We start from the raw sequence: 50769 nt of genomic DNA on the forward strand, positions 1-50769 counted from the left end.
TTGAAGCCTGCGCCAAAGACAAATCTTCGGGCAAAGTGATTTCGGTTGAGATTTGCAGGCGTTCGCGTTCGGCTTTGACCGGCCGCTCGTCGATACCGCGTGCCAAATCATAAAGGCGGTAACCGTAGCGGCCGAAATGGTTTAAAAGTTCGCCGCGCTCAAAACGGCGCAAATCGCCGGCAGTTTGCATACCGAGGGCATTCATCTTTTTCAGCGTGACCTTGCCAACACCGGGAATCTTACCCAACGGCAGACTCTCCAAAAACGCCATGATTTTTTGCGGTGGCAGCACAAACTGCCCGTTCGGTTTGCGCCAGTCGGAAGCGATTTTGGCTAAAAACTTATTGGGCGCGATGCCCGCGGAGGCTGTCAAACCGGTTTCTTCAAAAATTTCAGCACGAATACGTTTGGCCACCTCGCTGGCGTACGGGATATTTCCAAAATTTCGGGTAACATCCAAATAGGCCTCGTCCAAAGACAAAGGCTCGATCAAATCGGTATAACGCCGAAACACGGCATGAATCTGCGCCGACACTTGACGGTACAAATCGAAATGCGGCGGCACAAACACCGCCTGCGGACACAGCCTTTTCGCCGTTGCCACCGACATGGCTGAGTGCAAACCGAATTTGCGCGCCTCATAAGAAGCGGCACAAATGACCGACCGCGTACCGTCCCACGCCACAACGACAGGCAGCCCTTTCAGGTGCGGCTGCTCGCGCAGTTCTACCGAAGCGTAGAATGCGTCCATATCGATATGGATGATTTTGCGTTGGGACATGGGAAAAGGTGGATAAGAAAAAGGCTTATTGTAGCAAAAGGCCGTCTGAAGTTTCAGACGGCCTCTATGTTTAAGCCTTATTTTTTACTGGAAAGTTGGTCAAACAATCCGCCGTCGGCAAAGAATTTTTTCATGATTACTTCCCACGGGCCAAATTTCTCATTCGGATTAAAGGTTTCAATATCGGGGAAATCGGCTTTGTGTTTCGCCAATACTTCGGCATTGCGCGGACGCAGATAAAGATTGGCGGCCAACTCTTGAGCCGGTTCGCTCCAGAGGTTTTGCAGATAGGCTTCGGCAGCGGAGCGTGTGCCTTTTTTGTCGACTACGCTGTCCACGACGGCAACCGGCGCTTCGGAAAGAATGGTGTAGCTCGGATAGACGATTTCAAACTGGTCTTGGGTCAGCTTTTTGCTGACGTAGTTGGCCTCATTTTCAAAGGTAACCAAGACATCGCCGATATTGCGTTGACTGAAGGTCGTCGTTGCCGCGCGACCGCCGTTTTCAAATACAGGCGTGTTTTTCAGCAATGCGGCCACAAAATCTTTGGTTTTGCCTTCATCGCCGTTATTCACTTTCAAACCATAACCGTACGCACCCAAAAAGGCGTAGCGGCCGTTGCCGGTGGTTTTCGGGTTCGCCAAAACGATTTGCACGCCGTCTTTGGCCAAATCGCCCCAGTCTTGGATGTGTTTTGGATTGCCTTTGCGTACCAAGAAAACGACGTTACTGGTATAAGGCACGGCATTGTCCGGCAGACGGGTGTTCCAATCGGCTTTGACCAAACCTTTTTTCACCAAAAGCTCGATATCGGAAGTCTGGTTCATGGTCACCACATCGGCAGCCAAACCATTGGCGACAGCCAAAGCCTGCTTGCTGGAGCCGCCGTGCGACTGTTGGACTTCAACCGTTGCACCGCCGTTTTTCGCAGCATATTCTTTAACAAACAAAGGATTGTATTCTTTATAAAAATCTCGTGCGACATCATAAGAGACGTTCAACAGCTTCACATTACCGCCCTTGCCTGCGGAAGCGGCATTGTCGGCAGACTGTTCGTTTTTGGGAGAGCAGGCACTCAACGCCAGCGCGGCGGTCAATGCGGCAAAAGAAAGGGTACGGATATTCATGGTCGGCTCCTATTAAAAGTATGGCGATACTTTATCGGGTTCGGAGGCAAACGGGAAATAATGTTTGCTTTTGGGTTTATCAGTTTTGGTTATATAAACCGAGGCCGTCTGAAATCAAAAAATAATTATTTATAACTATAAAATCTAAACCATATTATTTACAAAGTTAATAAAAAAGAGTACCGTTCGTATTCGCCGAATCATTAGGCGTTTTGTTCAATAATAGAAAGATGGAGTGTAGAAACGATGAAACAGTGGATGCTTTTAGGATTGCTGGGATTAGGCGCAGCGGCGCAGGCGCACGATGTTTGGGTGGCCGCACCGGCACATCAGCCTGCCGGCAAAATCCTGTATGCGGATTTGGGTTACAGCCACGACTTCCCCAATGTCGAAAAAATCGCCGACGACCGCGTGCATATTTTCAAACCGCTGCAATTGACCGACAGCTCAAAGAAAACCGTTGATTTGGTGAATAAGGGCGAAAACTATCAATACGTTTCCAAAGCCGCCCTGCCCGCAGGCTCCTACTGGGTCAGCGCGACCTACCAACCGACTTTCTGGTCGAAAAACCAAGACGGCTGGAAACAGCAAACCTTGAAGCAGCTGGCCGGTGCCACCTATTGCGAACAATCGCAAATGTTCGGCAAAAGTTTCGTCCATGTGGGCAACGGCGCAGTCGATGAAGCGGTATTGACCCGCCCTATCGGCCAAGAGCTGGAACTGGTTCCGCTGAAAAATCCGAACGAAGTCAAAGCCGGCGGTATTTTGCCGGTCAAAGTCCTGTACAAAGGCGAGCCTTTGGTTAAAGCCACCGTTACCGCCAGCTCGGACACTTTGGCCGAAATGGACTTGGAATCAACCCATGACCACCGCGAGCCTCAAGGCTTCTCCGGCAAAACCGATAAAAACGGCGTGGTCAATGTGATTACGCTGATTGACGGCTTGTGGAAAATCAAAGTGGTGAACGAGACCGATTACGGCGATAAAAGCGTATGTCAGAAAGACAATACTTACGCAACGCTGATTGTGCCTGTCGGTACCAAACGCGCGGCTGTACGCCATGCCCACCATCATCAACATTAACAGCCATTAAAAAAAGGCCGTCTGAACTTTCAGACGGCCTTAATTTATTCACATTCATAACCTAAATTTCTAAAAAAACAGGAGTATGTTTCCAATTTATCCTCATTCAATTGGGCAAATCGGACACGGTTGCAGCCGGTCAAGACCACATTGCCCATCCAGTGCGCCCCAAAGACGCACTCTAAAGGGACATTCCTCATTTGATTGATAAACGGTACTTCTGAAGAAAATTGAGTAGCAATATTCGGAGGCGCAAATTTCAAACCCAAGTCCTGCAATCTATAACGGTGTTGCGCCGTCAAAAACATATCTTCGTGGTGCAGCCGTACCAGCCATTCCATATCGGCAATCTTTTCGTCTTTCGGCGGCAAAGGCGGTCGAATTTCTACATTTAAGTCCAGTTGTCGCGGCATGGTTAAAAGCCGTCTGCTACGCAGGCTGAAACCGCCGTTCTGAGGCTCGTCAAAATTCGGAGAAGTCTGAATCAGATGTTGTTTGGCCAAATATTGGTCGGTTCCCTTCAGGAAAAACTGCCCGTCGGCTTCGGTTTCCAACAAAATCGGCAAAGGTGCGCCAATATAGTCATATTCCCGATAGGCATCCTGCCAGTTTTGGCCGTTCAACACCCAGCCGTCATTTTGAACAATCAAACAATAATCAGTATCGATGTAATACATCAGTTGGTACAAAACGAACAGATTGTATTCCAGATAACCGAATGGCCGGCAAGGCTGATGTCGGATATTTTCCGGCAAACCTTGCGGACGGCTTGGGCTGATTAGCAATCCACGGCTTCCGGGCAATTCGGCGCAACTGCGGGCAACGGCGTACATCGTGCCCTCGGTATAAGAATCTGCGCCGGTAATACCCACCACGGTAATGTCAGCAAAACTCATTATATGTTTCTCCTGTTTCAGACGGCCTTTGAGTTATTTACGACACCTTGTTGCAAATTTCTTTCAAGCGATACAAGGCATCCAAGGCTTCGCGCGGCGTGAGGTTGTCTGGCTGGATTTGCGCCAAAGCTTCAGCCAATTCATTGGTCTGCAAATTATCAATAGGTTCAACTTCTTGTGCTTTCCCTTCCTCATCTTCCCTATTTTCAGACGGCATGGCGCTGAAAATATCCAACTGCGGACGGTTGGCGGCAGCTTGGGCTTCGAGTTCGTCCAGATGTTTTTGGGCGGCTTTGAGGGCGCGGTTGGGCAGGCCAGCGAGTTTGGCGACGGCGATACCGTAGCTTTTGCTGGCGGGGCCGGGCTCGATGTGGTGGAGGAAGACGATGTCTTGTCCTTGTTCGAGTGCGGAAAGGTGCATATTGACTGCCGTTGCGTGGGCTTCGGGCAGGCGGGTCAGCTCGAAATAGTGGGTGGCGAAGAGGCTGAAGGATTTGTTTTTTTGCAGCAAATGTTCGGCGATGGCTTGGGCAAGGGCGAGGCCGTCAAAAGTCGAAGTTCCGCGACCGACTTCGTCCATGAGAACGAGGGATTGCTCGGTGGCGTGGTGGAGGATGTAGGCGGTTTCGCTCATTTCGACCATGAAGGTGGAACGGTTGGAGGCGAGGTCGTCGGAGGCGCCGATGCGGGTGAAGATTTGGTCAATGGGGCCGATTTGAGCTGAATCGGCAGGCACGAAGCTGCCGGTGTGCGCCATGAGGACGATGTGGGCGACTTGGCGCATGTAGGTGGATTTGCCGCCCATGTTGGGGCCGGTCAGGAGCATGAGGCGGTGTTTGTGGTCGAGGCGGGTGTGGTTGGCGGTGAAGTGGCGCACTTGTTGCTCGACGACGGGATGGCGGCCGTTTTCGATATGGATGACGGGGTAGTCGGCGAACTCTGGGCAGACGAAGCCGCGTTCGGCGGCGGTGGCGGCGAAGGTGGAGAGTACGTCCAGCGCAGCGGCGGCTTTGGCGGCTTTTTGAAGCTGCGGCAAGGCCGTCTGAACTTCTTTCAGCAGGGCTTCAAACAGGCGTTTTTCCAATGCCAATGCCTGCTCTTGCGCGGTCAGGACCTTATCTTCGAAGGTTTTGAGTTCGGGGGTGATGAAGCGTTCAGCGTTTTTCAGGGTCTGGCGGCGTTGGTAGTCGGCAGGCGCTTGTTCGGCTTGGACTTTGGATAGCTCGATGTAGAAGCCGTGGACGCGGTTGAACTCGACTTTGAGGGTGGAGAGGCCGGTGCGTTCGCGTTCACGCGCTTCAAGCTCGAGCAGGAATTCGTCGCCGTGGTTTTGGATGTGGCGCAACTCGTCCAGTTCTGCCGAATAGCCTTGGTTGATGACGCCGCCGTCTTTAAGCCAGACGGCAGGTTCGGGCATCACAGCGGCTTTGAGGGTTTCGGCGACGGGCAGGGTTTCGGGGAAAACGGCTTTGAGGGTTTCTAAGAGACTGCTGCCCTCGGCGGACAATTCGATTTCGGACAGGGCAAACAGGCTGTCGCGCAGGGCGGCGAGGTCACGCGGGCGGGCGTTGCCGACGGCGATGCGGGCGGCGATGCGTTCGATGTCCGCGATGTTTTTCAGACGGCCTTGCAGGGTTTCATATTGCGAACCCAGCGCGGCAACAGCTTCTTGGCGGGCGCGGATGTGGGCGCGGCTGCGTAAGGGGTGGTGCAGCCAAAGTGCCAAGAGGCGGCTGCCCATGTGGGTAGCGCAGCCGTCGAGTATGGAAAACAGGGTCGGCGATTTTTTGCCGGAGAGGGTTTGCGTGATTTCGAGATTGCGGCGCGTGGCAGCGTCCATGCCGATATATTGGCTGTCGGTTTCGAGCGAAATGCCGTCGAGGTGTTGCGGCATCAGGTTTTGCGTCAGGCGGATGTAGTTCAACAGCGCGCCCGCCGCGCCGACGGCGGCTTCGTGTTCTTTGCCGTCCAAACCGAAGCCGTGCAGGTCTTGGCAGCCGAAGTATTCGGTCAACAATTTCGCGCCCGCGTCGGCGGCAAACTGCCACGAGTTCAGGCGCGTGATGTTGGCAGAGGTCGTCTGAAAACCATCAGGCAGGCTTTTGCCTTCGGGCAACAGGATTTCCGCCGCCTGCAAACGCGCCAGCTCGTCGGCGAGTTTGTCCGCCGTCGTCAGCTTGGTTTTGAATTCGCCGCTTTGCAAAGATGCCCACGCGATGGCGACGTGTTTTTTATCCGCGTTCACCGCCGCGATGCGGTTGGTTTCCTTGTCTTCCAAAAACGCCGCGTCGGTCAGCGTGCCGGGCGTTACGATGCGCACGACTTTGCGCTCCACCGGCCCTTTGCCCGCGCCGACTTCACCCACCTGCTCGCACACCGCCACGCTTTTGCCCATCTTCACCAGCCGCGCCAAATACTGCTCCGCCGCGTGAAACGGCACGCCCGCCATCTTAATTGGCACGCCGTCCATCTGCCCGCGCGTGGTCAGGGTGATGTCCAACAGCTTCGCCGCTTCCACCGCGTCATCCAAAAACAGCTCGTAAAAATCGCCCATGCGGTAAAACACCAGCTTGTCGGCGTGTTGCGATTTGATGTAGAGATACTGCTGCATCATCGGGGAAACAGTGGGTTTGGACATGGAAAAACCTTAGAAACGCAAAAGCGTTATTGTAACAAAAGGCCGTCTGAAAAACAGGTTTCAGACGGCCTTTAACAGCAGCTTGGTTTTAAACCAAAGCCACTTCCAAATTATCAATCAGGCGCGTGGTACCCAAACGAGCGGCGGCAAGCACCACCAATTCTTTATCGCCGACATGAGCTACTGCCAAGCTGTGTGCATGGCGGATTTCAACGTAATCAACCACCCAGCCGGCATCGCTCAAACGGCGGATACATTCAGCCTCAAGCTGGGCGTAATCCAGATTGCCGTTTCTCAGGGCGGCGGCAATGTTTTGCAACTCTTGATAGAGGCGGGGCGCTTCTGCGCGCTCTGCTTCGCTCAAATATTGGTTGCGGCTGGAAAGTGCCAGGCCGTCTGAAGCGCGGCCGGTATCGACCGGGACGATTTCGATATTGAAATTTAAGTCTTCGACAAAGCCTTTGATAATCGCCAGCTGCTGATAGTCTTTTTTGCCGAAACAGGCGGTATCGGGTTGAACAATGTTGAACAATTTGGTTACAACGGTCGCAACACCGCGGAAATGGCCCGGGCGGAATTTGCCGCACAATTCGTTTTGCAGGTGCGGAGGCTCGACATTGAAACGCTGTTCCACATTCGGATACAGCTCTTTTTCATCAGGCGCGAACAAGACGGCAACACCCTCGCCTGCCAATTTGTCGGCATCTTGCTGCAAAGTGCGCGGATATTTGTCAAAATCTTCGCCTTGTCCGAATTGCAGGCGGTTGACAAAAATACTGACCACAACGTTATCGGCACGTTTTTTCGCTTCGCGCACCAGCGCAAGATGGCCTTCGTGCAGATTGCCCATAGTCGGCACAAATGCCACTTTTCCGGCAGTTTTGCGCCACTCGCGCAATTCTTTAATCGTATGAATGATTTGCATGGTTTGAAAAATCCTTTATCTTTTCCGCCGTTTCATCAACGGAAATCACGCGCCGATTATACGCTTTTATTCATTAAAAAGGCCGTCTGAAATAAGTTTCAGACGGCCTGGAGTTTATTTTATCCGGCAAACGTATGTTCGACAGATGGGAACGTTTTTGCTTTGACTTCGTCCACATAGGCTTTGACCGCAGCTTGAACGCTGTCTTTACCCTGCATAAAGTTCTTCACGAATTTGGCGGTTTTACCGGGGAAAATGCCGAGCATATCGTGCATCACCAAAACCTGACCGTCGCAATCCACGCCTGCGCCAATACCGATGGTCGGGCAAGAAACGGTCTCAGTCACTTTTTTCGCCAATTCCGCAGGAACGCACTCCATCAATACGATTGCCGCACCTGCCGCATCATGCGCTTTGGCGTCGTTGAGTAACGCTTCCGCCTTGTCGCCGCGGCCTTGAACTTTATAGCCGCCGAATGCAAACACGGATTGCGGGGTCAGGCCGATGTGCGCGCAAACAGGAATGCCGCGCATTTGCAGAAATTCAGTGGTCTCCGCCATCCAGACGCCGCCTTCGAGTTTGACCATATGCGCGCCGGCCGCCATCAATTCGGCCGCCGCCGCAAATGCCTGCTCTTTGCTCTGCTGATATGCACCAAACGGCAAGTCGCTGACAATCATGGCATTTTGAGTGCCGCGAGCCACGCATTTAGTGTGGTAGCACATATCCTGCAAGCTCACCGGCAAAGTAGACTGACGACCTTGCACCGCCATGCCCAAAGAATCGCCGACCAGCAATACATCTACGCCGGCATTGTCCATCAGCGCGGCAAAGCTGGATTCATAAGCGGTCAGCATGGCGATTTTCTCGCCCTCTGCTTTCATTTTTTGCAAAGTGTTTACGGTAATCATGGTGTTGTGTGTTCTGCCCGGTGGGCAGCCCTTTGTTATAAATGGAAACGCGGTATTATAAGGTCTGCTTTTAAAATATCAAAGCATAAGCAAAAAGCCCGACTGCTTTCACAATCGGGCTTTTAATTGGTGCCGGCACCAAGAGTCGAACTCGGGACCCCCTGATTACAAGTCAGATGCTCTACCAACTGAGCTATACCGGCTTACTGAAATGCCTTGCGGCACAATCAGTCTTTAACTGGTGCCGGCACCAAGAGTCGAACTCGGGACCCCCTGATTACAAGTCAGGTGCTCTACCAACTGAGCTATACCGGCAAGGAAGTCGGCATTATGCCGATAAGTTCCCATCTTGGCAAGCATTTTAAAACAAAGTTACTCACGAAATTATAAAAACCAATGATTTTAAAGAAAATTAAATACACACCTTGTCTTTCCATCCGACACACACAAAGGCCGTCTGAAAACCGCCCCAGCGCAAAACATCATGGTTTCTGTTAAAATAACGCCTTTTATATCTTTCATCTGCACCCATGCCACCCCGCCATCCTTACCGCCGCCTGCGCCCTGCCAAATCCCATCTGCCCGAAGTCGGCATTTCCGAAGAAGGCAATATCCGTTCCCTGCACTTGGGCAGCGACACCATTCAAAGTTCCATGAATGTCGATCATCCGTCCGAGCTGGTGTTGTCATACAGCCGCGCCATGATGGGTTGGCTGCTGTTTGCAGAAACCCCGCCCAAATACATCACCCAAATCGGCTTGGGCGGCGGCTCGTTTGCCCGTTGGATAGACAGCTACCTGCCCGATACCAAGCAAACCGCCATTGACATCAATCCGCAAGTCATCGCCGTGGCGCGCAGCCTGTTTGAATTGCCGCATGAAGGCGAACATTTTGAAATTATCGAGGCAGATGGCGCGGAATATATTAAAGTGTTCCGCCACAATACCGATGTGATTTTGGTAGATGGTTTTGACGGCGAACAGATTATCGATGCTTTGGTGGAAGAACCCTTCTTCGAAGACTGCCGCAACGCCCTCTCTCCCGACGGCGTATTTGTGACCAACTGGTGGAGCGGCGACCAGCGTTATCAACGTTTTGTCGAACGCCTTCTCAACGTCTTTGACGGCCGCGTACTCGAGCTGCCTGCCGAGAGCCACGGCAACGTAGCGGTCATGGCATTCCAAAGCAGCCCTAAAGAACAAAATCTCGACAACCTAAAAAAACGCGCCGAAAAATTAAGCGAAAAATACGGCTTGGACTTCAAACGAATGCTTGCCGATTTGAAAGCCAACAATCAAAACAACGGCAAGAATTTTTATCTGTAAACCGCTTCAGGCCGTCTGAAAACAAACAAGGACACACTCATGCTCAAACCCGACATCATTCAAATCCCCGGCCCGGCCGGTTTGCTGGAAACCATCTACCTGCCAAGCACACAAGAATCCGCCCGCGGCGTTGCCGTCATCAACCACCCCAACCCCCTGCAAGGCGGCACCAACACCAACAAAGTCATCCAAACCGCCGCCAAAGCCCTCAGCCAACTCGGTTTTCATTGCTACCTGCCCAATTTGCGCGGCGTAGGCAATAGCGAAGGCGAACACGACTACGGCCGCGGAGAAACGCAAGACTGCATTGCTGTTATCGACTACGCCCGCGCGCAACATCCAGACGCACCGCAATTCGCCCTGGCCGGTTTCTCATTCGGCGGCTACGTTTCCACCTTTGCCGCACAAGCGCGCACGCCTGATTTACTGTTACTGATGGGCGCAGCCGTCCATCACTACACCGACCGCCCGGAACCATCCAACGTTCCTGATGTCGCCAAAACATTGATGATTCATGGCGCGGAAGACGAAGTCGTCGAAATCAACAAAGCCCTGACATGGGCAGAACCACAAGGCCTGCCTGTTGTGACCATTGCCGGCTCGTCCCACTTCTTCCACGGCAAACTCATTGTTTTACGCGATACGATTACACGGTTCGCACCGGCTTTATTAGGCTAAAATCCGGCTACAAAATAAAACAGGGCCGTCTGAAAGCTTTTTCAGACGGCCCTGTTTGTATGAAACCTTATTAACTTATAATTTAAGCTAAACCTCCTAAGATTTTAGCATGTGTTTTAGAATCAGTTTTTGCCACAAACTTGCGCCCATCAGTTAGACGACCTACTACAATAATCTCTTTTGTATTTCCACCAGCCATCACTCCTGCAAGCAAACCCACACTACCAAATAGCAGTGCTCCCGCTGCACCCCAACCAATCGCACCGCCCATACGTTTTACAGATTCTTCAGTTGCTATTTCATACTCTGTAATATTATTGAACGGAATCTCTACCTTTTTTCGCTTATCTTTTAATCCAAGTAATCCTGATAAAAAAGGATGTTTTAATTCACCTTCCGGATAAACAAAATGTGGTTGCGGATATTCAACATAAACTGTTTCTTCAGGCAAGTCCCCTGCAATAATCTCAAACATCATTTCCCCTTTCAGATAGAAATTTTTTCATTCCAAGAAGATAAATCAATTCAACACCATAATCAACCAAATTATCAAAAGAGATTTAATTATCATTAAAAAACGACCTACCTTATATTCATTTTTACAGATAGGTCGTTTAACCGATTAAATATCCAAAAGATTCTTAAATCAATGCATCAATTCTGAGCCAACCAATACTGCAAACCAATCAAAGTCTTACCATCTTTGATTTCATCGTTTGCCAATGCATTGCGCACCTCTTCCTTGCTCATCAGGACGGTTTCTGTAATTTCATCCTCATCATTGCTCAACTCACTGCCCAAACGCACACCTTGCGCTTGGTAGAGATACATTTTTTCATCGCAAAAACCGACTGCAGTATAAAAGGAGTACAACAGTTTGACGCTGTCGGCGACATATGGCGTTTCTTCCGCCAACTCACGCAAAGCGCATTCGGCAGGATCTTCGTCCGCTACATCCAATTTACCCGCCGGCAATTCCAACGTCGCCTGATCGGCGGCATAACGCCATTGGCGCACCAAAACAACTTTGCCGTCTTCTGTTTCCGCCAATACACACGCAGCCCCCGGATGACGGATCACAACCCGTTGGCTTTCGTTGCCGTTGGGCAGGCGCACCCGATCGCGGCTGATGGTAACAAAAGAACCTTCATAGATTGGCTCACTGCTTAATTTAGTTTCTTTCAAATCCATTTTTTACCTCATTTCCAAATTATTAAATATTAAAGGCCGTCTGAAATCCTTTTTCAGACGGCATAGATAAGCCTTATTCCCGAGCGCGTTCAATTTCAATACCGACCTGCGCCACATCGGACAAGATACCCGGTTTCACAATACGGATGCGTACTTTGACCGCACCAAAATCATTTAAAATCAATTGGGCGATATGTTCCGCCAAAGTTTCCAGCAGTAAAAAATCCTGTTCGGCAAGGCTGCGGCGTACGACTTCGCATACGTCGCCATAATGGATGGTGTCGCTGATATCGTCGCTCGTGCCGGTACGCTCGGGAACACTGATTTCCAAATCCAAAATCAAAGTCTGTTTACGCTCGCGTTCCCAATCATATACGCCGATTAAAGTATCGGCCTTCATGCCGTACAAAAAGATTTTATCCATTTGCCTGTCCGTTTTTTTGATAGAATAACCGTTCCCATTTTAAGTAAAGCACCCAAAATGTTCAATGTACTCGCCATTATTGCCGCCTATCTTATCGGCTCCCTGTCTTTTGCAGTCATCGTATCAAAATATTACGGCATGGATGATCCGCGCACTTACGGCTCCGGCAACCCCGGTGCCACCAACGTCTTGCGCAGCGGTAAGAAAAAAGCGGCAGCACTGACCCTGCTCGGCGATGCAGTAAAAGGCTTGGTTGCCGTCATCTTGGCGCGCTGCCTGCAAGATGCTTTAAATTTGTCCGATGCGACGATAGCCCTGGTCGCGATTGCCGCATTGGTCGGCCATATGTGGCCAATATTTTTCAATTTTAAAGGCGGCAAAGGCGTAGCCACCGCATTAGGCGTCTTGTTCGCCCTCTCCCCCGCAACCGCCCTGCTCTGCGCCTTGATTTGGCTGGTCATGGCATTCGGTTTCAAAGTATCCTCCCTCGCCGCACTGGTCGCCACCGTCTGCGCACCTATCTTCGCCTTCTTCATGATGCCACACGCCTCTTGGGCATGGGCAACCGTATTCATTGCCGCATTGGTGTTGTACCGCCATAAAAGCAATATTCAAAACCTGATTCAAGGCAAAGAAAGCAAAATCGGAGATAAAGCCGGAAAATCTTAAAAGCGTAGATATATTCAAATAAAAGGCCGTCTGAAAGTATATTTTTCAGACGGCCTTTTGTAGTTTCATTCGCATTATTTACGCATAATCAGTCAATCTTAATATATTCTACCGACAGAATCTCTATAACTTCACGCCCTTCCGGTGTATCCAAGATAACTTCATCCCCTTCGCGTGCTTTAATCAGGCTGCGCGCCAAAGGGGAAATCCATGAGATTTTGTTTTTAGCGGTATCGATTTCATCTACGCCGACGATTTTGACGGTTTGTTCACGACCGTCTCCGCGCAATAAACCAACGGTGGCGCTGAAAAAAATCTGGTCCGTGGCTTCGCGCGCTTCTGGATCGACGACAACGGCGGCTTCCAAGCGTTTGGTTAGGAAGCGGATACGGCGGTCGATTTCGCGCATACGGCGTTTGCCGTAAAGATAGTCGCCATTTTCGCTGCGGTCGCCATTGCTTGCCGCCCAGTTAACGATTTGGACGATTTCTGGGCGTTCTTTGTTGACCAGATGATAAAGTTCGTCTTTCAATGCCTGCCAACCGGTAGGTGTGATGTAATTTTTGGTTTCGGTACTCATAATGTGTCTATAACATAATTAAAGGCCGTCTGAACATTAATTTTCAGACGGCCTTTATTGTAAGTCAATTTACTTTATTCTTCATCATCATCACTATCGCTGATACTGATGCTGTGTTCCATTTTGCTTGGATGAATTTTCAAACCGCCACAACCTGATTTTTCGGTAGAGAGACGGTTTAGATACGCTTCGTCGATATCGCCGGTTTGATAAACACCATTAAAGCATGAAGAATCAAAGGATTCGATTTTTGGATTGAGTGCTTTGACTACTGCTTCCAAGTCTTCTAAGTTTTGGAAGACGATGCCATCCGCGCCAATCTCGGCTGCGATTTCTGCCGCGCTGCGGCCGTTTGCAATCAGTTCTTCACGGGTCGGCATATCGATACCGTACACATTCGGATAACGCACTTCGGGAGCAGCGGAAGCAATGTAGACTTTGCGTGCACCTGCCGCGCGTACCATTTCAACGATTTCACGGCTGGTCGTACCGCGCACAATGGAATCATCCACCAACAAAACGCTTTTGCCGTTAAACTCGGTTTCCATCGGACTGAGTTTTTGGCGTACTGATTTTTTACGCGTTGCTTGTCCGGGCATAATAAAGGTACGGCCGATGTAGCGGTTTTTAATCAGACCTTCACGGTAAGGTTTTTCGAGATGAACGGCAAGCTCCATCGCGCTGGGTCGGCTGGTATCGGGAATCGGCATCACGACATCGATATCATCGACAGGCAGCTCGCGTTTGATTTTTTCTGCCAAAGATACGCCCATATCCATACGGGACTGATAAACGGAAACGCCATCGATGACGGAGTCTGGGCGGGCAAAATAAACATATTCAAAAAGACAAGGGCTTAATTTGGCTTTATCGCTGCATTGACGGGAAATAATCGTGCCGTCAAAACCAATAAATACGGCTTCGCCCGGCTGGATATCGCGTTCCAAATCATAGGCAAGTGCATTAAAGGCAACGGATTCGGAGGCAACGGCATAAGATTTTTTGCCGGATTCGTCAATTTGCGAACCCAAAACCAACGGACGGATACCGAAAGGATCCCGGAAAGCCAGCATGCCATATCCGGCAATCATGGCTACGACACCATATGCGCCACGCACCAAACGGTGTACTTCGGAAACGGCGTTGAAAATATTGTCGATGGTAAGTTGATAAGGGGCTGTATTTTTAGAGACTTCGCGGCGTAATTCGTGCGCGAATACATTGAGTAGGACTTCAGAATCGGAGCTGGTATTAACGTGGCGCAGGTGTTTGTTGCATACGTTTTCATACAGCTCTTCAGTATTGGTCAGATTACCGTTGTGCGCCAAAACAATGCCGAATGGGGAGCTGACATAAAACGGCTGAGCCTCTGCGCTACTGCCCGCATTGCCTGCAGTCGGATAGCGGACATGCGCGATGCCGGCATTACCGACCAAGTCGCGCATATTGCGGGTGCGGAACACTTCGCGCACCATGCCTTTGCCCTTGTGCATATGAAATATATTGCCTTCGGCAGTAACAATACCAGCTGCGTCCTGACCACGGTGTTGCAACATCTGCAAACCATCATACAACATCTGATTGACCGGCTCATGACTAACCAAACCTAATACACCACACATATCGTGCTTCTCCGAGTTTGAAGATTAAATGGGTAAGCCGCCATTATAAAATAATTTAGATGAGTTTGCTCAAATTGTTGACAATATGATGCTAAATTTACGCAAATAAAAACGGATTCAGACGGCCCATAGGCCGTCTGAATCCGTCAAACTCAATCATCCAATTCTTCTACTTCAGCTACTTTACCCGAAAGATGCGGCATTGCAGTATCTTTCCCTGGCAGATAAGGCATCGCAGCATCGGCAAGTGATTCAAAATACGGAATTGTGTGCGAACTTTGCCACTCTTCCGTTTTCGGCAAATCAGTGTGTGAAAAAACCATTACTGCCAGTGTCACCAAAATCACACCTTTCACTGCACCAAATACGCCGCCAAGCAAACGGTTGATGCTTCCCAAACCAACGGCAGACATCAAACTGCTCAACAGCGATCGTGCCAGTTTCTGTAACAGCCATGCCAGAAAAAACACAGCGGCAAAACCCATGGCAACCGCCAAGGAATGCGGTTCAACCGATTTAAAGACCACATCGGCAAACGGCACGGCTAGCGTTCTGGCTGCAATAAACGATACCACCCACGCCACCATCGCCCCTGCTTCCGCAATAATACCTCGTGTCAATGAGATAATGATGCAGATGACGATGACGGCGGCAGCCAACAAATCGGCAACAGGCAAATTACTCACTGGTCACCTGACCGGCAATGCCATGTACACGCAATTTGTTCAAATCGCGCTCTGCATCGCGTGCATTTTTATAACTGGCTGATTTCACGCGATACACCTTACCTTTATCGGTCATCACTTCAGTAATGGTCGAGTCGATACCTGCGGCTTTCATTTTACGTTGCAGGCTTTGTGCACGTTCTTTTTCAGCATAACCAGCCTGAATAGCGGCTTTTTTCGCAGGCTTGGCTTCTGCTTTTTCTTTTTCAGCTTTAGGCTTGGCTTTTTCAGACGGCTTCTCGGCAGTTTTTACCTTATCGGCTTTTTCTGCTTTGGCCGTTTCTGGTTTAGCTTTTTCATTTTTTGGTTTTTCAACTTTGGCTTCTGCTTTCTTAGTAGGTTCAGCCTTGTCTTTTACGCTGTCTTTACTGTTTTTGGCAGATTTACGCTCAGCAATGGCTTTCTCTGCTTTTTCCAATTGTGCCAATTTATTGCGTTCGGCAGCGGCTTCACGCTCTGCTTTTTCAGCACGCGCTTGAAGTGCGCGTTTTTTAGCTGCCAATGCGTTTTCTTTCTCAGCAACTTCCTGTTGGGCTTGTGTTTTACGGGCCGCAGCAGCACGTTGTTCAGCCTGACGTTGGCGGCGTTCTTCAGCTCGGCGTTCGGCAGCTTCGCGTTTGGCGGCCTCAGCTCGTTGAATACGTTCGGACTCTTCCAAGCCTTTAATATTGCCGTCATCCAAAGTATCGTTGATCAAAACCAACGGCTCGCCAACATCTTCGGGAGCAGATTCACGGTTTGGCTTCAATACTTCAACCGGCGCATTGTCTTCTTCGTCGCCTGCATTTTGAGGTTTGCTTTGCGCTTCGGCATCCGCATGGCGGGCTGCTTCTTCAGCCATCGCAACATCCTCTTTATTCGGCTCTAAAACAACGGCCTTGCTCGGCTCGTCAGCCGTTTTGACTTGGCTCTGACCGACAGGCGCTTCTTTAAACGGTGAATTTTTATCGTCGCCGGAAGTCAGTGCCAGACCGAACAGCATACCCGATGCCACCACCAAGCCGGAGGCCAAGACCAAGCGACGGCGGTTGCGGCGTTTGAGTTGTTCGTAACCGTCTAAATCGTATCCGTTTGGAGTTTCTTTTTGTTTATTGTCGGACATGATAATTTCCTCGTTAGTGTTCTTTCAAAACAGCCATTACATCGGCAACAGTATGGAATGAGCCGAAAACAACGATTCTATCATTTTCGGTTGCTTTCGCCAAAGCAGCTCGGTAGGCAGCAGCGACGGTTTCAAAAACATTTACATTGTCGATGCCGTGTTCAGCCAATTTGGCCTGCAAAGCCTCTACCGTCATGCCGCGCGGCACATCTAAAGGCGCGATATTCCACTCGTCAAACTGGTCTTTAACGATTTCCAGCACGCCATCAATATCTTTGTCGGACAACATACTGAATACGGCGGTACGTTTTTGGGCAAAGGCAAGATTAATCAGGCTGCGGCGCAAAGCACGGGCTGCGTGCGGATTGTGGCCGACATCCAAAACCACCAGCGGACGGCCGGGCAAAACTTGGAAACGTCCGGGATTCTCAACCAATAGCAAACCGCGTTTAATCGCGCCGATATCAACCGGTAATTGTTCGTTCAAACATTCCAACACAGTCAATGCACACGCGGCATTGGACAACTGATAGGCACCGCGCAAAGCAGGAAACGGCAAGGAATTGCGGTTACGGCTTTGGCCGTCTGAAGATTGTGGATGGAAGCGGTAGTTCCACTGTACGCTTTCCATTGATGCAAAATCAAAATCTCGCTGAACCATCAACAGTTTTGCGCCAATTTCTTCTGCGTGTTTGAGCAATGATTCAGGTGCAGGATTCTGACCGCACACGGCAGGCTTGCCGCTACGGAACACTCCGGCTTTTTCAAAACCGACCTGCTCGACGGTATCGCCCAAAAATGCCTGATGATCCAAATCTACGCTGGTAACGACCGAACAGTCGCCATCGAATACATTCACAGCATCTAATCGTCCGCCCAAACCGACTTCCAAAATCATTACGTCCACATTTTCACGTATGAAAATATCGACGGCAGCCAAAGCATTAAACTCAAAATACGTCAGCGAAATTTCATCGCGCGCCGCTTCGATACGCTCAAATGAGGAAACAATCAATTCATCTGAAACCGGCTGAGTGTTGATGGCGATTCGTTCATTGTAACGCAGAAGGTGTGGACTGGTCAGCGTACCGACTTTAAAACCGGCTTCTTTATAAATATGCGACAAATAGGCGCATACGGAACCCTTGCCATTGGTACCTGCCACCACGACGACAGGACATTGCGGCACCAAATTCATGCGTTTTTTCACTTCTCCCACGCGTTCCAAGCCCATATCGATAAGGCCGGGACTATGGGCAGTCTCCAAATGAGAAAGCCAGTCTTGTAATGTTTTCATTGTATTTATCGCTTCAAAAGGCCGTCTGAAACAGCCGTTTAATCCATATCTGCCGCAAGTTCTGCTTTGTCTTCTTTTTCACGACACCAGCGCGCCCACACTTTCAGACGGCGGTAGGCATCGCGGTCGGCCATATCGGGCAAGATGCAGTGTTTGACTATTTTCCCGTCAACATTCCATTGCAAAAACAAAGCATAAACCGTCAACATACTGCTGTCTTGCAAAACCGCGCTTCTTCCCTCTTCCTCGTCATTCAAGTAAATCGTCGCACGGTATTGGCGGTCGATGATGATTTTTCTGACCGCATTTTGAGTCTGAAAATTAACGCTGCGCCAAGCATAGGCAAAACTACCGGCCAATGCCGCCAAACCCAGCCACATCATCCAGCCGTAAAACTCGACAAGGCATAAGGCCAACGCCGAAAGGTGTAAGGAAACAATCAGAATTTTCAAAGAACGCGAGGGCTTTAAGGCCGTCTGAAAACTTCTCACGGCTTTACATCATATTGTCGAAAACAGGCGTAATGTTCAATTCCGCCTCTTCCATATCCAAAACCATATCGTGGATTTCGGTATCAAAAAACTCCCAAAAAGCCTTCAAGCTCATGTCTTGCGGCCATTTGCTTTTATCGATGTCCCAACCTGCCAATTCGGCTTCAAAAATCTGCTGGTAACGCTCGTCAAAATAGGAAATGACGGATTCGGGTTCGTCAAATTGCGGCACAAGGAATACGGAACAGTTGGTGCGCAATTGCTCGACGGTCAGGTCGGGCATATTTTCATCGGCGGATTTCAGCCATTCCAAAAAACGGGCGGTCGGCTTCAGCACGACAGCAGTACGGTCAACAAAATACATAATGTTCAACTTTCAAAATCATTCAAACCGATCATGCCGTCTGAAATTTCAGACGGCCTGAGTTTAATGTGTCATCACCTGTTGCAGGAATTGTTTGGCACGCTCGTGTTTCGGATTGGTAAAAAACTCTTCCGGCGTTTCATCTTCCAGAATCTGGCCTTTATCAACAAAAATCACACGGTCGGCAACTTCGCGTGCAAAACCCATTTCATGGGTCACACACATCATCGTCATACCGCTTTCCGCCAAGTCTTTCATCACTTTTAATACTTCGCCAACCATTTCAGGGTCAAGCGCGGAAGTCGGTTCATCAAACAACATGACGCGCGGCTCCATCGCCAAACCGCGTGCAATCGCCACACGCTGCTGCTGACCGCCGGAAAGCTGACCGGGCAACGCGTCTTTTTTATGCGCCAAGCCGACGCGTTCCAAAAGCTCCATCGCTTTCTTTTCTGCCTCTTCACGGCTTTGGTTTTTCACTTTCATCGGAGAAAGAATAATATTTTCCAAGACAGTCAAATGCGGATACAGATTGAACCCTTGGAACACAAAGCCCACTTCTTCGCGCACTTTGTTCAAATCGGTTTTCGGATCGGCAACATTGATGCCGTCCACCCAAATCTCGCCGCTTTCAATGCGCTCGAGTTGGTTTACCGTACGAATCAGCGTAGATTTGCCACTGCCCGAAGGGCCGCATACAACGACCACTTCGCCTTGTTTGACTTCCAGATTCACACCGTTGATAACGTGCAAATCTTTAAAATGTTTGTGTACATTTTTGAATTTAATCATGTTTATTTTACATTCTCTAAAATTGACCAGATTTTGGACGGCCTGTTTTTAATCTGTTTGGCGTAATGCTCGATTTTCTCACTGTTGTCCTTGGTATAAATGCCGCGACACAATATATCCAGTGCATCTTTGTTCAAGTCGCCATAACGGTTGTTGGTATATACTGACAGGATGCAAGCTTTCAGAGGATGGAAGGGAACGCCATATTTCTGCGCATTATCCCGATTTCCAAACAGCCATGCGGTATCTGCTAAAGCTGCGTAGTTGCTCAAAGCTGCCGCTTTAAATAATTTTTCTTTGATCAGCGGATAATTTTTCTGCTTCTGATTTTCCAGTTTGAACACTTCATCCATCAATTTTTGTGAACCGTTGGGCGCAAGCTCTTCTTCTAAAGCTGTTTTATCATATTCGGCTTCAATATCGTCAAGTAAGTCTTGTGCCGCTCCCTCGCCGTTTTCCGCGGCTTTTTTCAGCCAATAGTAAAACTCGCTTTCTTTGAGATTTACAGGGTCTGTTGTCATTTCTAACTGCATGGCCAGCAGATATTGCGCTTCAGCATTGCCAGCTTTTGCTTTGCGCCGCAGGTTTTTTTCTCCGCCGGTGCTTAATGCAAATGCCGTACCGGTAATAAATACAACCAACCCACACCAGACATATTTTTTCAACATTCCGTCCCCAACCTTTCAGACGGCCTTTTGAACCAAATAATTGCTCAATTCCACATATTTCTCAGCGGCAATGTGTTCTGCCCTGTCCTGCGGATTAATGCCGACTGTCTGCAAATCATCATCGCCGGCAAGTTCCTTCAAATTATTGCGTATGGTTTTGCGGCGTTGATGGAAAGCCAGTTTCACCAGTTTGGCAAAATGTTCAAAATCTTCCGCTTTGCCGATACGGTGTTTCACCGGAATCATGCGCACCACGGCCGAATCTACTTTCGGTGCAGGATCAAAGGACTCGGGCGGTACTTCAATCAACATTTCCATATCGAAGAAATATTGCAGCATTACGCCCAGACGACCATAGTCATTGGTTTTCGGCTGCGCCACCATGCGTTCGACCACTTCTTTTTGCAGCATAAAGTGCATATCGATCACATCGTCTGCCACTTCGCTTAATCGGAACAAAAGCGGCGTGGAAATATTGTACGGCAGGTTGCCGACAATTTTTTTCTTGCCTTCAATGCTATTGAAATCAAACTGCAATACATCGCCTTCGTGTATCACCAATTTATCTGCAAACGGCAAGGTTTTCAGACGGCGTACGATGTCGCGGTCGATTTCGCAAACATGCAGGCAGTTGAGTTTTTTCGCCAAAGGCTCGGTAATGGCGGCCAAGCCCGGGCCGATTTCAATCACGATATCATCGGACTGCGGTCTGACCGCGTTGACAATATCGCTAATAATCCGCGTATCCTGCAAAAAATTCTGCCCGAAGCGTTTCCGGGCCTTATGTTCTTTCATATCTTTCTTCAAGCAAGCTGTTTAAGGCAGTATTGTAACTGAAACAGGCGTTTTTGTCGGCACGCTTTCAGACGGCATTTGCCTAATTTTAAGCAAACGGCGGCGCTTCCAAACCCAAAGATTTCAGTAGTTGCGCGGTCTCATAAACCGGCAAACCCATCACGCCGGTAAAACTGCCCTGCAAATGCTCGACAAATACGCCTCCCAAGCCCTGAATCCCATACGCACCGGCTTTGTCCATCGGTTCGCCGCTGGCAACATAGGCTGCAATCTCCTCAGCCGTCAACGTTTTAAAGCGCACTTCGCTCGTCTGCACCACATCATAACGTACGCCTTGCCAGTAAACGCATACAGCCGTCAGCACTTGATGCGTCCGTCCGGACAAGCGTTCCAGCATATCGACCGCATCCGCTTCGGATTCCGGTTTACCCAAAATAGCCGCACCATCCGCCACCGTCGTATCCGCCGTCAATACAGCAAACTCAGGCTCTTGATCATGAGCAGCAAACCATTGCACCACCGCCGCCTGATTTTTTTCGCAGGCCATTCGGCGCACATACTCTACTGCGGCTTCGCCTTCTTTAGGGGTTTCATCAATATCCGCTGGGAAGCGGCGTACCGTGAAACCCAAATTCTCCAAAATCTTACGACGGCGCGGACTGCCCGAAGCAAGATAAATTGCGTTCATTGTATTGGTTTTCCTTATTTTGAAATTTTATGCTGACCGGACAGGCGGACATAATGCGCAGAGGAATACGTCAAAAATTCCTTTTCCTCATCAGTTAGCGGACGCACTTTTTTCACAGGCGAGCCGACGTATAAAAAACCACTTTCCAAACGCTTGCGAGGAGGCACCAAACTGCCCGCGCCTATCATCACATCATCTTCGACAACCGTATCATCCAAAATAATCGAGCCCATGCCCACCAACACACGATTCCCAATTCGGCAGCCATGCAGCATGACCTTATGCCCAATCGTCACATCATCGCCGATAATCAAAGGCGAACCGTCAGGCTTCGCCGCATTCTTATGCGACACATGCAAAACGCTGCCGTCCTGCACATTGCTGCGTTTGCCGATAGAAATACTGTTCACATCGCCGCGCAATACGGCATAAGGCCAAATCGATACATCTTCCGCCAGCGACACTTCGCCAATCACTACCGAAGTCTCATCTACAAAACAAGACTCATCAACCGACGGCACATAATCCAAAAACGCACGAATAGGGTTTGCCATTTCCAATAATCCTTTTCTCAAAACCAAAACTGATCAGACCGTCTGAAAACACGGCGTAAAACGATTTTATACTACAACAATACGAAATCAAGCCAGAAAATCATCAAAAGGCCGTCTGAAACAGTTTTCAGACGGCCTTTCATCATAACCCCTTTATCTTGGCTTACGACTATTTATCATTAGCGCCCCAACTATATCTTATGGAATAATTGTCTTTATTTGATTCTTGGAGAAGCCGATGGATACACGTTCGGGAAATTATGCAGCGCCCCTATTGGTCGTCGGCTGCGTCGTCTTCGGCTTGGGCAGTTTGATTGTCAAATTTGTCGATGTCGGCTCTTACGCCATCGCATTCTGGCGTTTACTGATTGCCGCCCCTATATTCTTCCTGCTCGGGCGTTTTTTCAGACAAAAAATGCCCACGAAACGAAAAACAGTTGGCTACGCAATCTTATCCGGCATTTTCCTCGCATTCGACCCCGCCCTTTGGCACGAAAGTATTCACGCCGTAGGTCCCGGCATTTCCACCTTGCTCAACAGCCTGCAGATTTTCTTTTTAGCCGCCATCGGCTTCTTCTTTTATTCAGAACGTCTAAGCACCCTGCAAATTTTAAGTTTGATATTGGCCACCATAGGCGTAGCCTTAATCGGCAGCCCAGAGTTCGGTCATAACGACAATGCCGCATGGGGATTTGTCAGCGGCGTAGTGTCTGGTGCCATGCTGGCCCTGTCTATGGTTTTCGTACGCAAAACCCATGAGCAGGAAAAAGTCGGTTTGTTTCCGCTGATGATGATTTTAAGCTTCGGCGGCGCAATGGCGCTGGTCATCCCATCGCTGCTATTCGATGCCGTCCATCTATACCCTAAAACTTTAAACGATGTGATTCTAGTCTCCATCTACGGCATCGTCATGCAATGTTTCGCTTGGGCATTGATTGCTTACGCCATCCCGCTTTTATCCCTATCGCTGACCGGCCTACTACTGCTCTCCGAACCAGTCGCCGCCATGTTGATCGATTATTTCTGGCTGGACAAACCGATTAATACCGTCCAATGGAGCGGCGCCACTTTGACTTTATTGGCGATTTATTTAGGTTCGTTAAAAGACAATAAATAGATATAAAAAAGGCCGTCTGAAAAATTTCAGACGGCCTTTTAATCTGTTTATTGCTTATTGGATGCTGGTACCGATACGGCTGAGTTCGCCAAAGTTCATCCAAACGAAGAAGGCTTTACCGACGATCAGTTTATCATCGACAAATCCCCAATAACGGGAATCGGCGCTGTTGTCACGGTTGTCGCCCATCGCGAAATAACGGCCTTCAGGAACTTTACAGATAAAGCCATTGCCGTCTTCTGCGTATTCGCAATTTTCCAAACCGCTTGTTTCAAGCGAGTAATTGCTTTCAGGCATCACTTCGGAGGTGTATTTATTCAATACGGCAATAGATACGGAAGGCTGACCGGCCTCTTTGATAACGTCAAAGTTTTTGCCGTTCAAGGCAGTATGAAAACGCTCAAGCGTATGAATCATAGACGGATCGGTATCATCTGCATATTGATAATTACCATTTGGTTTTTCGGAAATAATTTCTCCGTTAACAGTCAAAACCTTATCACGGTATTCCACAACGTCGCCCGGAATACCGACGATACGTTTGATGTAATTCATCTCAGGCTGAAGTGGGTAATTGAACACCACGACATCGCCTCGGGCAATGTTGCCGACAGGGATAATGACCTTATTCAAAATCGGCAGGCGAATACCGTAAGAAAATTTGTTCACCAAGATAAAATCGCCTTTGACCAAGCCCGGACGCATGGAGCTGGACGGAATTTGGAACGGCTCGGCAATAAAGCTGCGCAACACAAAGATAACCAAGATGATGGGGAAAAAGCCGCCCATGTAGTCGGTAAAATGCGCATTGTCTTCGCCGGTCTCGCTTTTTTTCAGACGGCCTTTATGGATTGCCCAAACAATACCGGTGAACACGACAAACACCAGCAATACGGCGGTAAAGCTCATATACTCGGACAAAATGCCGAATACACCGACCATACACAGGAGATAACTCCATTGCAGGCCGGAGCTCCATTCGCCGTTTTCCTGACGCTCTTTGCTGCTTTTGAAGTTGAGGATCAAACCGGCCAGCAGTACAACGATTGCGCCTAAAGTCAAATTTATACTCATTATTTATCACTCACTTGCAGAATCGCCAAGAATGCGCTTTGCGGGATTTCCACATTGCCCACTTGTTTCATGCGGCGCTTACCTGCTTTTTGTTTTTCAAGAAGTTTTTTCTTACGCGTAATATCGCCGCCGTAACATTTCGCCAAAACGTTTTTACGCAGGGCTTTGACGTTTTCGCGGGCGATAATCTGACTGCCGATAGCGGCCTGTACGGCAATATCAAACATCTGGCGCGGAATCAGTTCGCGCATTTTCGATGCCAGCTCGCGACCGCGGTGAACGGCGCTTTGACGGTGCACAATCAGGCTCAGGGCATCGACTTTTTCGCCGTTGACCATAATGTCGAGCTTAATCAAATCAGACGGTTGGAACTCTTTGAAATGGTAGTCCAACGAAGCATAACCGCGCGAAGTCGATTTAAGCTTGTCAAAGAAATCCATTACGACTTCGTTCATCGGCAAATCATAAGTCAGCATGACTTGGCGGCCCATGTATTGCATATTGACCTGAACGCCGCGCTTTTGGTTACACAAAGTCATGACGTTGCCGACATATTCCTGCGGCACAAGAATGGTCGCAGTGATAATCGGCTCAAGAATGGTTTCGATAGTGCTGATTTCAGGCAGTTTGGACGGATTTTCAACTTCAATTTTCTCGCCGTTTTTCAACACGACTTCATAAACCACTGTTGGCGCAGTGGTAATCAAGTCCATGTCGAACTCGCGCTCCAAACGTTCCTGCACGATTTCCAAGTGCAACAGGCCCAAGAAGCCGCAACGGAAACCGAAGCCCAATGCTTGGGAAACCTCAGGCTCAAATTTCAACGAAGCATCGTTAAGCTGCAATTTTTCCAAAGCGTCACGCAAGGCTTCGTAGTCGTGGCTTTCCACGGGATAAAGGCCTGCAAATACTTGGCTTTGTACTTCTTGGAAGCCGGGTAGCGGCTCAGAGGCGGGGTTGGCAACCAAAGTAACCGTATCGCCGACTTTCGCCTGACCCAATTCTTTCACACCGGTAATCAAAAAGCCTACTTCGCCGGCTTTGAGTTCTTGTTTTTGAACTGATTTTGGTGTGAATACGCCTAGCTGCTCAACCTGAGTTTCCGCCTTGGTGCTCATAAAGCGCACTTTGTCTTTCAGTTTGATGGTGCCGTTTTTCACACGAATCAACATGACCACGCCGACGTAGTTGTCAAACCATGAATCAACAATCACCGCTTGCAACGGTGCATTTTCATCGCCGGTCGGCGCAGGGATTTTGGCAATGATTTCTTCCAAAACATCTTCCACACCAATACCGCTTTTGGCAGAACATTGCACCGCACCAACGGCATCAATGCCGATGATGTCTTCAATTTCCTGCTCCACGCGCTCGGGTTCTGCGGCAGGCAAGTCAATTTTGTTCAAAACAGGCACAACTTCCACGCCCAAATCAATCGCGGTATAGCAGTTCGCCACGGTTTGCGCTTCCACGCCTTGGGAAGCATCGACCACCAAAAGTGCGCCTTCACAAGCCGACAGTGAACGAGATACTTCATAAGAGAAGTCGACGTGTCCCGGAGTATCAATCAGATTGAGCTGATACACCTGCCCATCGCGTGCTTTATAGTTGAGCGCGGCGGTTTGCGCTTTAATGGTAATGCCGCGCTCTTTTTCGATGTCCATGGAATCGAGCACCTGCGTACTCATTTCGCGCAAATCCAAGCCGCCGCAGTATTGGATGAAGCGGTCGGCAAGCGTCGATTTGCCGTGGTCGATGTGGGCAATAATGGAGAAATTCCGTATGTTTTTCATATTGTTATTAAGATAAATACAATTAAAGGCTGAAAGGCCGTCTGAAAAAACAGGGATTCGGTTTTCAGACGGCCTTAGAATAAGGTTGAATCGTTCCGTATTCTAACGGAAATTCAACGTTTCTGCATGATTTTATAGCAATTTGACAATCTCGGTAACCATCTTCGCCGAGCTGACGGCAGCCGTTTTCAAAAACTCTTCAAAGCTGATGTCCGCTTTCTCATCTGCCGAATCGGATACGGCGCGAATAATCACAAACGGCACTTCCAACTGGTGACAAGTCTGCGCAATCGCCGCAGCTTCCATTTCCACTGCTTTTACTTCAGGGAAATGGCTGCGGATTTCCGCAACACCTTCGCTGCTGTGCACAAAACGGTCGCCACTAACAATCAGACCTTGCGTTACGGCCGCACCTTCAAACACTTGCACCGCCTTTTCTGCTTGACGAATCAAGTTTGAATCCGATGTAAACACAGCAGGAAGTTGCGGTACTTGCCCCCAAACATAACCAAAAGCCGTTACGTCAACATCGTGATGCGCCACAGTTTCGCCGATGACCACATCGCCGACTTTCAGACCCTTACCCAAACCGCCTGCACTGCCGGTATTGATGACACAATCCGGTGCAAACTGATGAATGACCCAAGAAGTCGAAACCGCTGCATTGACTTTGCCGATACCGCTCAAAACCAATACCATGCGTTTTCCGGCCAACTCGCCTTCATATGCCGAGAATTTACCGAAAGACACATGCTTGACATTGGCCATGCTTTCACGCAAAAGCTCGATTTCCTGTTCCATTGCGCCGACCACGGCAATTGTTTGTACTGACATCTCGTTACCTTTCCATTCACTGATCGGGCAACATTATAACAGCAGAATTTAAAATCACAGGGATACTGAAAAATCTGCTATATTCCTAGAACGACACTCAATTTAAAACAGATAGCCACTCTAGCTGGCAAACAGCAAATAATGATTGCTTCTGTTATAATTATTCTCAATAAAATAACTCTATTCTAAATACCTAAATTCTTATGTTTGACGAAAATACTCCGGGCGCAAAAGAAGAATTGTTCGCTTGGCTACGCCATATGAACAAATACAAAGGCTCCGACCTTTTCATTACCACCAATTTCCCACCGGCCATGAAAGTGGACGGCAAAATCATGCGGCTGACCAATGAGCCGTTAAGCGCTGAAAAATGTATGGAAATCGCTTTTTCGATTATGTCTTCCAAACAAATCGAAGAATTTTCTTCCACCAACGAATGCAACTTCGCCATCAGCCTGCCCGATACCAGCCGCTTCCGTGTCAATGCCATGGTTCAACGCGGTGCAACTGCTTTGGTATTCCGCTCCATTAACAGCAATATCCCAAAATTTGAAACGCTCAATCTGCCTCCTATTCTGAAAGACATCGCCCTCAGAAAACGCGGTCTGGTTATTTTTGTCGGCGGTACAGGTTCGGGCAAGTCCACTTCCCTCGCCTCTCTTATCGACTATCGAAACGAAAACAGCTTCGACCACATTATCACCATCGAAGATCCAATTGAGTTTATCCACCAACACAAAAACTGCATCATCACTCAACGAGAAATCGGCGTAGATACCGAAAATTGGCCGATTGCATTGAAAAATACCCTGCGCCAAGCACCGGATGTCATTCTGATTGGCGAAATCCGCGACCGCGAGACCATGGACTACGCCATTTCCTTCGCGGAAACCGGCCATTTGTGTATGGCGACACTGCACGCCAACAGTACCAACCAAGCGCTCGACCGCATCATCAACTTCTTCCCCGAAGAGCGCCGTACCCAGTTGCTAACCGACTTATCGCTCAACCTGCAAGCCTTTATTTCACAACGACTGATTCCCCGTGAAAGCGGACGGGGTCGTGTGGCGGCGGTCGAAGTTTTGCTCAATTCACCAATTATTGCCGACTTGATTCAAAAAGGCGAAGTCCACAACATCAAAGAAATGATGAAAAAATCAACCGGCATGGGCATGATCACTTTTGACCAAGCCTTGTATGACTTGTATGAAAACGGCGATATCAGCTATCAAGACGCCATTAAAAATGCCGACTCCGCCCATGATTTGCGCTTAGACATTCAATTACGAAGCCGTCGCGCACAAAATGCCGGTCCGGATTTAGAATTGATTTAACAGCTTCAAAGCATAAAAAAAAGAAAAGGCCGTCTGAAACCTCACCACGAGTTTCAGACGGCCTTTATTCCATCAAATAATCAAGCCTGTTTCAATTTTGCATCGGCATCACGCAATGCAGTACGCAGACCTTCCTCGATAACCGGATGGTAGAACGGCATATCCAGCATTTGCGGAATCGTCATCTTCATTTGATGAGCCCAAGCCATCAAGTGTGCCAAATGTTCGGCAGCAGGGCCGACAACTTCCGCACCAATGAAACGGCCGGTCGCTTTCTCAGCATACAAACGCATATGGCCTTTGTTTACCAACATAACACGGCTGCGGCCTTGGTTTCGGAAGGAAACTTCACCGATGACAAACTCATCAGGCTGATATTTCTCCGCAACTTGCGCGTATTTCAAACCGATAGTGGCAATTTGCGGACTGGTGAATACCACGCCGATTACGCTACGGCGCAAACCACCCTCAATATTCGGGAAAATAGCGGCATTGTGACCGGCAATTTTACCTTGGTCGGAAGCCTCATGCAGCAGAGGCAATTGATTGGACGCATCGCCTGCGATAAAGATATGCGGAATGCTGGTTTGCATGGTCAGCGGATCAGCAACAGGCACGCCACGCGCATCTTTTTCGATATTCAGGTTTTCCAAACCGATATTGTCCACGTTCGGACGGCGACCGGCGGCAGCCAAAGCATATTCGGCATGGAACACACCTTTTTCGCCATCTTGTTCCCAGTGAACTTCAACATTGCCTTCTGCGTCCAATTTGACTTCGGTTTTGGCATCCAAATGCAAAGTCAACTCTTCACCAAAAACGGTTTTGGCTTCTTCAGCGACAACAGGATCGGAAATACCGCCAATAGCGCCGGCCACGCCAAAAATTTCAACTTTTACGCCTAAACGGTGCAAAGCCTGACCCAACTCTAAGCCGATTACGCCAGGGCCGAATACGGCCACACTCTTAGGCAGGGTATCCCAAGAGAAAACATCATCGTTCACAATCAAGCGATCGCCCAAAACTTCCCACTGTGGGAAAATCACAGGGCGCGAACCTGTGGCAATCACAAAACTTTTTGCAGTGATTTGAGTGTGGTCATCAATTTGGACGGTGTGTTCGTCAACAAATTTTGCCGTACCCATAATACGCTTGTCGGCAGGCCACTCTTCTACATCGCTGACCACAAAACCGACAAAACGGTCGCGTTCGGACTTCACGCGGTGCATGACTTCTTCGCCGTTTACCGTTACGCTGTCTTTATCCAAATGCACGCCAAACGGATCGGTATGCAGAGCATGATGGCGCGCTTCCGCAGCCGCAATCAGCAATTTGGACGGCATGCAGCCGACACGCGCACAAGTTGTTCCGAATACATTGTTTTCAATCAGGTAAACATTGTCTGTATGAAGTCGGGCATTGCGAAATGCGCCCATACCGGCTGTACCGCCACCCAGTACTACCACATCTGCTTGAATCTTTTTCATATTTTATCCTTACTGTCTATATCCAAACCGATATTGCCATCAGGTTATCCGTTTTCAGACGGCCTAAACTTCATAAACTATCAAAATTTAAAAATCAATAGCCAATATCTAAATATCGATTTAAAACAATAATCTCAAATTCTACTTGTAAATATAGAGTTATTCAGAACGCCGATTTGCAAACGTCGTCTGAATAACTCTATATTTGGGTATTTCAGACGGCCTTTTAAAGCCGTCTTAAGCATACAGGCAATTAGTTTTTAGCCAAGTAAGCTTCCAAGTCTTCGCTGCCGCCGATGTATTTGCCGCCGATGAATACTTGAGGAGCAGTCATCTTACCGGTAATAGCGCGTACGGAAGTAACAGTTGCATCTTTACCCAATACGATTTCTTCGTAAGACAAGCCTTTGTCTTGCAGCGCTTTTTTAGCTTTAGCACAGAATTGGCAGCCAGGTTTGGTGAAGATGGCAACAGACTCTTGAGCTTTCCAGTCAGGAGCAATGTATTTCAACATAGTGTCAGCGTCAGACACTTTGAAAGGATCGCCTGGTTCTTCAGGTTCGATAAACATTTTTTCAATCACGCCGTCGTTAACCAGCATGGAGTAACGCCAAGAGCGTTTGCCGAAGCCCAAGTCTTCTTTGCCAACCAACATGCCCATGCCTTCAGTGAATTCACCGTTGCCATCAGGAATCATGTAGATGTTGTCAGCTTCTTCTTCAGCAGCCCAAGCGTTCATTACGAAAGTATCGTTTACAGATACACAGTAGATAGCGTCAACACCGTTTTCTTTGAACGCGCCAAACAATTCGTTGTAGCGTGGCAGGTGAGAAGAAGAGCAAGTTGGAGTAAATGCGCCAGGCAGAGAGAACACGACTACTTTTTTGCCTTTGAACAAATCATCAGTAGAAACATCTTTCCAAGTGTCGCCAACGCGAGTGCGGAATACTACGGAAGGTACTTTTTGACCGGTACGATCTTGCAAAGCCATTTTTAAGCTCCTTAAAAATTCGGGTTTGAGAAATGAATCAATGCTTGCATTTTAATGCAGGCCTATCGATTTGTATAATTTATAGTTCAAATAATATTAATTACATCAAACTATCAATTTAATTAAATCGAAAACAGCTGTTCTTCTAAATGAAGGCTGTCTGAAATAAAACAAGTACCTGACTGAAATTATTTTTTAGGTAAGGGCTGAACAGGCGAATCCGAAGCCACAATTTCGCCGATGGCTGTTTCCGCAATATCCTTCAAAGCATAGCGGTCTTTATCCGGCATATCTGTCGGTTTGTATTGAGGCGAGAAATCCAAACGGATACGAATTTTCTTCATAGAAACAATACGCCACAAAGACTGAAACAGGTTTACCTCCGCATAGGATGGCAGATCCGTCCGTTGTCCTTCGTCATCATAATATCGCAAAGTTACCGCCTGAATCGGCGCTTTCGCATCAATAGCCGATTGGAACAGGGCAGCTTTAAACGGCAAAATACCCAAGCCGGAAGAAGTGCGCGCCTCGGGGAAGAAGCTGACATTCTGCCCTGCTTTCAATGCCGCACAAATCGCCTGATTAATCGGCTCGACATCACGGCGGGAATTGCGGTTGATAAACACCGTACCGGCATTTTTACCCATTTTCCCCAAAACCGGCCAGCCGCTGATTTCCTGTTTCGCAATAAAACTGCTTGGATAAACGGCACTCATGGCAAAAATATCCAACCAAGATACATGATTGGCTACCACCAAAGTACCGCTCACATTTCCTTGAGGCGGTACGCCGATTTCCAATTCAATATCCAAAGCATCCAACGCACCTTTTCCCAAAATAACCACAGCGCGATTGCGTTCCTCTGCATTGTTGCCATCAATGGCACGCAAATCCCGGCCGGTTCTGAATAACCAAGCTGCTAAACGGCAAAGTCGGCTCAGACGTTTAAAAAAAGGAGCTTTTTGTTTAGACATAAAATTTCTTCTGTATTGTGTTCATTATTTTCAGACGGCCTCTAACATTTAAGGCCGTCTGAAACTATTTCTGGCAATTTGGACAATAAAATGTTCCACGCTGCCCCAAAGTTTCTTTAAAAATCAGCCCGCCACATTGGACACAAGGCTCATTGTGGCGGCCATAGACCGTATATTCCTGCTGAAAGTAGCCGCTTTTGCCATCGCTATTGACGAAGTCTCGCAACGTACTACCGCCGGTTTCAATCGCCCTTTGCAGAACCGCTTTAACGGTTTCCACCAATAATGCGCATTCTTTCTTGGTCAGCTTATTCGCCGGACGCAATGGCGAAATACCTGCCTTAAACAGACTTTCATTCGCATAAATATTACCGACACCAACCACTACTGCATTATCCATCAGCGCTAATTTAACTGCACGCTTTTGGGTTTTCAATTTCTGATACAGGTAATTTGCATCAAAATCACCCGAGAGCGGCTCCGGCCCCAACTTTTCCAACAGCGGATGATGCTCGACAATACCCTCATACCACAATACCGCACCAAATTTACGCGGATCGTGATAACGCAATACGGTACCGTCATCAAATACAAAATCTAAATGATCGTGTTTATCCGGCGTTGCGATACGCTCATCATCGGCGGTAAAAATCCGCAAACTGCCGGACATACCCAAATGAATAAGTAAAATACCCGTTTCAAAAGTAATAATCAAATACTTCGCACGCCGATTACATGCCAAAACTTTGCGCCCGGCCAAAATTTGCACCAAGTTTGGATGGATAGACCATCTCAATTTAAACTGGCGAATAATGACTTTTTCTATCTTTTTGCCATCAATATGCGGCGCGATTCCGCGTAAAGTCGTTTCTACCTCAGGTAATTCAGGCATCATTATTCTCCAAAATCATCATTATATATAGGCCGTCTGAAAACTATTCGGCCAAACGTGCCGTACTTAAAGCAACCGTATTGCCATCAAATGCAGATTCCAATTCAGGCAAAGGATGGACACCAATCAAATGTTTCGTTAACACCACACCATAAACCGCTGCACATTGCGGCCACCACCTATCCCCGGCCTTTTCCATAAACCGCCAAAACTTCAAAGCAGATGGCGAATTTACAGCAGGCAGATAATCCATAAACTGCCCATATTCCATTTCAAAACCAATAGCGGCAATTTTTAGTTTCAACTCAGCCAGAGCCAAGCATTGAGATTTCAAAGGCAGCTTTTCCCCATCAAACCAAGAGCTCAACCCCCACAAAGATTTAGGGTTGAACCCCGTCAAAATCAACCTACCCTCAGGTTTTAATATTCTAAATGCCTCTTTCAATACCAAATCTTCAGATGAAACTTCCAAAAGATGAGGCATCAATAACACATCCACGGAATGCGTTTCAAATGCCAACATTTCAGCATCCATCCGCACATCGCGAGGCACTACAAGCATGTTTTCAGACGGCCTCTGCCATACACCGCCCAATTGAACCGCCACCTGCCTATTCAAATACTGCAAATGCCGTCTGAAGAAATCTGCCTCTTTTAGAGCAAGATATTGCCCCATTGGCGTTTGCATAAAAAAAACTTCCATTAAAGGCTCCCCTATGCATCCCGACTTGTGTGACAGAATTTTAACACCACGACCACATCATACAAGCAAATTCCCTGCTCGACTTGACGTTTAAATGCTGAAACGATACTATCAAAAAGACGAAATTTTATTATATATTTGATAACTTTATTTACTATGGCAAAACTAAAAACCATCGCTCTGACCGTTTCAAGCCTGTCGGCGGTTTCCGCCACAGCCTACGCACAAAACGCTACACCCAACCAAGTCGGCATGGCCATGATGCGCCTCAACTCCGCCCTACTCGACCAAGCCAAAGCACAAACCTTCGGCTCCGGCAGCTTATGGGCATCATTACGTAAAGACTTCCGCATTAACGAAGTCAACACAGAACTGGTTCGCCGCCATGAAAACAAATTTGCTGCAAACAGTGCATATTTCGACCGCACCATCTCCCGCAGCAAACCTTATATGTACCATATTGCCAATGAAGTTAAAAAACGCAATATGCCAGCTGAAATCGCTTTGCTGCCTTTCATTGAAAGCGCATTCGTAACCAAAGCCAAATCACACGTCGGCGCATCCGGCCTGTGGCAATTTATGCCGGCTACCGGCCGCCACTTCGGCTTGGAAAAAACGCCTTTGTATGACGGTCGCCACGACGTTTACGCCGCTACCGATGCCGCATTAAACTACCTGCAATACCTGCACGGTATGTTCGGCGACTGGTCTTTGGCCCTTGCCGCTTACAACTGGGGCGAAGGTAACGTCGGCCGTGCCGTAAACCGTGCCCGTGCGCAAGGTTTGGAACCGACATACGAAAACCTGCGTATGCCGAACGAAACACGCAATTACGTTCCAAAACTCTTGGCCGTCCGTAATATTGTTGCCAATCCGCAAACTTTTGGCATGAATATCAGCGAAATCAGCAATCAGCCGTATTTCAAATCTGTCAGCATCGACAAACCTATTGATAACAGCACAATCGCTCGCTTTGCAAACATCAGCGAAAGCGAACTATTGGCACTCAACCCAGGTTTCAATGCCCCGGTATTTATCCCTAAAAATAATCGTCGTCTGTTGTTGCCGGTTTCTGCGGTTTCTGCATTTGAAAAGAACTACCGCAATGCCAATCCAGATACCCTGATGTCTTGGGATATTTATACTTCTTTGGGTAACAAAAAGCTTAATGCCATCGCCAACGATACCGGCATGAGCGTAGCCGAACTCAAGCGCCTCAACGGCCTGAGCGGTAGCGCCATTTCTGAAGGCCGCAGCATTTTGGTGGCTAAAAACTCAGCTACCCAAAGTCAAGACATTATTAACTTTATCGACAAAGACAATACTCCGGATACTTACCAATCCAATATGCCGGCTATGTCTCCGATTATTGCTTCCAGCGTAGCAGAACCGGTTAAAGTTGCTCAAACTACTGTGACCAATATCGTTGCTCCTGTTGTTCCACAGTCCAGCAAACCGGTTGACTTTATTGCACGCAGCAAAACTGAAAACGTTACTTCCGTAGTGGTAACAGAAACCAAAGCCCAACCTCAAGTTGCAAATGCGGAAGTGCCTGCTCCAGTTGCAGCCATGACCCATGCGACTACCGAGACCATTGCTAAAAATGTTACAGAAGCGCCCAAATCAGCCATCCCTGCAGACTTGACCGCGCCGACTGTTGCCGCAAACGATGTAGCCCCTACTCCAGCAGTTGAATCTGTTGCTGTTGCTCCTGTTCAAGAAGAGCGTGATGACCTGATGGCTTTGGTACAAAGCCAACCTGCGGAGGAACCTGCAGCAACTGTTGCTGAAGCGACTTCTGAAGCCAAACAAGTTCAAACTGTTGTTACTGCCGAAAGCGCTCGTACCGCACGTATCGCAGCCAATACCGCTAAACAACAACAACGCATCAATGCGCGTCTTGCTCGTGTAAATGGCCAACAAAACACACAAACCGCAGCACTTACAGCAGGCACACACCGTGTGGCAGATGGCGATACATTGTTTAACATCTCCAAACGCTATAACCTGAGCGTAGCCGATTTGATTATTGCCAACAACATCAAAGGCAACAATATCAAAAAAGGCCAAATCCTCCGTGTTACAGCTGCTCCGGCAAAAGTCCGCAGCAACCCGGTTCAAAACGTTTCCTACACTGTACGCAAAGGCGATACCCTGAACACCATCGCCAGCCGTTTCAATGTTGATATTAACGATATCCGCCGTTGGAACCGCAATACACGTACGGTGACCCCTGGTCAACGTTTGAAACTGATTGGTAGCTAATACTTGCTTCAAAACAAAGGCCGTCTGAAATATTCAGACGGCCTTTTTCTTTATGATAAATAATAAATTCAATTTTTGATAACAAAATAGTCATCTCTTCAAGACATAAACATCTATGCAATAACTACCACATAGAAAAAAGAGTATGCAAAAACACACTCTTTCTCAAACAAATTGCCATCAAATTTTACTCTTAACAGCTGCATTCAAACATATAAATCCTGTATAAACATCACTATGCCGGTGAAAAAGCATCACAGAAGAAGGCATCTTCCGGTAAAGCGCAATTTTGAGTCAGCAAACTTTGCGCATTCTCCGTCATGGCTGGTGACCCGCAAGCATAAACTTCATATTGGCTCAAATCAGGATAATTTTGTGCTGCAACGTTTTGCACATATCCACTCTCCCCTTTCCATTCAGAATCAGGCTTAGAAAGAACAGGCAAGAATTTCGCATTTTTCAGACGGCCTATTAATGCTTCTGCTTCTTCCAATGCGTACAAATCCTCCTGCTGTCGTGCTCCCCAGTAAAAATGAACCTGACGTTCGCTATTCTGATGAATCAAATCAAGCAAGATACTGCGGATAGGTGCGTAACCTGTACCCGTTGCCAACAAAACAATCGGTTTATCACTGCCTTTTTGCAAAGTAAACGTACCCAATGGACCTTTAACACGGACAATACCTTTTTCTTTGATCTTAGGCTCTACACCAAAAATCATTTCCGAACATACGCCGTTTTCACGTTTACGGATATGCAGCTCCAAAATGCCTTCTTGATCAGGCGAATTAGAGATTGAATAGCTGCGGCTGATATTGCCGGGAAGCAGCAAATCAATATATTGTCCGGCATAAAATGCAAATGGCGGCGCTTTAGGCAAAGCCAATCTCAACAAAGCAACATCGTGTTTGATTTCAATGTTTTCAATACGTGCCGGCAATGTGCGTATTGGCAAAGCATTTTGATTAAAACCTGGCACATTAATTTTGAGGTCACTCTTCGCAGTGGTACAGCACAATAACACTTTACCCTGCGCTTTTTCTTCTTCACTGATGGCTTTATCAATATGCTTGCCCATTTCAAATTCGCCACTCATCAACTCGGCCTTACATTGTCCGCAGGCGCCACTTTTACAAGAATGAGGCAAATTTAAATTCTGACGGGTCGCGGCAGCAAGAACGGTTTCATCCTCGTTTGCCGTAAATGTGATTTCATCTGATAAGGTAATAGTATGTGTCATGGTATTTAGAATAATTTTAGAATCAAAAATAAAGGCCGTCTGAAAAATAAGACCTATTTTTCAGACGGCCTGTCCTATCTATCAAGCTAATTTAGCTTTAATCAACTCTTGAACCTGAGCCGGATTAGCCTTGCCTTTACTTGCTTTCATCACTTGGCCGACAATCGCATTCAGGGCTTTCTCATTACCGGAACGGAATTGCTCAATGGCTTTCGCATTGTTTGCCAACACTTCATCCACCATAGCTTCAATTGCGCCAGTATCGGTAATCTGTTGCAAACCATGTTTTTCGATGATTTCGGCAATACCTGCTTCAGGCTCAGCCCACATCGCCTCAAAAGCTTTTTTCGCCAATTTGCTGCTTAATGTTCCATCTGCAACTTTAGCAACCAACTCGGCAAGGCGTGGAGCTGTAATCGGGCTTTCAGCCAATTCCAAACCTTCTTTGTTCAAGGTAGCGGCAAGCTCGCCGTTCATCCAGTTCGCCGTCAATTTACCTTGGCCGCAGGCTTTGGCCGCTTCTTCAAAATAGGCAGCTTGGGCGCGGCTGGCAGTCAACAGACGCGCATCATAGTCAGACACGCCGTAATCGGCAACAAAACGCGCTGCCATTTCATGTGGCAATTCAGGCATTTGCTCTTTAGCTTTCTGCAATTGGCCGTCTGAAATAATGACTGGCAACAAATCCGGATCTGGGAAATAGCGGTAATCGTGCGCATCTTCTTTCAAACGCATCACACGAGTTTCGCCTTTTTCAGGGTCAAACAGCATGGTTGCCTGCTGTACTTTACCGCCGTCTTCCAAAATTTCGATTTGCGCTTCCACTTCATAATTGATGGCTTGCTCCAAGAAGCGGAAAGAATTGAGGTTTTTGATTTCTCGACGCGTACCGAACTCGGCCTGGCCTTTTGGACGTACAGAAACGTTGGCATCGACGCGGAACGAGCCTTCCGCCATATTGCCGTCACAAATATCCAGCCAAGTTACCAAACCGTGCAACGCTTTAGCATATGCCACAGCTTCGGCAGCGGAACGCATTTCAGGCTCGGAGACAACTTCCAATAAAGGCGTACCGGCGCGGTTTAAGTCGATACCGGTTGCACCGTTCAAACCTTCATGTACGGATTTACCCGCATCTTCTTCCATGTGCGCACGGGTAACATTGATGGTTTTGACCTCGTCGCCCACTACGATTTCCAGCTTGCCGTGCTCAACAATCGGCAAATCCAACTGGCTGATTTGATAGCCTTTTGGCAAATCAGGATAAAAATAGTTTTTACGGTCGAATATGTTTTTCTGATTGATTTTCGCATCCAAAGCCAAACCGAGTTTGATGGCTTTTTCGACGACTTCGCGGTTCATTACCGGCAATACGCCCGGCAACGCACACTCAACCACGCTGGCGTGGGCATTAGGCTCGGCACCGAATGCAGTGGATGCACCGCTGAAGATTTTGGATTGGGTGTTGAGTTGGACGTGGATTTCCAGTCCGATTACGGTTTCCCAAGTCATAAGGGTCTTTCTGTCGAAAAAAAGTTAATCGGTTAAATGAGTGATTCGTTTTTCAGACGGCCTGAATAAAAACCATAACATGCCATCTGTAAGATAAGTTTATTTCCTGCGGCGTTGGAAACCGGGCAGTTGCCAATGGAAACGGTATGCAGTCAGGCGAAACAACAATCCGCCGGCAAAAAGCAGGTTTAACGTAAAGATATTAATCCAGCTCAAATGTCCGAACAGATAAATCAGCCCGCCAATTAAAATAGCCACGCTACCGTAAAGGTCGGTGCGCAAAATCATCGGCACATCATTGACCAAAATATCGCGTGCAATACCCCCGCCAACGGCAGTCACAAAAGCCAAAGAAATAACGCCGAACAGATTAAGCTGCAAAGCCATACCGATTTGTGCACCGGTAATGCTGAAAGCTGCCAAACCGATGGCATCGGCAATAATAAAAGCAGCAGCCAAATAGGTGCTGCGATAACGTTGCACCCTTATCAACCATGCAATGGCAAGCGTGGCAAACACAACAATCAGCGCATCGGTCTGCAAAAACACTTGCGGAATCCGACCGACCAAACCATCGCGTATCATGCCGCCGCCGACAGCCGTCAGTAACGCAGTAATGACAACACCGAGTACATCCAACCGCTTGTTGTAGCCAACCAAATAGCCGGAAATGGCAAACGCGGCTGTCCCAATGATTTGAATGAAGTCGGTTGTATTCATATATATGTTTTATTCATCAGATGATAGTTTATTTTATAGGAGCTAAACCATTTCTTATTTGCTCTTCGATTTCATCTAACATCTGATAACGCTTACGATACATGGACCGTTTTTTGCTTTCAATTTCCTCAAAATCTTTACGCACCGGCTCTTTTGGAAGATGCCATAATCCATCAACACCCTTTTGAGCACCATGCTCCTGCCAAAATTGGTCATAGTTCATTTTGACACGTTTCTTCAAGCGCCAACGTAGCTTAACTTGCCTATCTTGTGTGATACCAATCACACCATCCAGCTTTAATGCAATAGCAAAATATTGCAATGCATGCACCATCAGTTGCTGAGGGCGCAATCCATGTAGCTTCTTAGTTAAACCCCGTACAGTATCTTTCGCCTCTTCTCCTGCTGGCCCCTGAAGGGAAGCTGCAAGCAGCATATTATTTACAAAGGCGAATGTTGTCATATACAGACGTCTTCCATTGCTTTCTCGTAAAGAAAGAGACCACATTCCCTCATCGACGCAATTGTCATTTCGGTTAAGCCAAATCTCAAGGCCGTCTGAAGGTTTTGCCAAAACAATATAAAAGGAACGGGTTTTCATACCCATTACTCTTTCTTTTCCAAACAGCTTTTCTGCAGCCTCAAAATCTGACTGCATAATTTTTAGCCTATCTTGACCACCAAGTTTCTTATCAACAAACTCATGTATCAAAGGATAGGCATCTTGGGGCATTTGACTAAAAAAACTTTGGCATATTTCTGAAGCATTTACAAACTGCTCAAATGCCTTAATTTCTTTACGATACCACAATGTCCGCAATGTAAATTTTAAATGTTGCGTTTTAAACTTTGGAGCATTCTGATAAACAGTTTTAAATCCCGGAAAAGAAAACTTTTCAGGCATATAGACTCCCTACCCTTATTCCGGCGCTTTAGTGTGCCAATCGCTGTTCAATTGAACCTGATGTGCGGCACCCAAAATTTTGGCTTCGGAGAAATAGTTGCCGATAAATTGCACACCAATCGGCAGGCCGTTTGCGCTGAAACCGGCTGGCAGAGTCAATGCGGGCAAACCGGCAAGGTTCACGGCGATGGTGTAAATATCGGACAAGTACATTTGTACAGGGTCGTGGATGTCGCTGCCGAGTTTCGGCGCGGCAGTCGGCGCAGTCGGCGCCAGAATGAAATCACATTGACCAAAGGCCGTCTGAAAATCATTGGCTACAAGGTGACGCAGTTTTTGCGCTTTCAAGTAGTACGCATCGTAGTAACCATGACTCAATACATAAGTACCGATCATGATACGGCGTTTGACCTCGCTGCCGAAACCTTCGGCACGGGTGTTGCTGTACATTTCTTCCAAATCGCCGAATTGCGCTGCACGATGGCCATAACGTACGCCGTCGAAACGGGACAAGTTGGTACTTGCTTCCGCAGAGGCGAGAACGTAATAAGCAGGAATCGACAATGATGTTTGCGGCAGGGAAACTTCAACAGTCTCTGCGCCTTGGGCTTTGAGCAAATCGATAACGCTTTGTAAGGCCGTCTGAACATCGGCATCTGCGCCTTCGCCGAAATATTCTTTAGGCAAACCGATTTTCAAACCTTTGAGCGGCTTGTCCAAATCACGGGTGTAGTCTTCTTTGTCGCGCTCCAAACTGGTGGAATCGCGCTCGTCAAAGCTGGCCATGGCGTTCAACAAAATCGCACAGTCTTCGGCCGTTTGCGCCATAGGGCCGGCTTGGTCAAAGCTGGAAGCATAGGCAACCATACCAAAGCGTGAAACCGTACCATAAGTCGGCTTGATACCGGTAATACCGCAATGCGACGCAGGTTGACGGATAGAACCGCCGGTATCCGAACCCAAGGCAGCCGGTGCCAAACGCGCCGCAATTACAGCAGCCGAACCGCCTGATGAACCGCCGGGAACATGTTCAAGATTCCACGGGTTTTTGGTTGCGCCGTAGAATGAAGTCTCATTGGTCGAACCCATGGCAAATTCGTCCATATTGGTACGGCCAAGAGTAACCATGCCGGCATCCAACAAGTTTTGCACCACAGTAGCAGTATAAGGAGAAACAAAGTTATCCAACATTTTGGAGCTGCATGCACTGCGCCAACCTGTTTGGCAGAAAATATCTTTGTAAGCAACCGGCACACCGGTCAAAGCCGTTGCATTGCCGGCTGCGATACGCGCATCGGCTGCTTTAGCTTCAGCAAGGGTCTTATCTTGATCGATGGTAACGTAGCCGTTGATGGCAGGGTTTTTCGCAGCAATAGCGGCCAAATATTCGGTCGCCAATTCGACTGCGGAAATTTGTTTGGATTGCAGCAGGCTGCTGGCTTGTTTGAGCGTGTAAGCGGTCATTGTGCCGTACTTTCTATAAAACAGTTTTTGCTTTCAAAACAGATATTGAAAACATCCGTTTAAATCAATAAATCGGGCCGTCTGAACAGAATATCCTTTCAGACGGCCTTGCAATAGGGGCTTGCCGATAAGCAAAGGCCGTCTGAAACCTTATTCTTCAATCACTTGAGGAACGATATACAGTCGGTTGCGCACTTCTGGGGCAACAGCCTGATATTCGGCGGCATGATCGGTTTCAGTCACTTTATCTTCGCGCAGGCGCAAAGCGGCTTCGTGCGGATGCGCCATGGGTTCGATGCCGTCGGTATTGACGCTTTGCATGTTTTCAACCATGGCGAAAATGTCGTTCAACTCGGCAAGCGTTTTGTTTTTTTCTTCGTCCGTTAAAGTGAGGCGCGAGAGTTTTGCGATTTTTTCCACATCATTTAAGCTTAAAGCCATAAAAAATCCTTGTCTGATAGCAATGCACCTTGGGTTTGGGGTATCATTGCATTTTGTCTTCTATGAAGCGAAGAATTATAACCGAAAACCAAACAGGTTGGCATGGTGTTTTAATTCAGACGGCCTTTTAAGGGGGCATTTATCCGTCTAAAACCGTGTACCTGTTTTTCTTATTTTAAATAATGCTAAACACATCCGGGCTGGGCCGGAATTTCAGGAATCCTATGTTTCGTCTTTTATCTCGTTTCCTCTCCAATGATATTGCCATCGACTTGGGCACGGCCAACACGCTGATTTTTGTACGCGGCAAAGGGATTGTTTTGGATGAGCCGTCCATGGTTGCGATTCAATCCGGCGCAGGCAATAAAAGTAAAATTATGGCGGTGGGTACGGAAGCCAAAAAAATGCAGGGCCGTGCGCCGCGCAATATTGAAATCGTCCGCCCGATGAGGGACGGTGTAATTGCTGATTTTGTGATTACCGAGCGTATGCTGGGTATGTTGATTAAAAAAGCCACCGAAGGACGGTCTTTGGTTCCGCCTCGTGTGGTTATCTGTGTTCCTGGCGGCTCTACCCAAGTGGAACGTAAAGCGATTTTGGATTCTGCGTTTGCTGCCGGCGCGGCAAGCGTGCATTTGATTGAAGAACCGATGGCCGCCGCTTTGGGCGCGGGCTTGCCGATTGAAGATGCGGCAGGTTCGATGATTGTCGATATTGGCGGCGGTACGACCGAAATCGGCATTCTTTCACTGGGCGGCATGGCCTATTCTGCTTCCGTCCGCGCAGCCGGTGATGAATTCGATAAAAGTATCATCCATTACCTGCGCCGCCATCGCGGTGTCTTGATTGGCGAAGCTACGGCAGAAGAATTGAAGAAACAAATCGGCTCGGCCTCTGGTTTTGAAACCGAAACAGCCATGCGCATTAAAGGCCGCGACCTGGCCGAAGGTACGCCTAAATCCTTGGCGGTTACTTCAAATGAGATCCGTGAAGCATTGAGTGAAACGGTAAATCAAATCATCCGTGCCGTTCGTCTGGCTTTGGAACAGGCTCCGCCCGAACTGGCCGGCGACATCGCCGACCGCGGCATTATGCTGACCGGCGGCGGCGCGCTTCTGCACGGTATCGATACCGTCTTGGCCGATGCAACCGGCCTGCCCGTCGGTATTGCCGACCAGCCTCTGAACTGCGTCGCCTATGGTGCCGGTAAGGCTTTGGACTATATCGGCAAATGGGATACCGTATTTACGGAAAACCCATAAGGTAGATGGTTATGGAACGCTCTTCTTTGCGCTTTGACGAGGCAAAAGGCCCTAAGCTGTTGCCTCGTTTTGTCGTTTATATCGCTCTGGCTGCCGACCTGATGGTGGCCGATTACCGCTTTTCATTGATGCAGCCGGTGCGTGCGGCAGTAATGCCCATGCTCTACCCTGTTCAATGGCTGGCGAATCAACCTGTTCAACTTTATCAATATTTTGCCGACCTCTCCCAGTCCAAATCCGAGCTCTTGGAACAAAACCGCCAGCTTCTGGAAGAAAATGGCCGTCTGAAAATCGATTTGCAGCGAGATAAAGTCAATACCGATGAATTGCGCGAATTGAAAAAACTGTACGGTTTACAACAAAAAGGCATTCACAACGTTATAGGTGCGGAAGTCATTTCCAATGGCAAAGATCCGCTTTCCGAAAGACTGATTATCGGCAAGGGCAGCCAAGACGGTTTGAAAGTTGGCGATGCAGTCATCGATCAAAGCGGTTTGATTGGCCTGTTGACACAAGTTCACACACAAAGTGCGGAAATTGAACTGATCTCAAGCGGACAAAGCATTGTCCCCGTAGCCGTCAGCCGCACCGGTGAACGCAATTTGGCATACGGCAATGGCAACGGTTTGGATTTGCGCTATTTCCCAACCGGCTCAGACTTGAAACCCGGCGATATTCTGCTGACTTCCGGTTTGGACGGTACTTATCCGGCGGGGATTCCCGTTGCAACCGTCAGCAAGGTTGTCCGCGCATCGGGAACACCTTATTACGATACGCAACTGACGCCTTTGGCCGCTTTACGCAGCAGCCGTTTTGTCTTGGTACTTTCTTCCGCCCCTTCTTCCCCACGCTGATTTCATGAACGATTTTGACGATTCTTACCGTGCAGTACCGCTGCACATCATGGCGGCCAGTCTCATTGTGATGATGATACTGGACTTTATGCCGTTTTCCTTTGACGGATTCTTTTGGCTGCCTGAAATGACGGCACTGATGTTGCTATATTGGACATTGCACCAGCCGCAACGTGCAGGCATGGGACTGGCTTTTGCCATCGGTCTGATTGTCGATGCAGCAACCGCCGCTACTTTAGGCTTGCACGCCCTGTCTTACGTCGTGATGACTTATTTCATTTTAAACCGCCGCCGCCAAATCATGCTTTACGGCCACATTATGCAATTGGCCGCTGTATTGGCTGCGCTGCTTCTCAATCAGGCCGTCTTAACTGTTGCCCGTTTGTTCCTTAATCATCAGGTCATCACTTTGCAAGGCTTTGTTGCCCCATTTGTCGGCGCACTGCTTTGGCCGATACTCAGCCAGTTGATGCTGATTGTGACCCGTATTTACCGCTCCCACTGAAAAGATGAAACCGATTCTTCCACGCCGTCTTTCCGGTGGTCAACATACCAAAAAACCTTCCGCTCAGGCAGCACAAGCCGATGCTTTATTGCGCCTGCTCGTTGCGTTTATCCTGATTGTTATCTTCTTTTCCATTTTGCTGGCGCGGTTCTTCTACCTGCAAGTGACTCAACACAACGAGTTTTCCGGTCAAGCGTCAAGCAACCGTATTACCCTGATTCCAACGCCGCCCGTACGCGGCGAAATCGTCGATATCAACGGCGTTCCTTTGGCCAAAAACTATCCTGTCTTTTCGCTCGAAGTTATTCCCAGCCGCATTGAAGGCAAGATGGAAGATGTCATTGAAGCATTGAAAAAATACGTCGATATTACGCCGACAGATTTAAAACGCTTCAAAAAATACCGCGAAAGCTATCGAAAATTTGAAAATATCCCGCTCAAGCTCAGGCTGACCGATGAAGAGACTGCACGCTTGTCCGTACATCTGCGCGAATTCAAAGGCGTAGAGGTCAACTCACGCACATTCCGCGAATATCCTTACGGCAAGCTGACTTCCCACTTCTTAGGATATATCGGCCGTATTAGCGATAAAGACAAAGAAATGCTGGAAGAAGAAGGCCTGACTGCCCTCTATCGCGGCAGTACACATATCGGCAAATCCGGCTTGGAAAAATATTACGAACACCAGCTTCATGGTATTCCAGGCTATCAGGAAGTCGAAAAAGACGCTTACGGCAACATCGTCCGTGTATTGAAAAATGTCCCGTCCAAAATGGGGCAAACCTTGCGCCTAGGCATGGATATCCGTATGCAGCAGGAAGCCGACCGAATCTTGGGCGACCGCCGTGGCGCATTGGTAGCCATCAATCCGCAAGACGGTACTGTTTTGGCTTTTGTTTCCAAACCTTCCTTTGATCCCAACCTCTTTATTGACGGCATCGACAGCGACACTTGGAAAATGCTGAATGACGATTGGAAAAAGCCTTTGATCAACCGCGTTACCCAAGGCCTTTATCCGCCGGGTTCTACATTCAAACCCTTTATGGGCATGGCCTTGTTGGAAAGCGGCAAAATCACTCAAAACACCATCGTCCCCGCTCCCGGCGCATGGAGCATACCCGGCAGCCGCCATATTTTCCGCGACTCTGTCCGCAGCGGCCACGGCTCGGCAAACTTGAGCAAAGCCATTCAAGTATCTTCAGATACCTTCTTCTACCACTTGGGTTACGAAATGGGTATCGATAAAGCCGCTCCGTATCTGGCGCAATTCGGTTTCGGCCAAAAAACCGGCATTGACCTTCCCAGCGAATACGCAGGCGTTTTGCCTAGCCGCGAATGGAAAGCCAAACGCTTTGCCAAATCTTCCGACCCGACCGCCAAAGAATGGCGCGCCGGCGAAATGGTTTCCGTCAGTATCGGCCAAGGCTACAATGCCTACACGCCTTTGCAAATGGCACATGCGACAGCTTCTCTGGCCAATGACGGTGTCGTTTATCAGCCGCATTTGGTCAAAGAAGTATTGGATTTCGGCGCGCGCAAAATTACCCGTATCAACCCCAATCCCGAGCGTCAAATTCCGTTTAAAGCCGACAACTTCGAATACGTCAAACGCGCAATGGAAAAGGTATTGAAACCGGGCGGTACGGCACACCGTATCGGTGGCGGACTCGCCTATACGATGGGCGGTAAAACAGGTACGGCCCAGGTCGTACAAATCAAACAGGGCGGACGCTACAATGCCGCAGCCCTGCGCGAACAACACCGCGACCACGCATGGTTTATCTCGTTTGCGCCATTGGAAAAACCTGAAATCGCCATTGCCGTTATTTTGGAAAACGGCGGCTGGGGTGCGTATGCCGCGCCATTGGCCCGTGAAATGACTGATTTTTATATGCTTCACGTCAAGCCGAAACAGTTTTCAGACGGCCTTGAATCAGATTCGGCCAAAACTGAAACAACGGACAAACATCAGCCTATTACCAGCATTTTCCAATCTGCCTACGGACTGACGCCGACAAGCCCTGCCTCACAGCCGGAGGTTCATCATGAATAACACATCAGCGTGGAAAACATTCAAATCCACCATTACAGCCCCGATTGACCCTTGGCTGTTTTTTGCCATGCTCGCCATCTACATCATGAGCCTATTCCTGCTCTATTCTGCAGACGGGCAAGAGTTCGGCCAATTGGAAAACAAAACCATCCATACCGTTTTGGGCTTTACCCTTTTATGGATTATCGCCGTATTCAAGCCGCAAATGGCTGCCAAAATTGCCCTGCCTGTTTACATTGTCGGCGTATTACTGCTGATTGGCGTCGAAGTTGCCGGCGTCACCGTCAACGGCTCGACCCGTTGGTTGAGCCTCGGCTTTACCCGTATCCAACCTTCCGAAATCATGAAAATCGGTATTCCCATGACTGTCGCGTGGTATTTCCAACGCTATGAAGGCCGTCTGAAATGGATACATTATATTGTTGCCCTCGTGCTGATTCTTGTTCCTGTCGCCCTGATTTTGAAGCAGCCCGACCTCGGTACAGCCGCGCTGATTATGGCTTCGGGTATTTTTGTCATCTTCTTTGCCGGATTGCCTTGGAAGGCCATTTTTGCTGCTATTATTGCCTTTGTGGCCGCTTTGCCGCTCTTGTGGAATTACGGCATGCACGACTATCAGAAAACCCGCGTCCTCACCCTGCTCGACCCAACCAAAGATCCGTTAGGAGCAGGCTACCACATCATCCAATCCATGATTGCCATCGGCTCGGGTGGTGTATGGGGTAAAGGCTGGCTAAACGGTACGCAAACCCATTTGGACTATATTCCCGAATCAACGACTGACTTTATTTTCGCGGTATTCGGCGAAGAGTTCGGCCTGATTGGCAATATCCTTTTACTGCTGGTTTACCTTATCATTCTGGCACGCGGATTGTGGATTGCCGCGCAAGCGCAATCCCTTTACAGCCGTACTCTGGCAGGCGCGTTGACCATGACCTTTTTCTGCTATGCCTTTGTAAACATGGGCATGGTCAGCGGTATTTTGCCCGTTGTCGGCGTCCCCCTTCCCCTGGTCAGCTACGGCGGTACAGCTACACTTTCCATCATGGTGGTACTAGCCCTGTTGATGGGTATTGCCAATGAACACAAAAACCTCCGCCGTCGTAATATAGACAACGACGACCTGACTTCAAGCAAGGAATAATATGGAATTAGGTGTAGAAATCGGCAAACTTCTCGTTGCACTTCTTGTACTGATCAACCCCTTCAGCGCACTCTCGATTTATCTTGACCTGACGCAAGACCACAGCACCAAAGAAAAACGCAGAATTGCGCGTACTGCCGCACTAGCCGTTTTCATCGTGATTGTCGTCTTTGCGCTGGGCGGCGGTATCTTGTTGAAAGTACTCGGTATCAGCGTGGGCTCTTTCCAAGTCGGCGGCGGTATTCTGGTTTTGCTGATTGCCATATCCTTAATGAACGGCAACGATAATCCTGCCAAACCCAAAATTGATCCCCATTCAGAAGAACATCAAAGTGCGCAACAAGTCCGCCGCAATGAAAAAGCCATTGCCGTCGTACCCATTGCCATTCCGATTACCATCGGCCCCGGCGGTATCTCTACCGTCATTATTTACTCCTCTGCCGCCAAAAATTACAGCGATATTGCCCTAATTATCATCTCCGGCTTTCTGGTCAGCCTGATTTGCTATCTCATCCTGATCGTTGCCGGACGCATCAGCAAACGCTTGGGCACGACCGGCCTGACCATCCTCAACCGTATCATGGGCATGATGCTTGCCGCCATTTCCGTAGAGATTATTGTTGCCGGCTTAAAATCCATTTTCCCCCAACTGGTCGCTTGAAGTACAATCATCACAATAAAAGGCCGTCTGAAACATTTTCAGACGGCCTCATAAAAACATAAAAATAAAGGAGCCAACCATGTTTCACAGCACCCATGTCTTCACCGGAGAAACCATTTACCGCCGACCGGCGCAAAGCTATACCGAGTTCACCGACGAATTAAACCGCCTCCAAGCCATTCAGCAAACCTTCGCACAATCAAGCATTATCGAGCGCACCGCCCTCTTACAGCAATTTGCCGATAGCCTCACCCAAAACCAAGAACGCCTCGCCGAAATGGTTTGCGAAGAAGTCGGCCGTTGCCTGCACGAATGTCGTGCCGAAATCAGCAAATCCATCGAGCTTATCCGCTACTACGTCCGCCTCGCGCCCGAACTGCTAGCCCATAAAACCATCGCCACCCAAGCCAGTCTCAGCCAAGTCCGTTTCGAGCCTTTGGGTGTTGTTTTGGCGGTCATGCCGTGGAATTATCCTGTTTGGCAGATTTTACGATTTGCCATCCCTGCCCTTTGTGCAGGCAATGCTTGTGCAGTCAAACCTGCGCCCAGTGTCGCCCGCGTCAGCGAAACCCTCTTCGGTCTTGTTCCAAAAGGTTTGCCGCTTATCGGCGCATGGTTAAGCCATGAAGACACGCTTAAAGCCATTGAAGATACCGATGCCATGGCATTTACCGGTTCGACCCATACCGGCCGCTTGCTGGCCGCACATGCAGGCAGACATCTGAAAAAAACCGTCCTTGAACTGGGCGGCAGCAATCCGTTTATCATCCTGCCCGACGCCGATCTGCAACGCGCAGCCATCGATGCCTGCTATTCTCGTTTCCGTGATGCCGGGCAATCCTGCAACGCCGCCAAACGCATCGTTGTTACCCAAGATATTGCCGAACAGTTTATCCCGCTTTTCCTTGCCGAGTGCGCCAAGCTGCAAACCGGCAACCCCAAAGACCCGAACACCACCCTTGCCCCACTTCACCGCCAAGACCTGCGCCAAAACGTGCACGAGCAGGTTCAAGATGCAGTTGCACACGGCGCGCAATGCTTGAGCGGTGGCTATATCCCTGAAGGAGAAAGCTGGTTTTACCCTGCCACGGTATTGGATCAAATCAACCCAAACTGCCGCGTTTGGCACGAAGAAGTCTTCGGCCCGGTCGCCATGATCTTACGCGCCGACAATCCGGATCATGCCGTTGCACTTGCCAACGACACACCTTTCGGCCTCGGCGCCTGTATCTACACAGCCGACACGGCAAATGCATGGAAATACGCCGAAAAAATCCAAGCAGGCTCTGTCTTTATCAACCGCCACACCAGCAGTGACCTGCGCCTTCCCTTTGGCGGCGTCAAAGCTTCCGGCTATGGACGCGAACTATCAGAATTCGGACTGTACGAGTTCGTCAACGTCAAAACCTATTGGCAAAAATAAACCGTTTCATTAACTCAGGCCGTCTGAAAACCCAATTTCAGACGGCCTGATGTTTTTTTAAAGACTGGCATAAATGTTGTATTTAAAACCCATACCAATTGTAAGCCGCCGCCGGCTTTTGCACTTTGTTGCAGTAACTTTTGCACTCTAGGCTCCGCGAAAGTTTCGACAGCTTTTGCACTATATCGGATGATGAGAAATAAGAAAAGCGACGCTACCGTCGCTTTTTATTTTACCAATTACATACGACCAATTCTCCACTGGCTTTACCAGTTTTATTTCTTCCGACCGTATAAGCCAATTCAAGTTGAGTGATACGGAAATCTTTAAACAATTCCCTGATATCAGGGTGGTCATTAATGGATAGCATGACCTTACCCTTACTCTCTGCCATTACCTTGGCCAGTAATTCATACTGCTCTCAGCCAAATGATTGGTCATAGCCTGCGGTCTGCCAATATGGTGGGTCTGCATAGAAGAAGGTGTGCTCACGGTCATATCGCTTGAAGCAACGATCCCATGATTCATTCTCTATATAAACACCTTTTAAACGGTCTTTAGCAGCCTTTAATTTAACCTCAATCTGAGATGCATCCCATGCTTTTGACGTGGTAGCTGTACCAAAATGCTGATGGACGGTTTTGCCACCGAAGGCGTTGTGTTGAAGGTAGAAGAAACGAGCGGCACGTTGAATATCTGTCATGCATTCGGGCGGCGTGTTTTGCAGGCAGGCGAATGTTTCGCGGCTGGTCAGCGTCCACTCGAACTGACGGACGAACTCGTCGAAATGGTGTTG

50 protein-coding genes and 2 tRNA genes (1 of these 52 cut by a window edge) are annotated in these 50769 nt (G+C 48.5%); 14 read left to right on the plus strand and 38 right to left on the minus strand.

Going from position 1 to position 50769, the window contains the following annotated elements:
* A protein-coding gene (gene dinB / locus ACTHS4_RS03130) for a DNA polymerase IV (RefSeq protein ID WP_070826126.1) crosses the window boundary here: on the minus strand, positions 1–781 show its 5' portion. 278 nt of this gene lie to the left of the window's left edge; the window shows 781 of its 1059 coding nt (coding positions 1–781); the start codon lies at positions 779–781; its stop codon lies beyond the left edge, outside the window.
* A 77-nt stretch (positions 782–858) separates the two neighbouring features.
* Positions 859–1902, minus strand: coding sequence for a sulfate ABC transporter substrate-binding protein (locus ACTHS4_RS03135; protein ID WP_210402767.1), 1044 nt, complete (start codon positions 1900–1902; stop codon positions 859–861).
* Positions 1903–2154: 252 nt separating this feature from the next.
* Here ACTHS4_RS03135 and ACTHS4_RS03140 point away from each other — a divergent pair, with 252 nt between their 5' ends.
* Positions 2155–2991, plus strand: a complete 837-nt coding sequence (locus tag ACTHS4_RS03140) for a DUF4198 domain-containing protein (protein ID WP_371460156.1) — start codon at positions 2155–2157, stop codon at positions 2989–2991.
* A gap of 44 nt (positions 2992–3035) precedes the next feature.
* Here the strand turns inward: ACTHS4_RS03140 and ACTHS4_RS03145 are convergent, their stop codons facing one another.
* The 6 genes from ACTHS4_RS03145 to ACTHS4_RS03170 form a co-directional block, all read right to left on the minus strand.
* A complete protein-coding gene (locus tag ACTHS4_RS03145; RefSeq protein ID WP_371460157.1) occupies positions 3036–3887 on the minus strand; it encodes a DUF5672 family protein in 852 nt (283 codons plus the stop codon).
* A gap of 37 nt (positions 3888–3924) precedes the next feature.
* The gene (gene mutS / locus ACTHS4_RS03150) at positions 3925–6525 is read right to left on the minus strand and encodes a DNA mismatch repair protein MutS (protein ID WP_070826122.1); all 2601 of its coding nucleotides are present in this window, start codon (positions 6523–6525) and stop codon (positions 3925–3927) included.
* A gap of 88 nt (positions 6526–6613) precedes the next feature.
* Positions 6614–7450 (minus strand): pantoate--beta-alanine ligase, encoded by an 837-nt coding sequence (gene panC / locus ACTHS4_RS03155; protein WP_070826121.1) that lies wholly within the window; start codon positions 7448–7450, stop codon positions 6614–6616.
* Between the two features lie 119 nt (positions 7451–7569).
* Complete coding sequence (gene panB / locus ACTHS4_RS03160) at positions 7570–8361, minus strand: 3-methyl-2-oxobutanoate hydroxymethyltransferase (RefSeq protein WP_070826120.1); 792 nt, start codon at positions 8359–8361, stop codon at positions 7570–7572.
* Positions 8362–8488: 127 nt separating this feature from the next.
* Positions 8489–8564: transfer RNA gene (locus ACTHS4_RS03165), tRNA-Thr, on the minus strand.
* 36 nt (positions 8565–8600) lie between these two features.
* A tRNA-Thr gene (locus ACTHS4_RS03170) sits at positions 8601–8676 on the minus strand.
* Between the two features lie 215 nt (positions 8677–8891).
* Between ACTHS4_RS03170 and ACTHS4_RS03175 the strand changes: the two genes are divergently transcribed.
* Positions 8892–9686, plus strand: a complete 795-nt coding sequence (locus ACTHS4_RS03175; protein WP_070826119.1) for a polyamine aminopropyltransferase — start codon at positions 8892–8894, stop codon at positions 9684–9686.
* A 39-nt stretch (positions 9687–9725) separates the two neighbouring features.
* A complete protein-coding gene (locus ACTHS4_RS03180; protein WP_308903831.1) occupies positions 9726–10364 on the plus strand; it encodes an alpha/beta hydrolase in 639 nt (212 codons plus the stop codon).
* A gap of 82 nt (positions 10365–10446) precedes the next feature.
* Here the strand turns inward: ACTHS4_RS03180 and ACTHS4_RS03185 are convergent, their stop codons facing one another.
* The 3 genes from ACTHS4_RS03185 to folB all read right to left on the minus strand — a co-directional run bounded on the left by ACTHS4_RS03185 (position 10447) and on the right by folB (position 11979).
* Positions 10447–10842, minus strand: a complete 396-nt coding sequence (locus ACTHS4_RS03185) for a hypothetical protein (protein WP_107697122.1) — start codon at positions 10840–10842, stop codon at positions 10447–10449.
* 176 nt (positions 10843–11018) lie between these two features.
* Positions 11019–11555 (minus strand): NUDIX hydrolase, encoded by a 537-nt coding sequence (locus tag ACTHS4_RS03190; RefSeq protein WP_107857181.1) that lies wholly within the window; start codon positions 11553–11555, stop codon positions 11019–11021.
* A gap of 73 nt (positions 11556–11628) precedes the next feature.
* On the minus strand, positions 11629–11979 hold the full coding sequence (folB, locus tag ACTHS4_RS03195; protein ID WP_440365485.1) for a dihydroneopterin aldolase: 351 nt from the start codon (positions 11977–11979) through the stop codon (positions 11629–11631).
* A 57-nt stretch (positions 11980–12036) separates the two neighbouring features.
* Between folB and plsY the strand changes: the two genes are divergently transcribed.
* Entirely contained in the window at positions 12037–12648 is a 612-nt protein-coding gene (plsY, locus tag ACTHS4_RS03200) for a glycerol-3-phosphate 1-O-acyltransferase PlsY (RefSeq protein ID WP_440365486.1), read from the plus strand.
* An 88-nt stretch (positions 12649–12736) separates the two neighbouring features.
* On the opposite strand, the gene greB is transcribed toward plsY, so the two are convergent.
* From greB to ACTHS4_RS03260, 12 genes are all read right to left on the minus strand, one after another.
* On the minus strand, positions 12737–13228 hold the full coding sequence (greB, locus tag ACTHS4_RS03205; protein WP_440365487.1) for a transcription elongation factor GreB: 492 nt from the start codon (positions 13226–13228) through the stop codon (positions 12737–12739).
* A 74-nt stretch (positions 13229–13302) separates the two neighbouring features.
* Positions 13303–14850 (minus strand): amidophosphoribosyltransferase, encoded by a 1548-nt coding sequence (gene purF, locus ACTHS4_RS03210; RefSeq protein WP_440365488.1) that lies wholly within the window; start codon positions 14848–14850, stop codon positions 13303–13305.
* 152 nt (positions 14851–15002) lie between these two features.
* Positions 15003–15536, minus strand: a complete 534-nt coding sequence (locus tag ACTHS4_RS03215) for a CvpA family protein (protein ID WP_440365489.1) — start codon at positions 15534–15536, stop codon at positions 15003–15005.
* Positions 15529–16677: a cell division protein FtsN gene (ftsN, locus tag ACTHS4_RS03220; protein ID WP_440365490.1), complete on the minus strand. Its 1149-nt coding sequence runs from the start codon at positions 16675–16677 to the stop codon at positions 15529–15531. Before ftsN ends, ACTHS4_RS03215 begins: the two co-directional genes overlap by 8 nt.
* A 13-nt stretch (positions 16678–16690) precedes the next feature.
* Positions 16691–17974 carry a bifunctional tetrahydrofolate synthase/dihydrofolate synthase gene (gene folC, locus ACTHS4_RS03225; RefSeq protein ID WP_440365491.1) on the minus strand — a complete coding sequence of 428 codons (1284 nt, stop codon included), beginning with the start codon at positions 17972–17974 and terminating at the stop codon, positions 16691–16693.
* 38 nt (positions 17975–18012) lie between these two features.
* A complete protein-coding gene (locus ACTHS4_RS03230) occupies positions 18013–18465 on the minus strand; it encodes a protein YgfX (protein WP_440365492.1) in 453 nt (150 codons plus the stop codon).
* Between the two features lie 4 nt (positions 18466–18469).
* Positions 18470–18829 carry a hypothetical protein gene (locus ACTHS4_RS03235; RefSeq protein ID WP_003747228.1) on the minus strand — a complete coding sequence of 120 codons (360 nt, stop codon included), beginning with the start codon at positions 18827–18829 and terminating at the stop codon, positions 18470–18472.
* Between the two features lie 63 nt (positions 18830–18892).
* Positions 18893–19621: an amino acid ABC transporter ATP-binding protein gene (locus tag ACTHS4_RS03240; protein ID WP_003747231.1), complete on the minus strand. Its 729-nt coding sequence runs from the start codon at positions 19619–19621 to the stop codon at positions 18893–18895.
* 2 nt (positions 19622–19623) lie between these two features.
* Positions 19624–20289, minus strand: coding sequence for a sel1 repeat family protein (locus ACTHS4_RS03245; protein WP_440365493.1), 666 nt, complete (start codon positions 20287–20289; stop codon positions 19624–19626).
* A 15-nt stretch (positions 20290–20304) separates the two neighbouring features.
* Complete coding sequence (gene rsmA, locus ACTHS4_RS03250) at positions 20305–21084, minus strand: 16S rRNA (adenine(1518)-N(6)/adenine(1519)-N(6))-dimethyltransferase RsmA (protein ID WP_440365494.1); 780 nt, start codon at positions 21082–21084, stop codon at positions 20305–20307.
* An 88-nt stretch (positions 21085–21172) separates the two neighbouring features.
* A complete protein-coding gene (locus tag ACTHS4_RS03255; RefSeq protein ID WP_440365495.1) occupies positions 21173–21772 on the minus strand; it encodes a Maf family protein in 600 nt (199 codons plus the stop codon).
* Positions 21773–21786: 14 nt separating this feature from the next.
* Positions 21787–22326 carry a gamma carbonic anhydrase family protein gene (locus ACTHS4_RS03260; RefSeq protein WP_440365496.1) on the minus strand — a complete coding sequence of 180 codons (540 nt, stop codon included), beginning with the start codon at positions 22324–22326 and terminating at the stop codon, positions 21787–21789.
* Between the two features lie 238 nt (positions 22327–22564).
* Between ACTHS4_RS03260 and ACTHS4_RS03265 the strand changes: the two genes are divergently transcribed.
* Positions 22565–23443, plus strand: coding sequence for a DMT family transporter (locus ACTHS4_RS03265; protein WP_440365497.1), 879 nt, complete (start codon positions 22565–22567; stop codon positions 23441–23443).
* A 54-nt stretch (positions 23444–23497) separates the two neighbouring features.
* Here the strand turns inward: ACTHS4_RS03265 and lepB are convergent, their stop codons facing one another.
* The 3 genes from lepB to ACTHS4_RS03280 all read right to left on the minus strand — a co-directional run bounded on the left by lepB (position 23498) and on the right by ACTHS4_RS03280 (position 27144).
* A complete protein-coding gene (lepB, locus tag ACTHS4_RS03270; RefSeq protein WP_004520142.1) occupies positions 23498–24517 on the minus strand; it encodes a signal peptidase I in 1020 nt (339 codons plus the stop codon).
* Positions 24517–26310, minus strand: a complete 1794-nt coding sequence (gene lepA, locus ACTHS4_RS03275; protein WP_070646796.1) for a translation elongation factor 4 — start codon at positions 26308–26310, stop codon at positions 24517–24519. Before lepA ends, lepB begins: the two co-directional genes overlap by 1 nt.
* A 132-nt stretch (positions 26311–26442) precedes the next feature.
* Positions 26443–27144 (minus strand): 5'-methylthioadenosine/adenosylhomocysteine nucleosidase, encoded by a 702-nt coding sequence (locus ACTHS4_RS03280; RefSeq protein ID WP_070646795.1) that lies wholly within the window; start codon positions 27142–27144, stop codon positions 26443–26445.
* Positions 27145–27347: 203 nt separating this feature from the next.
* Here ACTHS4_RS03280 and ACTHS4_RS03285 point away from each other — a divergent pair, with 203 nt between their 5' ends.
* Complete coding sequence (locus tag ACTHS4_RS03285) at positions 27348–28478, plus strand: PilT/PilU family type 4a pilus ATPase (protein ID WP_070646794.1); 1131 nt, start codon at positions 27348–27350, stop codon at positions 28476–28478.
* 80 nt (positions 28479–28558) lie between these two features.
* Here ACTHS4_RS03285 and ACTHS4_RS03290 read toward each other — a convergent pair whose 3' ends face one another.
* From ACTHS4_RS03290 to ACTHS4_RS03310, 5 genes are all read right to left on the minus strand, one after another.
* Positions 28559–29965 carry a dihydrolipoyl dehydrogenase gene (locus ACTHS4_RS03290; RefSeq protein WP_070826100.1) on the minus strand — a complete coding sequence of 469 codons (1407 nt, stop codon included), beginning with the start codon at positions 29963–29965 and terminating at the stop codon, positions 28559–28561.
* A gap of 253 nt (positions 29966–30218) precedes the next feature.
* Positions 30219–30956 carry a redoxin family protein gene (locus ACTHS4_RS03295; RefSeq protein WP_049348362.1) on the minus strand — a complete coding sequence of 246 codons (738 nt, stop codon included), beginning with the start codon at positions 30954–30956 and terminating at the stop codon, positions 30219–30221.
* Positions 30957–31144: 188 nt separating this feature from the next.
* Positions 31145–31930, minus strand: coding sequence for a 1-acylglycerol-3-phosphate O-acyltransferase (locus ACTHS4_RS03300; protein ID WP_070826099.1), 786 nt, complete (start codon positions 31928–31930; stop codon positions 31145–31147).
* A 64-nt stretch (positions 31931–31994) separates the two neighbouring features.
* The gene (mutM, locus tag ACTHS4_RS03305) at positions 31995–32822 is read right to left on the minus strand and encodes a DNA-formamidopyrimidine glycosylase (protein ID WP_070826282.1); all 828 of its coding nucleotides are present in this window, start codon (positions 32820–32822) and stop codon (positions 31995–31997) included.
* A 43-nt stretch (positions 32823–32865) separates the two neighbouring features.
* Positions 32866–33525 carry a class I SAM-dependent methyltransferase gene (locus ACTHS4_RS03310; RefSeq protein ID WP_070826098.1) on the minus strand — a complete coding sequence of 220 codons (660 nt, stop codon included), beginning with the start codon at positions 33523–33525 and terminating at the stop codon, positions 32866–32868.
* 156 nt (positions 33526–33681) lie between these two features.
* Here ACTHS4_RS03310 and ACTHS4_RS03315 point away from each other — a divergent pair, with 156 nt between their 5' ends.
* Positions 33682–35790, plus strand: a complete 2109-nt coding sequence (locus ACTHS4_RS03315) for a LysM peptidoglycan-binding domain-containing protein (RefSeq protein ID WP_128581779.1) — start codon at positions 33682–33684, stop codon at positions 35788–35790.
* Positions 35791–36025: 235 nt separating this feature from the next.
* Here the strand turns inward: ACTHS4_RS03315 and ACTHS4_RS03320 are convergent, their stop codons facing one another.
* The 6 genes from ACTHS4_RS03320 to gatC all read right to left on the minus strand — a co-directional run bounded on the left by ACTHS4_RS03320 (position 36026) and on the right by gatC (position 42071).
* Positions 36026–37030 (minus strand): 2Fe-2S iron-sulfur cluster-binding protein, encoded by a 1005-nt coding sequence (locus ACTHS4_RS03320; RefSeq protein WP_070826096.1) that lies wholly within the window; start codon positions 37028–37030, stop codon positions 36026–36028.
* Between the two features lie 81 nt (positions 37031–37111).
* Complete coding sequence (gatB, locus tag ACTHS4_RS03325; RefSeq protein WP_070826095.1) at positions 37112–38542, minus strand: Asp-tRNA(Asn)/Glu-tRNA(Gln) amidotransferase subunit GatB; 1431 nt, start codon at positions 38540–38542, stop codon at positions 37112–37114.
* 99 nt (positions 38543–38641) lie between these two features.
* Positions 38642–39262, minus strand: coding sequence for a trimeric intracellular cation channel family protein (locus ACTHS4_RS03330; RefSeq protein ID WP_070826094.1), 621 nt, complete (start codon positions 39260–39262; stop codon positions 38642–38644).
* A gap of 28 nt (positions 39263–39290) precedes the next feature.
* Positions 39291–40166: a VirK/YbjX family protein gene (locus ACTHS4_RS03335; protein ID WP_070826093.1), complete on the minus strand. Its 876-nt coding sequence runs from the start codon at positions 40164–40166 to the stop codon at positions 39291–39293.
* 15 nt (positions 40167–40181) lie between these two features.
* Positions 40182–41630, minus strand: a complete 1449-nt coding sequence (gatA, locus tag ACTHS4_RS03340; protein WP_070826092.1) for an Asp-tRNA(Asn)/Glu-tRNA(Gln) amidotransferase subunit GatA — start codon at positions 41628–41630, stop codon at positions 40182–40184.
* A gap of 150 nt (positions 41631–41780) precedes the next feature.
* A complete protein-coding gene (gatC, locus tag ACTHS4_RS03345; protein WP_003685110.1) occupies positions 41781–42071 on the minus strand; it encodes an Asp-tRNA(Asn)/Glu-tRNA(Gln) amidotransferase subunit GatC in 291 nt (96 codons plus the stop codon).
* Positions 42072–42295: 224 nt separating this feature from the next.
* On the opposite strand from gatC, the gene ACTHS4_RS03350 reads away from it, so the two are divergent.
* The 7 genes from ACTHS4_RS03350 to ACTHS4_RS03380 all read left to right on the plus strand — a co-directional run bounded on the left by ACTHS4_RS03350 (position 42296) and on the right by ACTHS4_RS03380 (position 49973).
* A complete protein-coding gene (locus tag ACTHS4_RS03350; protein WP_039862245.1) occupies positions 42296–43333 on the plus strand; it encodes a rod shape-determining protein in 1038 nt (345 codons plus the stop codon).
* Between the two features lie 11 nt (positions 43334–43344).
* Positions 43345–44187, plus strand: coding sequence for a rod shape-determining protein MreC (mreC, locus tag ACTHS4_RS03355; protein WP_070826091.1), 843 nt, complete (start codon positions 43345–43347; stop codon positions 44185–44187).
* Between the two features lie 4 nt (positions 44188–44191).
* Positions 44192–44692, plus strand: coding sequence for a rod shape-determining protein MreD (gene mreD, locus ACTHS4_RS03360; protein ID WP_063075403.1), 501 nt, complete (start codon positions 44192–44194; stop codon positions 44690–44692).
* A gap of 4 nt (positions 44693–44696) precedes the next feature.
* Positions 44697–46745 carry a penicillin-binding protein 2 gene (gene mrdA / locus ACTHS4_RS03365; RefSeq protein WP_440365498.1) on the plus strand — a complete coding sequence of 683 codons (2049 nt, stop codon included), beginning with the start codon at positions 44697–44699 and terminating at the stop codon, positions 46743–46745.
* A complete protein-coding gene (gene rodA, locus ACTHS4_RS03370) occupies positions 46738–47889 on the plus strand; it encodes a rod shape-determining protein RodA (RefSeq protein ID WP_371460163.1) in 1152 nt (383 codons plus the stop codon). The genes mrdA and rodA overlap by 8 nt, the downstream gene beginning before the upstream one ends.
* Position 47890: 1 nt before the next feature.
* A complete protein-coding gene (locus ACTHS4_RS03375) occupies positions 47891–48550 on the plus strand; it encodes a MarC family protein (RefSeq protein ID WP_101755077.1) in 660 nt (219 codons plus the stop codon).
* Between the two features lie 79 nt (positions 48551–48629).
* Positions 48630–49973, plus strand: a complete 1344-nt coding sequence (locus ACTHS4_RS03380) for an aldehyde dehydrogenase family protein (RefSeq protein WP_070826088.1) — start codon at positions 48630–48632, stop codon at positions 49971–49973.
* Positions 49974–50394: 421 nt separating this feature from the next.
* Here ACTHS4_RS03380 and ACTHS4_RS03385 read toward each other — a convergent pair.
* Positions 50395–50769, minus strand: a 375-nt coding sequence (locus tag ACTHS4_RS03385; protein ID WP_440365499.1) for a DNA adenine methylase, incomplete at its 5' end; no start/stop codon positions are given.

It is taken from the genome of Neisseria sp. P0014.S009 (assembly GCF_051958155.1).
GTDB classification, from domain to species: domain Bacteria; phylum Pseudomonadota; class Gammaproteobacteria; order Burkholderiales; family Neisseriaceae; genus Neisseria; species Neisseria flavescens_C.

Bases quoted from the DNA above. Each gene is read 5' to 3' on its own strand.
- ACTHS4_RS03140 (WP_371460156.1), top strand. From the start codon at position 2,155: ATGAAACAGTGGATGCTTTTAGGATTGCTGGGATTAGGCGCAGCGGCG.
- ACTHS4_RS03145 (WP_371460157.1), bottom strand. From the start codon at position 3,887: ATGAGTTTTGCTGACATTACCGTGGTGGGTATTACCGGCGCAGATTCT.
- mutS (WP_070826122.1), bottom strand. From the start codon at position 6,525: ATGTCCAAACCCACTGTTTCCCCGATGATGCAGCAGTATCTCTACATC.
- panC (WP_070826121.1), bottom strand. From the start codon at position 7,450: ATGCAAATCATTCATACGATTAAAGAATTGCGCGAGTGGCGCAAAACT.
- panB (WP_070826120.1), bottom strand. From the start codon at position 8,361: ATGATTACCGTAAACACTTTGCAAAAAATGAAAGCAGAGGGCGAGAAA.
- ACTHS4_RS03175 (WP_070826119.1), top strand. From the start codon at position 8,892: ATGCCACCCCGCCATCCTTACCGCCGCCTGCGCCCTGCCAAATCCCAT.
- ACTHS4_RS03180 (WP_308903831.1), top strand. From the start codon at position 9,726: ATGCTCAAACCCGACATCATTCAAATCCCCGGCCCGGCCGGTTTGCTG.
- ACTHS4_RS03185 (WP_107697122.1), bottom strand. From the start codon at position 10,842: ATGATGTTTGAGATTATTGCAGGGGACTTGCCTGAAGAAACAGTTTAT.
- ACTHS4_RS03190 (WP_107857181.1), bottom strand. From the start codon at position 11,555: ATGGATTTGAAAGAAACTAAATTAAGCAGTGAGCCAATCTATGAAGGT.
- folB (WP_440365485.1), bottom strand. From the start codon at position 11,979: ATGGATAAAATCTTTTTGTACGGCATGAAGGCCGATACTTTAATCGGC.
- plsY (WP_440365486.1), top strand. From the start codon at position 12,037: ATGTTCAATGTACTCGCCATTATTGCCGCCTATCTTATCGGCTCCCTG.
- greB (WP_440365487.1), bottom strand. From the start codon at position 13,228: ATGAGTACCGAAACCAAAAATTACATCACACCTACCGGTTGGCAGGCA.
- purF (WP_440365488.1), bottom strand. From the start codon at position 14,850: ATGTGTGGTGTATTAGGTTTGGTTAGTCATGAGCCGGTCAATCAGATG.
- ftsN (WP_440365490.1), bottom strand. From the start codon at position 16,677: ATGTCCGACAATAAACAAAAAGAAACTCCAAACGGATACGATTTAGAC.
- folC (WP_440365491.1), bottom strand. From the start codon at position 17,974: ATGAAAACATTACAAGACTGGCTTTCTCATTTGGAGACTGCCCATAGT.
- ACTHS4_RS03235 (WP_003747228.1), bottom strand. From the start codon at position 18,829: ATGTATTTTGTTGACCGTACTGCTGTCGTGCTGAAGCCGACCGCCCGT.
- ACTHS4_RS03240 (WP_003747231.1), bottom strand. From the start codon at position 19,621: ATGATTAAATTCAAAAATGTACACAAACATTTTAAAGATTTGCACGTT.
- ACTHS4_RS03245 (WP_440365493.1), bottom strand. From the start codon at position 20,289: ATGTTGAAAAAATATGTCTGGTGTGGGTTGGTTGTATTTATTACCGGT.
- rsmA (WP_440365494.1), bottom strand. From the start codon at position 21,084: ATGAAAGAACATAAGGCCCGGAAACGCTTCGGGCAGAATTTTTTGCAG.
- ACTHS4_RS03255 (WP_440365495.1), bottom strand. From the start codon at position 21,772: ATGAACGCAATTTATCTTGCTTCGGGCAGTCCGCGCCGTCGTAAGATT.
- ACTHS4_RS03260 (WP_440365496.1), bottom strand. From the start codon at position 22,326: ATGGCAAACCCTATTCGTGCGTTTTTGGATTATGTGCCGTCGGTTGAT.
- ACTHS4_RS03265 (WP_440365497.1), top strand. From the start codon at position 22,565: ATGGATACACGTTCGGGAAATTATGCAGCGCCCCTATTGGTCGTCGGC.
- lepB (WP_004520142.1), bottom strand. From the start codon at position 24,517: ATGAGTATAAATTTGACTTTAGGCGCAATCGTTGTACTGCTGGCCGGT.
- lepA (WP_070646796.1), bottom strand. From the start codon at position 26,310: ATGAAAAACATACGGAATTTCTCCATTATTGCCCACATCGACCACGGC.
- ACTHS4_RS03280 (WP_070646795.1), bottom strand. From the start codon at position 27,144: ATGTCAGTACAAACAATTGCCGTGGTCGGCGCAATGGAACAGGAAATC.
- ACTHS4_RS03285 (WP_070646794.1), top strand. From the start codon at position 27,348: ATGTTTGACGAAAATACTCCGGGCGCAAAAGAAGAATTGTTCGCTTGG.
- ACTHS4_RS03290 (WP_070826100.1), bottom strand. From the start codon at position 29,965: ATGAAAAAGATTCAAGCAGATGTGGTAGTACTGGGTGGCGGTACAGCC.
- ACTHS4_RS03295 (WP_049348362.1), bottom strand. From the start codon at position 30,956: ATGGCTTTGCAAGATCGTACCGGTCAAAAAGTACCTTCCGTAGTATTC.
- ACTHS4_RS03300 (WP_070826099.1), bottom strand. From the start codon at position 31,930: ATGTCTAAACAAAAAGCTCCTTTTTTTAAACGTCTGAGCCGACTTTGC.
- mutM (WP_070826282.1), bottom strand. From the start codon at position 32,822: ATGCCTGAATTACCTGAGGTAGAAACGACTTTACGCGGAATCGCGCCG.
- ACTHS4_RS03310 (WP_070826098.1), bottom strand. From the start codon at position 33,525: ATGGAAGTTTTTTTTATGCAAACGCCAATGGGGCAATATCTTGCTCTA.
- ACTHS4_RS03315 (WP_128581779.1), top strand. From the start codon at position 33,682: ATGGCAAAACTAAAAACCATCGCTCTGACCGTTTCAAGCCTGTCGGCG.
- ACTHS4_RS03320 (WP_070826096.1), bottom strand. From the start codon at position 37,030: ATGACACATACTATTACCTTATCAGATGAAATCACATTTACGGCAAAC.
- gatB (WP_070826095.1), bottom strand. From the start codon at position 38,542: ATGACTTGGGAAACCGTAATCGGACTGGAAATCCACGTCCAACTCAAC.
- ACTHS4_RS03330 (WP_070826094.1), bottom strand. From the start codon at position 39,262: ATGAATACAACCGACTTCATTCAAATCATTGGGACAGCCGCGTTTGCC.
- ACTHS4_RS03335 (WP_070826093.1), bottom strand. From the start codon at position 40,166: ATGCCTGAAAAGTTTTCTTTTCCGGGATTTAAAACTGTTTATCAGAAT.
- gatA (WP_070826092.1), bottom strand. From the start codon at position 41,630: ATGACCGCTTACACGCTCAAACAAGCCAGCAGCCTGCTGCAATCCAAA.
- gatC (WP_003685110.1), bottom strand. From the start codon at position 42,071: ATGGCTTTAAGCTTAAATGATGTGGAAAAAATCGCAAAACTCTCGCGC.
- ACTHS4_RS03350 (WP_039862245.1), top strand. From the start codon at position 42,296: ATGTTTCGTCTTTTATCTCGTTTCCTCTCCAATGATATTGCCATCGAC.
- mreC (WP_070826091.1), top strand. From the start codon at position 43,345: ATGGAACGCTCTTCTTTGCGCTTTGACGAGGCAAAAGGCCCTAAGCTG.
- mreD (WP_063075403.1), top strand. From the start codon at position 44,192: ATGAACGATTTTGACGATTCTTACCGTGCAGTACCGCTGCACATCATG.
- mrdA (WP_440365498.1), top strand. From the start codon at position 44,697: ATGAAACCGATTCTTCCACGCCGTCTTTCCGGTGGTCAACATACCAAA.
- rodA (WP_371460163.1), top strand. From the start codon at position 46,738: ATGAATAACACATCAGCGTGGAAAACATTCAAATCCACCATTACAGCC.
- ACTHS4_RS03375 (WP_101755077.1), top strand. From the start codon at position 47,891: ATGGAATTAGGTGTAGAAATCGGCAAACTTCTCGTTGCACTTCTTGTA.
- ACTHS4_RS03380 (WP_070826088.1), top strand. From the start codon at position 48,630: ATGTTTCACAGCACCCATGTCTTCACCGGAGAAACCATTTACCGCCGA.